Here is a 57,671-nt window from a genome sequence, read left to right as displayed (position 1 = left end):
ATGGGGCGGCCGCGCCGTTCATCATTGCGTCAGCGTCGGTGGCCTTGGCCGTGCTCGCCTCGCTGTTCCTGGCTGAAACGGCTCCGCGCAAGGTGTCGCTGTTCAAGTCCGCCGACTCCATCGTCGGCGGAGACTCAACGCCAGCCCTGTGATAAAAGGTTCAGCTTCCCAGGCCCGGTATCAGGAGCCGCAATCTAGTGGTACGCGGCACGTTGAACGCCGGATCGTCAGATGTCAGCTTATCAGGATGAAACTGCAATATGGAAACTCGTAGAGTCGTTACGACCGTGACTGCCGCTCAGTCCTCGGATTTCGCGCATGATGGTCCCGCGCCCCGTGCCGTGAAGTTTGACTCCATTCCTGGACATACGGCCTGTCTTTTCTGGGCCAGCGACGGCGTCGAAAAGAATCCTTCGTCGCTGAGCCGTGATATCTCGGTCGAAACTTCGTCATGGGTCCCGTCTTCGGGCGGAAGCCGTCTCCTGAAGGTGACGTTCCCACCCGACAGCGTATTTGCGTCGCCCGAGTTCAATCCGGCCGTCGCCGGAGAAGAAACAGCAGCGAAACTTCCCGGGCTGGCGGAATTGTTCGAGCGCGAAAACCCGGGCGTGCATCGCACGCCCACGCTCGATTACGGCGTCGTGCTGGACGGCGAAATCTGGCTGGAGCTTGATGAGGGTCGAGAAACGCATCTTTCGACCCATGATGTCGTGATTCAATGCGCCACTCGCCACGCATGGAGAAACAGAAGCGCCCGGCCAACTACCATGCTGTTCGTGCTGCTGGGCTTGTAAGCGGAGATTGGGCGAGCGAGCTCGTCCTTTCAACTGATATACACACATTAATTCGCATTCCATATTAATGAGATGGGGCGATATTCATAAAAACCTTTGGAGACACGTCACGATGAAGCTTAAAGAGATAGCACTTGCATCCGCCGCCCTGCTCTCAGCTCACGCATACGCGCAAAGCAGCGTTCAGGTATTCGGGCTCATAGATGCAGGCGTTTCTTACATCAGCAACCAGGGCGGTTCGTCCAATGTCAGAATGGACGACGGCATCGCAGTGCCAAACCTGTTGGGGTTTTCTGGAAACGAAGATCTGGGCGACGGCCTGTCAGCACGATTCAAGTTGATCAATCAATACACACTCGGCACTGGTGCGATCGTCAGCAATCAGAGTAACAGCGCATCACCCAGCGCCACGGGAATCTTCGCGCGTGAAGCCTGGGTTTCGCTGGACAGCACACAATGGGGTAGCATATCTCTCGGTCGTCAGCAGGACTTCATGGTCGATACCCTGTTCGGCAACGTGGGGGCGGACGCTGCCATGTACACGAGCGGCTTCTACAACTTCCGCAACGGGCCTTTCAGCGGGCTGAACCTGCCCGATTCGCCCCCTGATGAAGCGTTCGACTTCGACCACATGTCGGGCGGCACGGCCCTGTCGAATTCGGTCAAGTATTCATCGACCAGTCTGTCAGGGCTGCATTTCGGCGGCATGTATGCGTTCGGCGGGACAGCCGGCAATTTTAGCGAGAACAGCGCACAAAGCTTTGGCGCCAGCTACGCCGTAGGTGGGCTGGCGTTGGGGGCTGCATACACGAACGTGAAATACGCAGTCCTCGAAGGGGGCTCGATCCGCAACTGGGGCGCAGGCGCGCGATATTCGCTGGGCAAAGCGCTCTTTACACTGCTCTATACGAACACCCGCAACACCGAAAATGGCGCCATGGTCAACGCGGTCGAGGCCGGCAGTTTGTATCAGTTCACGCCGGCTACCAGCTTCGCCGCAAACTATATGTACATGTGGGGCAATGCTGGTGTTGACCACAATCACGCGCATCAGCTTAACGGTGCTCTTCAGTACGCGCTGTCAAAACGGACATCGGTCTATGCGATGGTGGCTTATCAGATCACCAACGAAGGTGCCGACGCCGTAATCAATGGGACATTTGGGCCATCGAGTGGACATACACAGTTTATTGGCCGTATTGGCGTCGATACAAGGTTCTAGGTCCATATCTTCAAGATCCATTTCACGATCGAATCTGCTGGAGGTGTCGCGAATGCCGTAGCGGTTCCAACACGCTCGTCCGGACAACGCCACGCGGTCGGGTTATCGCGTGGATTTCGTAGCAAACTTGCCGGTGATAGCTACGTTGCGTCCCGAAGGGTCCGCGGGTTATCGCCCCAAATACGTTCGTTGTCGAGACTTCGGAAGGTGCTGGCAACAATCCTAGCTCCCTAATCCCGACATTTCAATTTGGCCAGTACACAGTCGAAAATTGGTCATTAAGATTATGTCGAATAACTAGGATACCTTTCGATTCTCCGGATGACCGTGCATTACCTGGCGCAGTCTTATTCCGTCGGTATTGATTTAACCCTGCAGCGGCGTCGGACTATGCCACGGTGCCGACGCAGCCCCGCCGAAATCGGGCGGGGCTGCGTCGCATACACGTGGCTCCAGGATGTTGCGTCTACGCGGTACCGAGCGTGCCGTCGACGACCCGCACGATGCCGAGAGGATTGCCGTCGCGCAGCGCATCGGGCAACAGCGCGGCCGGCAGGTCCTGATAGCAGACGGGCCGCAGGAAGCGCTCGACCGCGAGCGTGCCGACCGACGTCGTCCGCGGATCGGAGGTCGCCGGAAACGGCCCGCCATGGACCATTGCATGCGCAACCTCAACGCCTGTCGGATAGCCGTTCGCGACGATGCGGCCCGCCTTGCGCTCGAGTGTCGGCAACAGTCGCTGTGCGTGCGACGTGTCGTCCTCGTCGAGATGCAGTGTCGCGGTCAGTTGTCCGTCGAGATGCTCCGCGAGCGCGACCATCTCGTCGAGATCCCGGCACGTGACGATAAGCGACGCCGGCCCGAAAATCTCGTCCTGGAGGTGCCGGTCCGCCAGGAATGCCTGCTGCGTCGTCGAGCACAGCACTGGGCACGCGGCGTTGCGCGCGTCGGTCTGCGTGCCGTTCGCGAGCGTTCGGACGCCACTCGCCGCGACGCGCGCGGACACCCGCTGTGCATAGGCGGCCGCGATGTCGCTCGTCAGCATCGTCTGCGTTTTCTGCTCCTCGATCGCTCGAGCCGCAGCATCGATGAACGCCCGTGCGTCGGGACCGTCAGTCAGCACAACGAGGCCCGGGTTTGTGCAGAACTGCCCGACACCGAGCGTCACCGACTCGACGAACCCGCGCGCGATCGCGGCGCCACGCGCGGCAAGCGCGTGCGGCAAAACGAACATGGGATTTACGCTGCTCATTTCGGCGTAGACGGGAATCGGCTCGCGGCGGCGTGCGGCCACACCCCCGAGCGCGACGCCGCCCGCACGCGAGCCTGTAAAGCCGACTGCCTTGATCGCCGGGTGCGCGACGAGCGCCTCGCCGATCGCATTGCCTGCGCCGAGCACGAGCGAGAACGTACCGGCCGGCAGCCCGCAGATGCGGACCGCGTCCCCGATCGCACGGCCGACGAGCTCCGACGTACCGAGGTGCGCCGGATGCGCCTTTGCGACGACGGGACAGCCGGCCGCGAACGCCGACGCGGTGTCGCCGCCCGCGACCGAGAACGCGAGCGGAAAGTTGCTCGCGCCGAACACCGCAACTGGCCCGAGCGGAATCTTCTGCAGCCGCAGGTCCGCGCGCGGCAGCGGCGTGCGTTCGGGCTGCGCGGAATCGAGCGTCGCGCTGAGCCAGCGCCCGTCGCGAACAAACGCCGCGAACATGCGCAACTGTCCGACCGTGCGTGCGCGCTCCCCTGCGAGTCGGGCGAACGACAGCGCGGTCTCCTCGTGCGCGCGCTCGATCAGTGCATCGCCGAGCGCGAGCAAGCGCTCGGCAATCGTCTCGAGAAACCGCGCGCGGGTTTCCAGCGGCAGCGCACGAAACGGGTCGAACGCGGCTTGCGCGAGCCGGCATGCGTGATCAACGTCATCCGCATCGCCGCCTCCGAACGCCGGTTCGAGCGTGAGGCCGCGCGCTGGGTCGAACGCGTGTAGGGTCGCCGCGGTGCCGCGCACGGCCGCGTCGCCAATTAACATCTCTCCGGTGATCTGGGTCATTGTCCTGTCGGTTTACCGTGTAAGCAGGTGGTGCCGGAATCGATCCGGTAAATGCGGACCGCGTTGTCGTGCCAGACAGCACGCTGCGCGGTCGCGCTCCATGAGTGGCTTGCGAGCGCGGCCGCGAACGTCCGCACGAGTGCCGGATAAGTGACGCGCAATCCCGCCACGGGGAAGTTGCTCGCGAACATGCAGCGCTCGGCGCCGAAGATCGCGAGCGCGTCGGCGATGATCCGCCTGTTCTCGGCCTCGTTCCACGCGGCGTCCCGCAGTCCGAATTCAGAGAGCTTCACCACGACGCGCGGCAACGCGGCGAGCGCTTCCATTCCTCGCCGCCACACCGCGAGTCCAGCCTTGGTGCGATCCCACGGCAGACCCGCATGCTCCAGCACGACGTCGACCGCCGGCCCGTCGGCGAGGCATTGAACTGCGTCACCGAGATGCCAGAACGGCACCCGGAGGTCCCAGCTGAGGCCGTGCGCGGCAAGCCGTTCGAGCGCGCGCGGCCACCGAGGATCGTCGAGCGTGCGGGGTCCGTCGAGTGCGACGCCCGGCGCAGCCGACGTGCGTGGCTTGAAACGCACGCCGCGCACAAGCGGATAGGCAGCCTGTTCGGCGAGCCGTTCGTCCGCGTCTTCGGCCAGCAGATCGACCCACGCGACGACCGCCGACGGCAGCGGCGCGCGCGCCGCGATTTCGTGCAACCAGCGCGTCTCGGCGATCGCATCATCGCGCGCGCATTCGGCCTCGACGTGCACACTCGCGACGACGGGCACCTCGCCTGCGGCGCGGTAGTACGCGTCGACGTCGAAATCGCGGCACAACGAAGCGTAGTCGCCGAGCATGAAATGCGCGGGATCATACCCGTCCTGGAGCCACGGATAGCGCACCGCGCCACCGAGGCGCCACAGATGATGATGAGCATCGACGATCGCATCGGGCAGCACGAGCGCGCGATCGTCCGCGCCCGGATCAGCGTCCACCGGGGACCACATGGGACGCATCCGGTTCGCGCAGCGTCGCGATCTCGTTGACGAAGCGCCACGCGCGCAGATCGAGCTCGCGCACGTGGTCGTCCTGGAACGACACGTAGGCAGCGGGCCGCATCGGATGAAACGACAGCGCGGTCGGATTCGCCGGTAGAGCGATGCGTTCGATTTCCTCAAGCTGTGCCGCGTCGAACACCGAGATCGACTGCTCGCCGGAGTTCGTCAGCAACAGCAGATCTCGGCCATCTGGCGCGTTCGTCCGGTAGATCCGGTTCGGGTCGCTGCGGGTCTTCACGCGTCGCCCGCACGTCATCGTCTCGGTGTCAACCGCGACAAGCGTGTCGTCGCCGCGATTCGCGACATATAACGTCTTCTCGTCGCTCGATAGTGCATTGCCCTCGGGGCGCGGACCGGGCATCACCGCGCGCGGCGCGACCGTTGCGTCGCGCGGATGGAACTGTGTGACCGTGTTCGACAACAGATGCACGCCGTACGCGCAGCTCGCGTCGCGCGTCAACGTGACGAGATGCGTCTTCACGCCGCCCGACGGCACCGCCATGTTCGGCACGTCCTGCTCGCGCGGACGGTCAAACACGAGCAGCATGTCATTCGCCTCGCTCATCGCATAGAGGCGGCCAGCGGCATCGCTTGCCATCCCGTGCGGACGGTAGTACGGCCACAGGTCCAGCATCCGTTTCAGTCTGCGTTCATGCAGGTCAATTTCGGCCACACGGTGGTCGCCCTCCTGTCCGCGCGTCCAGGCGGTCTCGATCCCAAAGATGCCGACGTACGCGTAGCGTCCGTCGACGTCGACTGTGAATTCGTGTGGAAAGTTTGGCAGTACGATGTGCTTGAGCGCCGTCTTCGTCTCAAGGTCGTAGAAGCTGAAGGTGTGAGCGCATTTCTGCACCAGCAGCAGGATATCGTTCATTGTCTAAATCTCCGTGTCTCTCAAATGTCGCGCCGCGATACACCGCTGCACCGTTGTCTGTCCGGGTTCGTCGAACGCGCGTCTCAGTCCTCACAGCGCTTCGGCAACGTCAGCGCGAGCAGGCCGGCGACAGCAAGCACGGCCGCGAGACAGTAGACGCCCGCCGCCGAGCTGACATGCTGTGTCAGTACACCAACCGCGTACGGGCCGCAGAAGCCGCCGAGATTGCCCAGTGCATTGATGAGGCCGCGCGCGCTGCCCGCCGCCTCGGCGCTGCAAAGCTTGGGCGGAATCGCCCAGAACACGCCGGCAGCCGCCTGCAGGAAGAATCCGCAGCCGATCAGGAAGGCGAACGACAAGGCCATCGTCGCGTGTGTCATAACCGAAAGCGCGAGGCAGGCGGCGAAGCCGACGAGCGGCAGCAGCACGAAGAGGCGTCGTTTGCCGGTGCGATCCGACAGATACGACGTCGCGAACATGCCCACGACCATTGCGATGTACGGAATCATCGCGAGCAGCCCGATCTTGCTCATGCCCGTATGGGTCAGGTCCTTCAGCAGCGTCGGCAGCCACATCGTATAGCCATAGATGCCCGCCTGATAGCAGAGATTGATCGCGATCAGCAGCCAGATCGTTGGGTTGCGCAGCAGTTCGCCCAGCGACGTGACGGCCGGCGCGCCCGCCGCTTGCTTGCGCTCCTGCTCGGCGCGCAGCGCGTCGAGGATATACGCCTTCTCCCGCGGCGATACCCAGCGCGCGGTCTCCGGACCGTCGTCCGCGAACGCGAGCCAGACGCCGAGAAACACGATAGACAGCAGCGCCGTGCTATAGAACAGGTGGCGCCAGTCGTACGCGGCGAGCACGAAGCCCGACAGCGGCGCGGTTATCATTCCGGCAAGTGGCACGAACATGATCACCATCGCGTTTGCTCGGCCGCGCTCGCGATCCGGGAACCAGCGGCTGACCATTGTCAGGACGACGGGCAGCATACCGCCCTCGGCAACGCCGAGCAGGAAGCGCAGCGCGAGCAGTTCCCAGGTCTGCGTGACGAACCCCGTGAGCCCCGACAGAACTGCCCAGCTGACGAGCGACCACGCGATGAATTTCTTGCCGCTGCCAAGTGCCGCACGTCGCCCGCCCGGAATCTGCAGGAACAGATAACCAAAGAAGAAAATACCACCCGCGAGCCCCGCCATCGACGCGTTCATTCCCAGTTCGGCGTTCATGCCGCCCGGCATCGCGAACGCGATGTTGACGCGATCCATGTACGAAATGACGCAGGCGAGCAGCAGAGGCGGGATCACGCGCAGCCACCGGCGGCGGGGAATGGCGTCGTCCGCTTCGTATGCCGGAGTCGCCGTGTTCAGCATGGTCATAGTGTCTCCAATATCGTTCGGCCACGTCGGTCTTTTCGCCGACAGCCTGTTAGGCCGGATCCGGCCGGCGCAAGCCAGCCGTCGTCGCGCCTCCGTACCCAGTACTGCGCGGTGCGCAATCCGGTCCGGCGGCGCCAATGTGCAGTGGGCAACGTGTCAGCGCCCCCATTGCAGCACGAGCGGATCGAGCCGCCGTGCTGCGTCGAGCAGGCCCGCACGGACCTGCGGCTGTAACCCGGGCCATGGCACGCGCGGCTTGTCGGACTCGATCACGCCGCCTGCCTTCATCAGCGCCTTCGCGGTCAGGAAGCCCGATTGCCGGTTCTCGTAGTTGATAAGGGGCAACCAGCGTGCGTAGTGCTCGACCGCCTCGTCGCGGCGGCCCGCGAAGTATGCGTCGGTGATCCGGCGTATGCCGTCCGGATAACCGCCGCCCGTCATCGCCCCCTTCGCGCCCGCGTCGAGATCGGCGAGTAGCGTGATGCCCTCCTCGCCGTCCCACGGGCCCTCGATCGCATCGCCGCCCAGCGCGATCAGCTCGCGCAACTTCGACGCGGCGCCCGCCGTCTCGATCTTGAAGTAAGACACCGCATCGATCTCCCGCGCGAGCTTCACGAGGAACGGCGCGGACAGCGTCGTGCCGCTCGCCGGCGCGTCCTGGATCATCAGCGGAATCCGGAGGTCCGCCGTCACCTCGGCGAAGAACGCATGGATCTGCGCTTCGGACACGCGAAACGTCGCGCCGTGGTACGGCGGCATCACCATCACCATCGCTGCGCCGAGGGCCTGCGCTTCACGATTGCGTTCAGCACAGATCCGCGCGCTGAAATGCGAGGTCGTGACGATCACGGGCACGCGCCCGGCGACATGCTCGAGCGTCAATCGCGTGAGCGTCGCCCGTTCGTCGTCGCCTAGCGCGAACTGCTCCGAATAATTCGCGTGGATGCAGATGCCTTGCGAGCCCGCGTCGATCATGAAGTCGAGGCAACGACGCTGGCCGTCGAGATCAAGCGCGCCGTCCTCGGTGAAGATCGTTGGCGCGACGGGAAATACTCCCTGGTAACGGGTCGCCATGATCATTCCAGGATCTCGAATTGGTCGAGGAACTCGGTCTTGAGCTTCAGGCCGAGGCCTGGCACGTCGTCGCGCAGTTGCAGGAAGCCATTCTCGGCAACGGGCTCGCCGTCGAAGATGTAATAGAACAGCTCATTGCCGACCTCGACGTCGAACATCGGAAAGTATTCGCTCATCGGCGACGCGAGCGTGCTCATCGTCAGGTGGTAGTTATGCATCTGTCCGGCGTGCGGGATCACGGGCACGCTGTATGCCTCGCACAACGCGTTGATCTTGTGGGCCATCGTGATTCCACCGACCCGGTTCGTGTCGTACTGAACGACCGATACGGCCTTGCGGTCGAGCAGTTGCTTGAAGCCGTACAGCGAGAACTCGTGCTCGCCGCCCGAGATCGGGATGCTCGTCAGACGGTTCAGTTCTGCGTAGCCGTCAATGTCGTCGGCGATCACCGGTTCCTCGAGCCAGCGCGGCTGGAACTTCTCGAGCTTCGGCAGGATCCGCTTCGCGTACTCGACGTTCCAGCCCATGTAGCACTCGAGCATCAGATCATTGTCGTAGCCGATCACCTCGCGCACGGCCTCGACTGATTTCAAGTTCTCGACCACACCCTGCGGGCCGTGCGCAGGGCCGTAGCCGAAGCGCATCTTGAAGGCGCGAAAGCCCTGATCGAGGAACTTCTGCGCCTCGGCCTGCATCGCCTTCAGGTCAGTCCGGTAGAGCTTTGAGTAGTAGCAGGGAATCCGTTCCTTCGTACGGCCGCCAAGCAGCTTGAATACCGGCTTGCCGACACTCTTGCCAAGCACGTCCCAGATCGCGATGTCGACGCCCGAGATCGCGGCCATCCCAATCCCCTTGCGCCCCCACGCGTGCGTTGCGCGATACATCCGTTGGTTCAGATATTCGTAGTCCCACGGGTCCTGGCCGATCACGAGCGGTGCGAGATACTCGTCAATGATGAGCTTCGCGACCTGCGGCGCGAGTGCAACGTTTCCAAGCCCGACGATGCCGTCGTCGGTCTCCACTTCGACGACCGTCCACGAATGGAAGCGGAACGAACTCATCGTCTCCTGCGGCGCATACAGCATGTCCATCGCATTCGAGCAGAAATTGCCTTGCGGAGGCACGGTCTTGCCTTTCCATTGAAATACGCGTGCGCGGACGGACTTGATCTTCATTGCGGTGTCTCCTCTACTTCGATCGGATTCGAAAAATGCGTGATCGGGCGTGACGCTCCGGTCGTCACGCGGAAATCGTCTGCTGGCGATGCGCAGCGCCCATTCGGCAGGCGATCTGCAGCGCCTGCCAGGTTGCGCCCACGTCGGCGACGCCGCGGCCCGCAATGTCATATGCGGTGCCATGCGCGGGCGTCGTGATCGGCAAGGGCAGCCCGCCCTGTACGGTCACGCCGCGCGAAAAGCCGAGCAGCTTGATCGCAATCTGGCCCTGGTCGTGGTACATCGTGACAATCGCCTGGTAGTCGCCCGCCTGCGCCTTCAGGAAGACCGTGTCGGCAGGGAACGGGCCATGGAACGGCTCGGCCGTCGGCCAGTCGCGCGCCTGCAGCGCTCGCACCGCGGGCGCGATGATGTCGACTTCCTCGCGACCGCAGCTGCCACCATCGCCACCGTGCGGATTGAACGCAGCGATCGCGATTTTCGGTAACGCCACGCCGTTCGCGAGCAGCGACCGGTAGATGAGCTCTGCCGCCTGGCCGATCCTCTCGACGCTCAGGTAGCTCGCCGCGTCCCTGAGCGGAACGTGCGATGAGATCCGCGCCGTCCACAATTCGCCGAGCGTGTTGAATTCGCAGAAGTAACCGGTCACGCCGAGGTACTCGGCGAAGTGGTGCAACTCGTCCTCGTGACACAACCCGCCGAGTTTCATCGCATGCTTGTTCAGCGGCGCAAAACAGATCGCGTCGACGTCACCCGCGAGCGCCGCGTCCATGCAGTGGTTCAGTACGCTCAGTACCGAGCGGCCACCCTCAGCGCCGACCTGACCGACCCTGACATGCGCCGCGTCGATCGTGTCGATTTCGACGAACGCGGGACGCGCAATCGTTTCGCGGTTGCGCGCCTCAGCGAGCGACGCGAGCCGCTCCACGTCGACGGTGACGCCGGCGATGCGCTGCCCTGCTTCCCAGAGCCAGCGATCGCCGATTAGCACGAGGTTGGCGCGCGAGCTTACGTTTGGTTGGGCGAGCAGCTTCGCGATCAGCTCGGGGCCGATGCCGGCCGGGTCGCCGAGCGTCAGCGCGACGACGGGCAGGTTCGCGCTGACCGTCATGTCGTCTCTCCGGTGTGCGCGATACGCGCTGCCGTTGCGATGTTCTGCATGTTGCGTCTCCAGTAGAGGCCGAAATCCGGCCGTTCGTCATATGGGGTTCATACTAGGTAGACTGATCGAGTCGGTAAATTGAAAACTCTTGATGGATTGATAACCAGGGGTAATCAGAAATGGGCTCGATCGACAGGCGCGATTCGACTTCGCAACTGCTGAACCGGCTGCGGATGCGCCAGATCGCGTTGCTGCTTGCGGTCGACGAGTGTTCGACGCTGCGTGCGGCGGCCGACCGGCTCGGCTTGACGCAGCCTGCGGCGACGAAGATGCTGGCGGAACTCGAAAGCGCGCTTGGCCAGCGGTTGTTTGACCGCGTTGGCCGCGGGCTTGTGCTGAATCCGGCCGGCGCGCGGGTGCTCGGCTATTTCCGCGGGATTCGCGGCAGCGTCGAGGCGTTGAACCGCGAGCTCGCCGAGCTGCAGCTCGGCAGCGCCGGGCGGCTCGCGATTGGCAGCATCATGGCGGCAGCGCCGGGGCGGCTCACTGAGGCGCTCGTGCAACTGAAGGAGCGCTACCCGCTTCTCGCGATCGATATTGCAGTCGACACGAGCGACCGGTTGATGCCGCAACTGCACGAGGGCGTGCTCGAGGTCGTGATCGGCCGCGACGTCGGAACTGACTGCACCTTCCGCGCGGTCGACGACGAGGCCCTCGCGGTCGTCGCAGGCTGCAGTCACCCTCTCGCGGGCGCAGGGCCGGTCACCTTTCGAGCGCTGCTCGACTACACGTGGATCCTGCAGCCGGCGGGAAGCCCCGCGCGCGAAGTCGTCGAGCGTGAGTTCCGGATGCACCATCAGCCGATGCCGCGCGGACTGATTGAAACCGGCTCGATCCTGACGACGATGAACCTCGTCGACCGCTCGCCGATGCTCGGCGTAATTCCACTGACGGTGGCCCTGCGCAACGCGGAACACGGGCTCGTCACGATCATCGACTACGTATTCGCGCAAAAGCTGCCGTCGTATGGAAGTGTCGTGCGGCGCGACCGGCCGCTCAGCATCCCGGCGCAGCAATTCCTCGCGCTATTTCATCAGGATGCCAGCCAGTACGCGGGCGCCGCGTAGATTGATAGCCGGCGGCCTCGTGTCGGGCCCGGCGATGATCGCCCGGACGGCCGCGGATTTCTCGCCGCCAGGCATCGCCGCGGCGGGCGTCATAACGGACGTGATCTGCTACCTGACACAGTGGTTCCCGTCGCAACGACGCGGCCGCGTGATGAGCGTTTTCAACTCACCCTCGCGCTGGCGGGACTGATCGGCGGACCGCTGTCGGGCTCGATCCTCGAGACGATCTCGGGACATTGGCAATTGGTCCTTGCATCTGCATTCAGCTCTGTGCGCGGCTTCAACAGCAGTTTGGTGCCCAGCCAAACCAGGTACGCGGCGCCTGCCCATTTGACTGCGATACAGGCCACCTCGGACGCACGGAGCAGGGCTCCAAGTCCAAACGACACAGCGATTCCTCAAAGCAGACAGCCGAGTGCGATCCCAATAGCTGCCATTGCAGCTGACCGGCGTCCATCTGCCGTCGCCGCTCGTAATACGATAGCTGTGTCCACGCCTGGCGTAATGACACGAATGGAGGCGGTTCCGGTGAAAGCGAGAAGCAACGGAAGGTCAATCATAGAGCGAGGGATAGAACAGCAAGGGTTCTAAAAAGATGAGTGCCTAAACAAACGTACGCCAGGCCCCTGAGACTCGCAAAGTGACGCGAACGACAACGTGGTCGACGCCTTTGCGGCTGCCAGGCGGATTCACGACCGCACCGGGACGCGACCGGGCGCCGACCATCGAGTCAGTGCGCCGTCCCTGCGGTCCTGCATCCGCGAGTGTGCACGCCAAGGGCCATAGCTGCAAAGATCGCCCCCAGCGCACAGAATGAGGCGTCGCCGCTCGATACGATCACCCAGCGGAACAAGGAGCAGCAGCCCCAGGGCATAGCCGAGCTGAGTCGTTGTAGGCAGCAGATGCGACTTCGAGCTTTCGCTCTCGTGCCCACCGCGATCCGCTCGCTGATCAAGGCATCGGAGGCGGATCCGCAGGTGCATCCCAAGAGCTGGAAAGCGGCAAATCTCGTTACCCGATGTGGAATAAATGACCGCCACTCAGCCTTGCTCGTTGGTCGCGTGAGGCGTGTATGATCTCCAACGTGAGAGGTGCTCGTCGTTAAGAATCTAAAACTGGTTCTCGTGCGCGGAGGAACTCAGCAGCTTCAGCATGCGTTTCGAAAACGTGCGCAGCGGCCTGGCGCGATGACAGCGCTTCGCCCAGCTTCATGCGCATGAATGCACTAGTGGTGTAACGCGTGGTGGTCGAGTAATGCTTTACCTGTAACTCGGCCACCACTTCGAAATACTCGTCCGCCAACGACTCATCGAGTCGAAATCCGTCGTAGTTGACAATCAACGCGACCCGTCTGCCGACCTTGGTACATAACGCGTCGAACACCCGACGTACGCACTCGATGTCATCGACGCTACGGATCGCCATACCTTCGAAGTTCGCGAAGAGAGTATTGCGGTCTGCGTCATAGTTAAGGCGGTCGGTCAATTGCAGGTCTTGCAGAACCCCAGCCAGTCCCATGGGCTTCGACCGGTAGATACGAGGGTCCATTAACGCTACGTCACCAATGATGGGTCGAAACGCCATGTGCGCCAGTACATCCCGCTCGATATCGATGCCCGGTGCCACTTCGATCAGTTGCAGGCCTTCCGGTCGAAGCCTGAAGACACATCGCTCGGTGACGTAGAGAACCGACTGTCCCTTCGCGGCTGCGAGTGGCCCGCTGAAGGTGATCTGTTCGACCGCCTCTACAAACTTGCGAGTTCGTCCCTCTGCGACGATGCTCATCTGGCCACCCTCGACAGTAGTAGCAACTCCTCCGGCAGTGAACGTCCCGGCGAACACGAGCCGGCGGGCATTCTGGCTGATGTTGATGAATCCACCTGAGCCCGCAAGACGAGGACCGAAGCGGCTGACGTTGACGTTGCCCGCCCGGTCGATTTCGGCCATGCCAAGGCATGCGAGATCAAGCCCGCCGCCGTCATAGAAATCAAACTGCTGGTTTTGATGCAGGAGCGCGTGGGTATTGATGCCCGCACCAAAATCCAGGCCTCCTTGCGGCATACCGCCGATCACTCCCGGTTCGGCGGTCAAGGTCAGATGATCGAGCACGCGCTCTTCGGCAGCGACGGCCGCCACCGCCTCGGGCATGCCGATTCCCAGGTTGATGACCCCACCCAGCGGCAGCTCGAAGGCACAGCGCCTCGCAATGAGTTTCCTCTCATCGAGCGGAAGAGCTGGGATCTTGTTCACCGGAACGCGGATCTCGCCCGAATAGGCCGCGTTGTAATCCGTCGCGTAGGTCTGCTTATGCGACGATTGTGGCGCCAGTACTACGCAATCGACCAGAACTCCGGGAACGACCACGTTGCGTGCGTCAAGCGTGCCAGTCGAGGCGAGACGTTCCACCTGCGCCACAACGAGACCGTTGGCATTTCGCGCCGCCATTGCGGCAGCCTGAGCGTCAAGCATCAACGCCTCACGCTCCATCGTGATATTGCCTTCGGCATCAGCCGTCGTGCCACGGATCAATGCGACATTGATGGGGATGGATTTATAAAAGAGCCACTCCTCACCATCGATCTCCATCACCCGCACGAGCTCATCTTTAGTCCGTGTGTTGATCTTCCCGCCGTTTTGGCGTGGATCGACGAATGTACCCAGCCCGACCTTCGTCAGTGTTCCGGCGCGACGGGCCGCAGCATCCCTATAGAGGTGGGAGATGGTTCCAAGCGGCAGGTTGTACGCCTGGATGCGGTTGTCCGTTGCCAGCTTCCCGAGCTTCGGAACGAGTGACCAGTGGCCGCCGATGGCGCGTTGTACGAGTCCCTCATGGGCAAGCCGGTTCAGTCCCCGGTCCTTGCCGTCGCCAGGGGCCGCCGCAAAAACAAGCGTGAGATCGCGCGGCGCCTCAGTTTCGATGAAGCGTCGCTCGAGCGCCGCAATGAGTTCCTCTGGCGTGCCGATGCCGACGAACCCAGAACAGCTCACGATATCCCCATCCCGTATCAATGCGATGGCCTCATCGGCGGTAACGACCTTGTCTTGAATCATGGCTGTCCTGGCTTTTTTAATTGAGCGTCGGCTGTTCAGTTAAGAGGTAGTTCGTGATCACAGCAATCTGCGACTGATCCATCAGTGCGGGTGCGTGACCACACCCGGGAAATTCGAACGCGGTCACTCGCCCGTCCATGGCTGCCGGGCCGCGCCTGAGCATGGCTTGCACCGTGCCACGTGCCAGCAAGTCCGAGTCTTCCCCGCGCAAAATCAGCACCGGGCAATCGATCTTGTCCCAGACCTGCCAAAGGGTCACGTCGAGAAAGAATGGCATCGAAAACCGCATCCCGATGCCTGGATCGAAGTGAAAGCGAAACCCACCTGCCCTGTCTGGCACGGCACTGTGCTGTGCCAGATGACGCCATTGCGCGTCGTCGAGGTTGCCAAACGGTGCGTGGACCTCACGCAGATGCGCTTCGACATCGTCAATAGACGAAAAACGCCACGTACGCATCAGATAGCTGCCGATCCTGTTCAACGCCACAGCCGACACGCGCGCGCCAAAGTCATTGAGCACCAGCCTTCTTATTGGCATCCCGGGCTGTGCAGCCACCAACATGCCGATATGCCCGCCAAGGGACGTGCCCACCCAATCCACCTTCTCGACATCGAGCCGCGCAATCAGTGTCGACATCGCCCGGATATAAGCACGGTCGGTGTAGTGCGTGGGCGACGCCAGCCAGTCGCTGCGTCCGCGGCCGGGTAGATCGGGGGCGATCACTCGTACCCTCTTCTCCGCCAGTGCCGCTGCGAGCGCGTCGAAGTCGCGTCCGTTGCGAGAAACACCGTGAACGCAGACGACGGTCTGTTCGGCAGCCGGTGAGCCCCACTCGGTATAGGCGAGCTTGTGAAAGCCCCCTCGTCCGATCACGGACACTTCTTTCAGTCGTGGTTGCATTGGTCGTGGCTCATCTCAGGCGGATGGCCCGTCGCGCTCGCGCAGCCATTCGACGATCCCTTTCGCCAACACCCCTTGTGACTTTCCGCTCACGAAGACCCCAACGTGACCGCCGTCGAGGCCGATCTCCTGATAGTCTGAAGTGCCCACCGCTTCGCGCAGCGCCTGCGTGGTCTTGGGTGGGATGATGTGATCGTCCTTCGCGAAGATGTTCAACACCGGCATGCTGATGTCCGCAAGGTTGACAGTGCGGCCGCCCAGTTGAAACTCGCCGCGAATCAGCTCATTGTTCTTGTAGAGATTGATCAGCAGTTGTTTGGCGGCTTCACCTGGATGATGCGGCCTGTCGGCAAGCCACTTTTCCATGCGCAGAAAGTTGAGCAGCTTCTTCTCATCGTCGAAGGCGTCGAGCAGCCCGACGTTGTATTTCGACAAGGTCGCCCCCGGCGTCATCTGCGAAAAGACATAGCCGGTCAACTCGCCCGGGAGATTGCCGCTCGCCTCGATCAGCCGATCGACATCCTCGCCGCTCATCCCGCGCGTCCAGAGGTTCAGCAGCCCGTGATTGATGCGGCCTTCTGCCTGGTCCCGATGAAAGTCGACCGGCGTGATGGTCAGGAGCAGGTTTTTCACGCGCTCGGGATAGAGCGCGGCGTAGCACAGCGAAAACACCCCACCCTCACAAATGCCGAGAAGATTGATCGCATCAATCTCGTGTTCACGGCAAATGAATTCGATGCAATCGTTCAGGTAGACATCGACATAGTCCTCGAACTTGAGCCAGCGATCGCTGCGAGTCGGGCTTCCCCAATCCACCGCATAGACGTCGACCCCGAGCGCGAGCAGGTTACGCAACATCGAGCGGTCTTCCTGCAGATCGGTCATCGTGTAGCGGCCGATCTGGCCGTACGCGACCAGCACGGGCACGCCGACCCTGCGCTCGGTCGTGGGTTTGTAACGGTACAACGTGGTCTTGTCTTCCTGAAAGACGATTTCCTTGTCGGCGGTAGCGATCTGCACATGCTCGTCCTTGACGCGGTCGAGCATTCGTCGTCCACGGGCGAGCTTCATGCTGAAGTCGTTCAATTCGGCGAGCGCCCGTGCGGCGGTCGATTTCTGTTCGGCGGCCATGGGTTCTCTCAGGAATGGATGGGGCGGTCAGTCTTCGCGGCTGTGGCGCGAGGCTTGCGTGACTGTTTCGGCACAGGCTCGGTGTCCCGACGCGACGCGGTTTGACGCTGCAGCAATCGGACTTGCCGCCGCAGTTCGGTCACCGTTCGCTGTACCTCATCGACTTCGGTACGGGTCGGGACATGACAGACCTCGAACCATGATTCGGCTATGTCACGTTCCTTCAATCGATACTCTGATGCTGTGCGCAGCATACGGGTCTGCGCTTTCACGAATTCGTCCGTGCGATACGTTTCGATCAGCGTCTCATTGGCTACCTTCAGCCACCGATCCGTCAGGCCGCGCCATGTGATCGGCGACGCGTCTTCATTCGTGGTCAAGGTCTTCGTGAAGCGTTCCGACGCGGCATTCCAGGCCCGATGCACGATCGCCTGATACGCAAGCACCGCTTCATCGCGCTTCCTCAACGCATGCTGCAATTCCACCAGCTTCTGGTCGAGGGTCCATAGCGTTGCATATTTCGGCCCTTCGATGACATGCTGCAGGGCCGCGTCCAACGCGCCCGCGCCGTTGCCGCCCCAGCGAGTTGGAGAGAACATCTCGCGCAATGCCGCTGGCGTCCACGCTTGAGGGTCGACGCCATCTTTCGCAAATTCCGTCCATTTATCGATCGAGGCTTTCCAGGTTTCCGTCAGATCGGCGAACTGCGCTTGCATTGTCTGCTTCGTCTTCTGCGCGTCCCCGTCAGACGACGGATCGCGGGGTGCAGGAAACATTGACTTCAGAAACGACTGCTGCAACGCGTTCCAGCCATCGGCCCAATTTTCGTTTGCCTGGCTCATTCGAACACCACCACCTGGCGGATCGCTTTGCCCTCATGCAGCAGATCAAAGCCACGATTGATCTGGTCAAGGCGCAAACGTCCTGTCAGCAGCTTGTCGACCGGCAGACGTCCCTGCTTGTACAGTTCGATGTAGTGTGGAATGTCGCGTGAAGGCACGCATGTTCCGATGTAGCTGCCTTTAACGGTGCGTTCTTCAGCAACCAGGCTGACGGCCGGCAGCGGCCAACGCGCCGTGGACGGCGGCAATCCCGCGGTAACCGTCGATCCGCCACGGCGCGTGATGCTGTAAGCCAGATCCAGCGCACGGATGGAGCCCGCAAACTCGAAGGCGAACTCGACTCCGCCCGAACTCAGCGCGCGGATGTGCTCGAGCGCATCTTCGCGCGCCGCGTTGACCGTGTGGGTGGCGCCGAGAGATCGCGCCTGCTCGAGCTTCGCATCTGAAAGATCAACGGCGATGATCTGTCGGGCTCCCGCAGCCTGTGCGCCAATCAGCGCAGCGAGACCCACGCCTCCCAAACCGATCACCGCCACCGATGCGCCCACGCGTACCTGCGCCGTGTTCACCACCGCGCCTACACCAGTCAGAACCGCGCAGCCGAAGAGTGCCGCTTCGTCGAGCGGCACTGTAGGATCGATCTTGACCACGGAGCGCCGCGACACTGTCGCGTACTCGGCGAAAACCGAGCAGCCCAGGTGATGGTTGATGGCTTCGTCTTGCACGCTGAGACGCCGCGCCCCGGAGAGCAGCGTGCCTGCGCCGTTTGCCGCCGCGCCCGGCTCGCACAAGGCCGGCCGTCCTTCAGCACACGGCGCGCAATGACCACAACTAGGCACGAACACAACGACGACGTGATCGCCGACCTGAAGATCGGTTACTCCATCACCCAGCTGCTCGACGATGCCCGCTGCTTCATGGCCGAGCGCCATCGGCATCGGGCGAGGCCGGTCTCCGTTAATGACCGAGAGGTCCGAATGGCACAGACCCGCAGCGGCGATCCGGATGAGCACTTCATCGGGGCCAGGCGGCGCCAGCTCAACGTCTTCGATGGACAGCGGGCGGGATTCAGCATACGGCGCTGCCGCGCCCATCGCCTGAAGAACAGCTGCCTTGATCTTCATTGCGTCACCTCGCTCACCCGGTTCTTGAGCTCTTCGACGAGCACGCGATTGTTTTCGGTGTAATCGACCGGCACCACGACCAGTTGTACGCCACCTTCACGGAAGGCTGCCTCAAGTTCAGGCACGAGACCCTCTGCCGATTCGACGCGCCTGCCCTTCGCGCCATATGCCTCCGCGTACTTCACAAAGTCCGGATTGCCGAAGGTCAGGCCCCAGTCCCCGAAATCATCGACGGCCTGCTTCCAGCGGATCATTCCGTAAGCATCGTCCTGAATAATCAGCACAACCAGATTGAGCTTCAGCCGTACGGCGGTCTCGAGCTCCTGGGAGTTCATCATGAAGCCGCCATCGCCGCATACCGCCATCACCCGACGCTGGGGATAAAGCAGAGCAGCCATCATGGCCGACGGCAAACCTGCGCCCATCGTGGCCAAAGCGTTGTCGAGCAGCAGGGTGTTGGCGCAGCGATTCCGGTAGCAACGCGCGAACCAGATCTTGTACATGCCATTGTCGAGCGCGACAATGCCGTCTGCTGGCATGACTGCGCGCACATCATTGACGATGCGCTGCGGCGTCAGCGGAAAGCGCGACTCAGTCGCCCGATCCATCGTGCGCTTCAGGATACCTTTTCGCAACGGCGCCAATGCTCCCGCATTGGGCAGCCTGCCTTCGAGCACATCGGCGAGGCGAGCCAGACTCAAGCCGAGATCGCCGACGACCTGTGCATGCGGAGAAAACACCTGTTCGATGACTGCTGGCGTATAGCCTACGTGGATCACCTTCGGCCCTTTCGGCCCCATGATGAACGGCGGCTTTTCGACGGTGTCGTGGCCAATGGTGAGAATCAGATCGGCGCGATCGATCGCCTCGTGCAGGTAATCGCGCTCGCTCAACGCAGCCGTACCGAGCCACAGTTCGCTTGCTTCGTCGCTGCCGGTTGCGGCAATCGTGCCCTTACCCATCTGGGTGTTGAAATAGGGGATGCCTGTGCGCCGGATGAAACTGGTCAATTGGCCGGCGAGTCGTGGCCGATTGCTGGCCGCACCGAACATGACCAGCGGACGCTCGGCGCGTGCCAGCATTGTCGCTGCTCGCTCGATAGCCGCATCCTGCGCAACGGGAAGTTCCACGGGATGTGGAGGCACCACGACGAGGTCATCGCTGACCTCTTCACTTGCCACGTCTTCCGGCAATTCCAGATGAACCGGACCAGGCCGCTCGTCCTGAGCCAGGCGAAAAGCTTCCCGAACCACGGCGGGAATGCTGGCGCCGCTGACGATTTGACGCGAAGATTTGGTGAGTGGCTTCATCGTTGCCACGATGTCCACGATCTGAAAGCGTGCCTGACGAGCCGTCTTGATCGGTTTCTGTCCCGTGATCAATACCATCGGCATTGCGCCGAGATGACCATAGGCTGCGCCGGTGACAAGGTTCAACGCGCCGGGGCCAAGCGTCGCCATACAAACGCCAGGCTTTCCGGTAAGACGGCCGTGGGTGGCTGCCATGAACGCGGCTGTCTGCTCATGCCGCGTCAAAATCAGTTCGATTTTCGAGAAGCGCAGCGATTCGACAACGTCGAGGTTTTCCTCGCCTGGCACGGCAAAGATGCGGTCGACTCCTTCATTCTCCAACGCCTTGACGAACAGGTCAGATGCTTTCACGAACAGGTTCCTCGTCTCTAAAACTTCGATAAATGATCTTCAAACGTCATTTGAAGCCATGTACATCGCTCCCGTGTACAGCAGGGCCGATATTGGCTTAGGCTGAGCTAAAACCTGGGCAAATGACAAAACCGGGAAAGGAAACGACTGACAGCTCGTCTCTTTGCGCACCGAGACGAGATGCATGCGCGCTCAGCGCTTAGTTATACCCAAGGATGGCGACCGAACTGACGTCTGCCCGGTCAGGGACATTCCCCACAATGACGGATGTTGGCTTCGTCAGCAGCATGGCGTATGACGATGCGCGTTTCCTGGCTTTATCTTGAGCACGGGGAGAAAGAGTGGACCAGCAGACATCGTCTGCGGAATATGCTTTGTCTTTTCTGAATTGGGTCATTCTTTGAGAATCTTATCGGAACAAAACTTGACGAATAGCCCGCCTGCTGGCGGACGATATTGATGAGAGCAATATTCGCAACAGTGTCACTTGTCTGCAAACGATATATACGTTCAATGTTGTGCGGATCAGGAATGAAGTGGTTCCGAAATGGTGCTTCGACCCATTGAAATGACCCGTGCAGCGCTTTCAGTGATGCGCCCAAAGCGATGACGGAAGATGATCAAGGTCACCTCCGTTGCCGGCCTGATGGGTTATCGGGGTAATACGCTGCCTCTACATGGCGTGGAGGGCTGGTCGGACGAACTGCCTGCAGAGGTGCAGCCGTTGGGTGTCGGGCGATCTGCGTCGAACGCGGACTGAGGAGAAAAACAGTGGCCCGAGGGGAGACCCTGAGCGTGAGGCTGCGTGGATGCGTCAGCTAGCTTACCGCCGAGACATAGGCCTCAGCGGCCGGGAGAAGCCAGCGCTCAAAAGTCTGAACTACGGGCGAATTCTGATTGCTCTCCGGATACACAAAGTAATATCCGTTATCCCCAGGGAGCGATAGTTCGAAAGGTTTGACTAGCTCGCCGGATTCAATTTCCCGCATTACAAGGAAGCTTGGTACCAGCGCAATGCCGAGCCCTGCCCGCGCGGCTTCGACCAGCATTGAGAACAGTTCATATCGTTGACCTTTCATAGCGTCGACGTCATGCAAACCCGCTCGTGTCAGCCATTGTCGCCAGGAGTCCGGTCGTGCAGACAAATGCAGCAGCCCAAAGTCTCGAATCGCCGCCGGTTCCAGTTTTTTCTTCCTGCCCAGGAGCGCTGGACTACAGACAGTAGTTAGCTCCTCGCCAAAAAGATACCGCGTGACAGCGCCTTGCCAAAGCGAGCTGCCGAAATGAATGGCCGCATCGAAGGTCGTTTCATTAAACATGAATGGTTCGGCACGCGTCGTCAGGTTCACGACAACGTCTTTTGTACCCTCGTAAAACTGCGGTAAACGTGGAATCAACCAGCGTGTCGCGAACGTCGGAACGACGGCCAACTCAAGAATGCCACCCTCGCTTTTATGGGCCATTGCCGCAATCGTGTCGCGCTCCAACCGCTCCAGGCTTTCTCTAACGCGCTTTGCGTACACCTGTCCAGCGTCCGTGAGGCTTAACCGCTTTCTGAAACGGTTGAAAAGCGAAACGCCAAGGTACTCTTCGAGTCCCGCCACCTGCCGTCCGACGGCGCTTTGAGTAAGCGCAAGCTCGTCGGCGCTTCGTGTGAAACTCAAGTGTCGGGCCGCGGCTTCGAAGGCGATCAGCGCTTCCATGCTTGGTATTTTCCGTCTCACGCTTCATTCCTTCCACGCACAAGGTCGCGCGTTAAAATCGTTTGCCAGGCCACACAGTTTCAACTATTCGATGATCGCGGTATGTATCGTCGCCTATCTCCGACGGCCGCTCACCGTACCAAATGCTACCCCATTTCTTTGACGGCTAATTTTTGGAAGTCAATACAGCACAATAAAATGCATCCACCTCATCAGTCAGGTGCAGGCTCACAACGAAATACGGCTTGGAGAGCAGCTTCCTCTTGCGGATACCAGGAGCGTGCGATGAACTGCTGGTCGTTTCGGCCATGTCGAGTTGCCGGGGCCTCAAGTTGCCGGTCGAGCGTGGGTGCAATCACGCAACACCGAAACACCCGCCAGGCCCAGTGCTGGCGCCGAAATCCAATGAATGCAAGCCCTCGCGGAATTTCTATTGCACTCATGATGGAGGGGACCGGTGCCTGACCGGAAAGACCCGCCAGGCAAGGTGCGCCGCGATGGGCCAGAGCGTCGCGTAGCACCGGGCGCCGCGCCAGCCGTGACGGCGGGACAGGAAGCTTTCCGGACCCGGCGGCACGCGGCTGGTCACCTGGGCACCCGGGTCCATCGCGCGGAGCCGTCCGCCGGCGCGGGAAGGGCCACGCTATTTGGCAGATTGAGCGGCAGATGGAGTTCGCTGCCGCCCACCCGGTTAGCTTTTGCACCGGAATATCTGGATTTGATCGCTGTTTCTGAGGCCAGTCGATCTGATACCGTCACCTACACCGTCACCGCCGGAGCACTGAAAAAATCGCCCCCACTTCCCGCCTGTCGGAGTATTTCGCGCTGGTCCAGTTTCATCTCACACGCATCTGATTCACGGCTCCTTCGCCTCTTTGTCAAACGACGCCATCCGCCTTCAGCCGCGAGATCCGCTCATCGGACAGCCCAAGCAGCGAATGCAGCACGTCTCTCGTGCCTTCGCCGAGTTGCGGCGGCGCGCGCCGCACCGGCGAGCGTACACCGTCGAGGCGATACGGCGGCGCAAGCACGTTCGTGCTGCCGCACTCCGGATGATCGTGCGTCACCACGAGCCCGGCGTCGATCGCCCGCTTCGACGTCAGCGCCTCATGAACTCCGAGCACTTCGCCGCACGGAATGCCGGCCCCCCTTAGGCGTTTCAGCAAGTCCTGGCGCTTGTGGCGGCCGAGTTCACGATCGATTTCCGGCAGCAACACCTGGCGGTTTTGTGCACGGCCGATATTCGTCCTGAACCGATCGTCGTCGGCGAGATCGGGACGCTCGATCACCTCCCGACAGAAGCGCTCGTACTGCCCGTTGTTACCGACCGTGATGACGATCGGCCCGTCTTCCGCGTTGAACACGCCATACGGCACGATCGACGGGTGGGCGTTGCCGACGCGCAGCGGGTCTTCACCCATCATGAGCGCTTCGAGGCCGTAGTAAGACGTGATCATGAGGCCGCAATCGAATAGCGCCATCTCGATGTGGCGTCCCTTGCCGGTCTTCTGGCGCTCGAACAGCGCCGCGAGGATGGCTTGGGCCGAGTACATGCCGGTAAAGAGGTCGACGGCGGCAACGCCGAACTTCAGCGGCGGCTGGCTGGCTTCACCATTGATCGCCATCAGCCCGGCTTCGCCCTGCACCACGAGATCGTAGCCGGGACGCGCGGCTTCCGGCCCCGTGCGGTCGTACCCGGAGATCGAGCAGTAGATCAGGTCTTCGCGAATCTGTTTCAGTTGCTCATAGCCGAGCCCCATTTTTTCCACGCCACCGAACTTGAAGTTCTGGATCACGACGTCGCTTTGCCGTGCGAGCTCCCGTACGATCTGCTGGCCCTCGGCCGTCTGCAGATCGACCGTCACCGAGCGCTTGTTGCGGTTCGCGCTGTTGAAATAGGACGTCTGGGTCGAGCCGACTCGCAGCCCCCAGTCGCGTGTGTCATCGCCGCGCCGCGGGTGTTCGACCTTGATGACTTCCGCACCGAGATCGCCCAGCACCGTCGCGCACCAGGGGCCCGCCAGCACGCGGGAGAGATCGAGAACGCGTACACCCGCAAGCGGTAACGAAGAATTCAGATTCGACATGACAAATCCAGATAGCCAGGGTTGAGGGCGAAAATGCAGAGCGCCAAGACGAACGCGCTAGCGGCTCGCATCAGCCGGCATCGCAGCCGAGTGCAATATAGCGAGCGAGATGATGGTCTTCGTCGCCGAGCTGATGATCGATCATCACAAGGCGCTTAGCGTAATGTGCGAGCGGCAGCTCCCACGTCATCCCGATGCCGCCGTGCAACTGAATGCACTCCTCGGCCACCCGCGCGCCGATGCGGCCAATGCTGTATTTCGCCGCCGATAATGCACGCTCGCGCTTCACCCGTTCGCAATGCAGCGCGGCCGCTGCATTGATGAGCGCCGAACGCGCCTGCTCGATTTCAAGCAGAAGGTCCGCCATCCGGTGCTGCAGTGCCTGGAAGCTGCCGATCTGCACGCCGAACTGCTTGCGCGTGCGCAGGTACTCGAGCGTGTGATCCTTTGCCAAGTCCATGGCGCCAAGCGCCTCCGCGCACAGCGCGAGCACGCCGCAGGCGATCCCGTACTCGAGCGCCGCATACCCGTGACCTTCGCCACCGAGCAACGCCACTGCGTCGAGCCGCACGTCGTCGAGCGAGACTTCGGCGGCTCGCCCACCGTCGATCCTGCCGTAGCTGCGCACGTTGACGCCGGCTGCGTCGCGCGGCACCAGAAACAGCGAAATGCCGTCCTCGGCATCTTCGGCTTCGGCCGTGCGCGCAGACACCAGCAGCACCTGGGCATGCTCGCCTTGCTGCACGACGGCCTTGTCAGCGTTCAGTCGCCAGCCGTCCGCATCGCGCACCGCGCGCGCCGCCACACGTGACGATTCGTAACGGCTGTGTGGTTCGCCATGGGCGAGCGCAACGATCTTCGAGCCACTCATGAGGTCGGCCAACAACGCCTGTTGCGTACCATTGCCGGCACGGACGACGATCTGCCCGACGATCAGCGCATCGAGAAACGGCTCGACGACGAGCCCGCGGCCGAGTTGTTCGAACACGACGGCGATCGCGAAGCCGCTACCGTCGAACCCGCCGTGCGCCTCGTCGAACAGCGCGCCGACGACACCGAGTTCAGCGAATCGCGCCCACATTTCCTGGCTGAAGCCGCTCGCCGAGTGCGAGATCCTGTCGCGCGTTTCGAAACCGTACTGCTCGCTGATGAAGCGGGTCAGCGTGTCCGCCAGCATGCGGCGGTCTTCGGTATGCTGGAAATTCATGGCGTCACCCTTTACAGCCCGAGGATCATCTTCGAAATGATGTTCTTCTGGATTTCGTTGGAACCGCCGAAGATCGACAGCTTGCGATTGTTGAAGTAAAGCGCGGCAGCACTTGCGGCGCCGTCCGGACCGAGCGGCGGTGCGTCGTAGCCGTCGTGCAGCGCCTCCTCGACGAACGGCTGCGCATACGGCCCCATCGCGCGTCTCATCAGCGAGTGGATTTCCTGCCGGATCTCCGTGCCGCGAATCTTTAGCATCGAGCTCTCCGCACCTGGCACGCCGCCACCCGCCACTGCCGCGAGCACGCGCAGGTTGGTCGTCCTCATGTTCTCCAGGTCGATTTCGACGCGGGCGATGCGCGCGGCGAACAGGGGATCCTCGGCCAGCGGCCGGCCATTGCTGGTAACCGTGGCCGCGACCACCTTCAGGCGTTGCAGCGCGGCAGCGGAATAGCCGACGCCCGCGATGTTCGTGCGTTCGTAGGTCAGCAGATACTTCGCGTAGGTCCAGCCCTTGTTTTCCTCGCCGACGAGGTTCCGAGCCGGCACGCGCACGTCGGTGAAGAACACCTCGTTGACCTCGTGCTCGCCCTCGAGCGTGATGATCGGCCGCACTTCCACGCCGGGCGAGTTCATGTCGACGAGCAGGAAGCTGATGCCCTCCTGCTTGCGAACGCCAGTCGCCGTGCGCACGAGGCAGAAGATCATGTTCGCGTGTTGGCCGAGCGTGGTCCAGGTCTTCTGGCCGTTGACGATGTAATGATCGCCGTGCGCATCGGTGCCGTGCACGGCGGTTGTCCTGAGCGAAGCCAGATCGGATCCCGAGCCCGGCTCCGAGTAGCCCTGGCACCACCAGTCCGAGCCGTCGAGGATGCGCGGCAGCCAGTAGCGCTTCTGTTCGTCGCTACCATACTTGATCAGCACCGGTCCCAGCATGTTCACGCCGAACGGCACGACACGCGGCGCACCGGCGAGAGCGCACTCGTTCTCGAAGATGAACTTCTGCACGGCGCTCCAGCCCGGGCCGCCATGCTCCTTCGGCCAATGGTTGACGAGCCAACCCTCGGCATTGAGGATCGCGTGCCATTCGTCCAGATCGGCCCGCGTCAGCCGCTTGCCGTCGCGAACCTTGTCAGACAGGCGCTGTGGCAGTTTTTCGCTCAGGAAGCGCAGCACCTGCGCGCGAAAGGCTTCCTCTTCGGGGGTAAAGTTCAAGTCCATGACCGGGCTTCTTTCAGTAGATTTCGAACAGGGCGGCGGCACCCATGCCACCGGAAATGCACATCGCGACGACCGCGTACTTCGCGCCCCGACGGCGGCCTTCGAGGAGAGCGCGCCTCGCGCCTTTTTTTGCACCAGGCTCACGGGCTGGTTCAGGCCGTCTTGCGCAGGAACCCCTGATTGCCGCCATTGCGGTTGGGCGCGAAGCCGTTCGCTTGCAGCGACTCCTCTACCGTGTCGTAGAACACACCGATCTTCGAGATCTCGCGCGCCTGCTGTGCCGTGGCGATCTCGCGGCCGAACTCCCGCGAAATGCGGACGAGTTGCTCGATCTGCTTCACGGTACTCATTTTCGCCGTGCGCGACTGGTTCCAGATACAGTCTTCGGTACCGCAGCGCACATGCAGGCCCATGGCGATCCCCATCATGTTGACCGGCAGGACATTTCGAACGTTGCTCTCCACAGTCACGACGGCGCCGTCGGGTACAGCGCGAATGAAATTACCGAGGCTGTAGACATTGGGCGTATCCATGCCGCCGGCGATGGCTACCCAGTTCATGACCAGCGGGCCCTTGTAGAAGCCACGGCGCATCAGGCGCTCCACTGACTCGAAGCTGTTGAGGTTGTAGCACTGGAACGCGCTCTGGATACCTTTTGCAGTCAGGCGGCGCACGTGCTCTTCCACCCATCCGGGTTGAGCGGGCACGGTCATTTCCTTGTAAGCGTGGAAGATAGCCGGATTCTCGCGCGAGGTGCCCCTGAAGTCCGCGTCCTCAGCCTGATCGGTCACATTCATCTGCGAAGTGTTGACCGTCACCGTGACCTGGTCCGGCACGGGTTCGAGTTCTGCCAGCATGTGGCGCGTGTCGTCGGACAGCCACTTTGCCGCCTGTCCCTCGTTTTCGGGCGCAAACGAAATCGAACCACCAACCTGAATGATCATCTCGGGTACGGCTCTGCGCACGCCGGCGATCAGCTCGTTGAATTTGGACAGGCGCTTGCTGCCCTTGCCGTCCAGTTCGCGCACGTGCAGGTGCAGCACCGTGGCGCCGGCGTTGTAGCAGTCCACGGCCTTCTGGATCTGGTCATCCATGGTGACCGGGATATCCTCGGGGAAGTCGGCAGGCAGCCAGCCGGGTGCATAGGGCGCTGCGGTGATGATCAAGGGTTGCTGGTTCTCCGGGAAGAGATGACCGTCGAGAAAGTTCATGCTGGGTCTCCGAGAGGGGAAGCGGATGTCGGCGCGACAGGTTCGTCTGCAATGGGACCATTGTCGAGCCTGCATTCATTTCCACGCTTGATAATCCGCGACAATCATTTGCTTATCGCTGCCGTTGCCGCCCGGTAGCGCTGTCGACAGCGCTCGGCGATCCGGGCGCGCTGGTCGAGCGATGCCCAGTACTTTCAGGTGCCCGGTACCTGCGTCCAGTTCTCACAGCTTGCGCGCGGTGATCACCGCGTTGGCGCCGGGCTCTCCCAGTACCTCAGCCATCTATAGGCCAGGACCGCCGGAGCCGCCCGTCACGAGTGCCACGCGGACGCTCAGATTTTGAAGTGCATTGAGACTCATCAGCGATCCTTACTTATAAGCAGGTAGCATGTCAGCGGTGGCGATCAGGCCAGATGCTCATGGTACGAGTACCGTCGAGCCGACGGTCTTGCGGGATTCGAGCGCGCGATGCGCGGCGGCGGCCTCCTCGAGCGCGAACGTCTTCCCCGGCTCACTCCTGATCTTGCCAGCCAGCACGAGATCGAAAAGTTCCCGCGCCATTGCAAGCATGTGCGAGCGGGGTTTCGCGTAGTGCACCATTGCCGGGCGCGTCACCCAGATCGACCCGTGTCTGGCCAGCGCGCGCGTGTCGATGATCACCGGCCCTGAAGTCGTGCCGTTGCTGACCAACGTACCCCGAACCTGCAAACTGTCCAGCGAGGCTTGCAGGGTATCCTTGCCCACCGAGTCGAAGACGACCTCCACACCATTACCATCGGTCAGTTCACGCACCCGCTCGGCGATGTTCTCGCGCGAAGTCACGATGGTGTGCGTGCAGCCGTTGCGTTTCGCTATTTCAGCCTTTTCGTCGGTGCTGACCGTCCCGATCATGGTGACGCCGATCGCGCGCGCCCACTGGCTGGCGATCGACCCCACTCCGCCCGCAGCGGCGTGGTACAGGATAGTTTCTCCACCTTTGAGAGGATAAACCTGCCGGAACAGGTACTGGGCCGTCATGCCTTTCATGATCAGCGTCGACGCGGTCCGGTCACTCACCCCTTCGGGCAAGGGAATCAATACGTCGGCGGGCATGACCCGGACATCCGAATACGCGCCCTGAGGCCCGAGAAGATACCCCACCCGATCGCCCACCGCGATGTCGGTCACGCCCTCTCCCACTGCTTCGACCACGCCCACCGCGTCCGAGCCGAGCCCGTTGGGCAACTCGAGCGGGTACTGGCCGGTGCGAAAATAAATATCGATGAAGTTGACGGCCACATAGGTGTGCCGCACGCGGGCCTGTCCCGGACCGGGCTCCCCCACCTCGACGGTTTCGAGCCGCAGCACTTCGGGTCCGCCTGTCTCGTAAAAGCGAATTGCTCGTGGCATCTTTGAAAACCTCCTCATCCTCAATGAACTGGTGAACTGAAACCGCAGGTGCATCGACCTTCTACTGGCCGATCGACCGCTGAACCGAAAGCCGGTTCGTCACGGACGTTACGCCAGGCACCCCTTTCGCTACCTCGGCCACCGTGCCGATCTGGGATGACTCGGAGACGGTGCCGCTGAGGGTAACCGCGCCGTTTCTGGCGACGATGCTGATGTCCCCGGCGTCGATTTCCTTGTGCTTCGCGAGTGCGGCGTACACCTTGCGGCTCAGCGCGCGGTTGGCCTTCCGCACTTCCGTTGCGCTCGGCGCGGCGGCGACCGCCGCCGAGGCGGCCGGTGCCCCGCTCGCCTGTGCGCCTGCATCGACGTTCAGGCCCGCCAACAAGGCGAAAACCAACGCACAGACTGAAATTCCCACGATCCTGCTTTTTGCCATTGCTTGCTCCGGGTGCGTTTTGCGTCTTCAAAATGTATGGCGGATGCCGATGTTCACCGCCGTGGTGGAAACGCCCGGTGCGACCGGCGCTCCATAGGTGATGGCCTGGTTCATCGTTCCGCGGTTGCTGACATAGCCCACCTGTGCGTAGAACAGGGTGCGATTCGACAGACTGTATTCCGCCCCGAGCGCGTATTCGTTCGACTGATTCGCGGAGTTATTACGGTCCCGCAAATAGTAGAAGCCCGAGGTCAGCTTGAAGAATGGGGTGAATTGATAACCAAGCCCGGCCGAAACGAATTCGAGGTTGGCCGAACTCAGGTTCGACGGATTCTGCCCGACACCATACCCAGCCGAAACGGACACACTGTGGAAGGTGTACTTTCCGCCAAAGTAGAAGAAGCGGTTGTTGTGGAGGCCGGTGGGCGTGGCTGCAGCCAGGTTGGTGTCGTGCCCGCTGTAGTACGCCGCCGCGAGGTTCAAACCGTAATTCGAGTACCGGAGCACGGCGGATTCCCGCGTGCCGCCCTGAAACTGCCCCGCCACACCGCCCGGCGCGTACTCCAGCGCGAGCCATGCGCCGTAGAACTTCGGCGACTGGTAGACGATCGCATTGTCGTCGTATAGCGCGCCGATCGGCACGTTGGTGTTGGTGCCGGTCCAGTGTGCCGCCTGGTTCAGGCCGAGCCACGCCCCGAGGATGCTGCCGAAGTACTGGGCCGAGCGCACGTCGGTATCGGCCAGCGCATAGATCATCGGCGCGTACTGTCGACCGAGGTCGATCGAGCCGAACGGTCCGGATATGCCCACGGTCGACTGCATGTTGAAGATGGCGGAAGCGCCCGTCGTATCCGCGAGGCCGAACTTGCCGGTTCCGCTATTGAATACGCCTTGCAGCCTGAAATTGGCCTTGTAGCCGCCGCCGAGGTCTTCGGTCCCCCTCATGCCCCAGAAGCTGGCATAGATGCCAGCATCCTTCAGCGAATAGATGTGGCCCAGGTCCTTCGCGTTCCCCGCATACGACGCGGCCGACGTGCTCTGATAGAGAAGGCCAGTATCAATGGCGCCGTATAGCGTCACCGACGATTGCGCGTGTGCAGCACCTGCAACAACCGCAAGCACGGCCACCGCACTCGATTTCAGTTTCATTTCGTCTCCTCTTGAATAAATGCGGTTTCTGGCTACCTGATTGTTTTTCGGACCGCTCAGCTCCATCTGGCCGGCGGCGCATTACGCTGCATGGCGCGCCACGTCACGCCGATAAAGCGACTTGCCTGCAAAGAACAGAAGCGTCGACACCAGCGTCGCAAGCGGAATCAGTTCGAGCGCCGCACGCAGGCCCATGCGGTCCGCCAGCATGCCCGTCATGACGGAGCCCGCTGCGAGGCCGAGCAGATTGTTGGCAAGCGCCCAGATCGCCATGGCCGTGGCATGAAGCTGGGGTGGAGTGAGCTCGGCCACCAGTGCTCCGGTCGGGCCGACCGCGCCAGATTCAAGCAGCATGCCGACACCGATCAGCACTAGTTGCGGGGGCCCCGGTGGCAAACGAAACGCCGTCACGAATGCGATACCGGAGAGCGCGCAGTACGCAATGGCCATCGTCCACTTGCGGGCCGGCCGAGTCCGGCTGATACGGTCGGTCAGCATGCCGCACCCGATCAGGCCCACGCCCGATGTCAGCACGAGCATGGCGGCCAGCGCGCTCGCGCGGTCGAGCGGCATGCCGTACGAACGCAGCAGGTAGCTCGGCAGCCAGACGAACGTTGCACCGGGCAGGATCAGCTGCACGCCGCAGCCGAGGTATGCGAACACCACGGATTTCGAAGCAAACAGCGCGCGTGCGAGGCCGCGCGCGGTAAAGCGGGGCTTCGGTCCGTTGGGCATGCCGCGCGAGACGGCCGGTCGGCCCGGAGCGATACGCTGTTCGGTCACCACGATCCGGTAAAGCACCGCCAGCACAAAACCAAATACCGCCATGGTGGCGAATGCCCAGCGCCAGCCGAGGTGCGCGGCCACGATGCCGCTAACCGCCATGCCGAGCATCGAGCCGAACGAGCCTCCCGCAAGGAAGGAGCCCGAGAGCGTCGCGCGCAGGTGTGCCGGGAAGACGCTGAGCACGACGGCAAGGCCAACGCTGCCGTAAGCTGCCTCGCCGACACCGATGAACAGGCGCGCCGCAAACATCTGGCCGTAGCTCGTCGAAATCGCGCAGCCCAGCGTGGCGACGCTCCACAGCATAGCCATGAGGAACAGACTCCTCACGCGTCCCCAGCGGTCGGCCAGGATGGAAAGCGGGAAGGCCAGCAGTCCTACCATCAACGAGACGATGCTGCTGAGCGAGCCTAGCTGCGTGTCCGTGAGCATCCACTGCGCCTTGAGCAGCGGGAACACGGCATTGAGCACCTGCCGCGACATGTAGTCCGCGAGCAGCAGCCCGAAGGTCAGCGCAAAAACACACCAGGCGTATGCGCTGGATACACTCGGCGCTCGCGCGTAGGGGTCGCCTACCGCGGCTGTCGCTTGCATGCCCACGTTCGTCTCCTTGAGTTTTGTTTCGAACTGGAAGCGCTGGATCCCGGCCGTTCTGGTCTATTGCGGAAGTAGCGGACGAGCGCCTCAGAACGGCCGGTCGCCTTTGATGCCGGCGCGTTCCATCTTGCGCGGCTCGGGCCAGTAGTCGTGTACGGCGTAGTGCTGCGTCGAGCGGTTGTCCCAGATGGCGACGCTGTTCGGCTTCCAGCGAAAGCGCACCTGATACTCGGGGATATAGGCCTGGCTGAGCAGATAGTTGAGCAGGTGGCTCGCGCCGGGTGTCTTGTCCTGTCCGAAGCGCACGTTTTCTGGCGTGTGATAGTTGGCGAAATGGGTCGAGAAGCCGTTCACGTAGAGTATCTTTTCGCCAGTCTCGGGATGCGTGCGCACCACCGGATGCTCGACCATCGGGTTCTCTTCGGCGAGCTTCGACCTCGCCTCGGGCGACATCACCGCGCCGAACGAATGTTCGATGCTGTGCTTGGCGCGCAGTCCGTTGATGCGCTGTTTGATTTCGTCAGGCAAGTTGCCGTATGCAGCGCCCATGTCGACCCAGATGGTGTCGCCACCAACATCAGGACACTCTATACAGCGCAACACCGCGCCCATCGACGGACACGGTCGCCATGAACCGTCGGTGTGATAGCTGTTTTCGTAGGCTTCTTTCTTGTCGCTGCGGTAGATCTGCACGAGCCCCGGATGATCCGGGTCGCTGCCGGCGACGGGATGGTCCTCCAGGTCGCCAAAGCGCCGCGCGAACGCGACGTGCTCGGCCCGAGTGATCTGCTGATCACGCAGAAACAGCACCTTGTGCTTGAGCAGAAGCGCCTTGATTTCGGCGAACAGTGCGTCGTCGCGCGCCGCGTCGCCCAGATTGACACCGGAGATTTCGGCGCCAATGGTGCAGGTCAATCGTTCGATTCGCATGGACGGATTCCTGTGAACATGATGTTTTGCTTGCCAGGGCGGCACCGATGCGGACTTACACCGCAAACTCGCTCGCCCGCCACTTACCCGCACCGCTCGTTGCATCGCCTTGTGGATGCCCCTGGCAGCGCACCGCTGTGATGAGGTATTGTGGGAAATGCATCGCTCACCCGCTTGACGCTACGTGACACGATCTGACAAGGCGCGACACGCACCCCGTTCATGGTTATTCCGGACAGACACCGCACTGCACAAACGCTACCTTCCACATACAACATCCGCTTATGAAGCCATGCCTCTCCTCGTTCGAGCCGCGTCACTGACCAAGTTTGCGGAGATCGCACGAAGCGTGGGTATCGATCCGGTTCGCACGCTACATGAAGTGGGACTCGATCCATCCTGCCTCACCACTCCCGATCTGCGCATTCCCGAATCGAGCCTCGCAGAGGTGATCGCAGTGTCGGCGTGCGCGGCCGGCACTGCCTCGCTCGGGGTACGCATCGGCGAAGCATGGCGGCTTTCCGATTTCGGCCCGCTGAGCCTGTTTCTTCAGCACCAGCCGACGCTGCGCCATGTGCTTGCTCAAATCGAGAACTACCGGTATCTGCTCAGCGATTCGGTGGTCATTCACGTCGAAGAAATCGCTGACGTTGCCGTCGTGCACGTGGGGCTCGTGACCGGGCGGCCGGACCCGGGGCCGGAAATCGTGGAGTTGACGGTCGGCGTGGTGTTCAGTCTCATGCGCTCGGTGCTCGGCCCGCAATTTCTGCCCCGCAGCGTGCACTTCACGCATGCGGCGCCCGCACATCTCGAGGTGCACCGACGCTTCCTGGGACGGCACGTCGAGTTCGGAAGTCAGTTCGACAGCATCGTGCTGTCGCGGCAGGATCTCGATCGGCCGAACCCGCTCGCCGACGCGCGTCTCGCCCACTATGCGCAGCAACTGCTCGACCTGCAACCGCGCTACAACCCGGAGTCGCTCGCCGACAACGTGCGTCGCACCATTCACGTCCTGCTTCCGCGCGGGCAAGGCACAATCGAGCCGATCAGCCTCCGGTTGGGGCTGACACCGCGCACGCTGCAACGTCAGCTGGAACAGACCGGACAGCGATTCTCGACTCTCCTGAACGAAGTCCGTGAGTCGCTCGCAGTGCGGTATCTGATCCAGCCGAATCATTCGATGTCCGACATCGCCGACCTGCTGGGTTTTTCGGAGCTCAGTGCATTCTCGCGCTGGTTCAGCGCCGAGTTTGGCAAGCCGCCGAGCCAATGGCGCAATGCATACCTCGACCAGACTCCCGCTGGCCCTGATCAACACGGCACAGGCCTTACGGGCACGCGTTCGCAATTCGGTTCGCAATCCAGCGACGCCGGGAAGAACGTGCTGACGACGGAGTCTCCCTCCTAAGAAAAGGTTGCTTGAATTCGCGCGAGTACACACGATACTGCGGCGAGCGTTTCCTGATTCGTTCGACATTTCGACAGATCCTCTGCATACCGAATCAATGCAGGTGTTGATCTCAACCTCCGCAACTCGTTCGCATCATGAGTCGAGCCCAAGCGAGATGCGAAACGCCCCTCGCGAGGCGCTTACCGCAGGGTCAAGTCGCATCCGGACAGAGCGCCCAAATTTTTGTCGACATTACAACGCTGCGGACTATAATGCCGGGGATAAATTCGACGAATATTTTGTTTCCGCTCCACGCCATGGCCCGAAATAAAACGCAAAACCTACCCGATCTTTCCGCGCTTCTTGCGCCGAAGAATTCACTGATGCTGGCAGTCGAGCGGGCGGTGCTGCGCGGGCAGGATTGGGCAGCCGCATCGGTGCCGATTGCCGAGCAGATCGCTGCCCGGCTGGCCGGGGTGATTACGCTCGATCTGGTGAAATCCGGGCAACGCCTGCTGGAAGCGGATATCAGCGAAGTGTTGCACGTAAGCCGCGCTCCAGTGCGCGAAGCGCTTCGTATACTCGAGCGGGATCGCCTGGTTGAGTTTCAGGCCAGACGCGGGGCGATCGTTACCGCACCTGACGAGAACGAGCTTCGGGACATCTTCCGCGTGCGCAGCGTGCTTTACATCACGATGCTGGAGCAGGTGGCACGCGAAAACCCCTCAGAGCTCGGGGCAACTCTGACCGAATACATCCCAAGGCTAACCAAGGCGGCCGACGAGTCGGTAGACGCCTATGCCGTGGAAAGTTTCCTGCTGAATTTCACTACCATCAGTCTGTGCCGCAACCGGTTGCTGGTCGATATCCTGCACTCCATCTCATTGCGGACGTTCCGCTATGTCCGGCTGGGACTGGCGGCGTCGCCCCAATCGATTCGAGCGTCCTTGAAAGTCTGGCGCGCGCTGCAGAAGGCGGCGATCAAGGGGGACAACGAGCTACTGCTTGGTCTCGCAGCCTCGCGCCTGGACGAAGCGAGGGATGCGGCCATTAGTGCGATCGCCGTGAAGTCCGCTGACAGTCGACGTGCGCGTGCGTCGAAGTCAACACGTGCCAAAGTAGAAACCGCCCCTGCAGAATGAGCGGCTTCCAAGGTCCGGCATCCTCGTAACGCGCGAACTTAGTCCGTCCCCAGTGCCCTGCCGTTATCTAATGTCGTAAATCTGAGTCCGTTGCCTAGTCTGGTTCGTGGCTGGGATCGCGCCTTCGCCCATGATCTGCTTGGACACCCCGGCCATCGCGCAGGACGCCAGTCGTGCGATCGGCTCGTGGCGGGTGGCGGTGGCCGCTGCCGCGTCGGCGGCCGAAAGTTTCGATCGCCGACCGGTCACCGCCGAGCGCGACGCCATCGCGCTGACTCGTGAGTATTCTCCTTACTGTTGAATGAGTTCAGGCCGCAGTCCCGGTGTTCAGGGTGCCGTCGAGAACCGGCGCCACTTCCAGCTCCACTTCGGAGATCCGCGCCGCGTCCGCGTCATAACTGCGCATTCCGACGACAAAAAACACCGCAGCCAATACGCCGCACAGAGGAATGATTGCGAGCGCGTGTTGCAAACCCCATTGGTCGGATAGAACGCCAGCCAGAACCGGCCCCACGGCCAGGCCAAACACGTTTTGAAACAGGGAAAGTACTGCCGCGCCGGTAGACCGCACACCTGGGTGAATGACGTCCATGGCAATGCCGGCAACCACACCGACGGTGCAGTTCATAAAAAAGCCGCCAAGAACGATCAACTCGAACTGTGTAGCACCCGTATAAGTGCCGCCAAACGCCGCCACAAGAATCACCGTTGTGACCAGACACAGCGCGGACAGCGCGGGCAGCTTGTTGCGCGGCTTGCGCCGTGTCAGCCGTCCCACCACGATGCCCCAAAACGCGCAACTGAAGGCGCCGACCAATACCACTACCGCCGCCGCCTTGGCCGCGGCCTCCGGGGTCATGCCGTGGAAGCGGTTCAGGTAGCTGGGCAGCCACGACCACATGGCCGACACGGTGATCAGTTGAGCCGATGCTCCGGCGCAGACCCACAACAGCGTTCGCGTGCGCGCCAGCGTGCCAAAGATATGCTTGAGAGTCTCGCCCAGAGACTGGGGCTCCTGATTCGAGTTCGGCGCCAGTGCCACGGTCTTGTAGTCGCGTACGAGCAGATACAGCAATGCCAGAACGAGCCCAGGCACGCCAACCACACCAAAGGCGGCCTTCCATCCCCACCTGGCCGCGATCATCCCGCCTAGCACAACGCCCAGCACCGAACCCAGCGCGGGAGCAGCGTAGAAGGCACCGAGCGTGGCGCTACGCAAGCGCTTGGGAAACAGTGTCGAGATAAGGGCAACGCCTACCGAGCCATAGCCGGTTTCACCCACCCCAACGACCGCACGCGCCACAAACAATTGACTGTAGTTGGCTGCAAACATGCACGAGATAGTGGCCAGGCTCCAGGTGATAGCCATTACAACGATGCTCTTTACACGGCCCATGCGATCTGCCACCAACGCCACCGGTATCCCGCCCGCCCCCACCACGACGGAAATGATGGAAACCAGGGAACCCAACTGTGAGTCACTCAGGTTCCATTCGCTCTTGATATGGGGAAATAGCGAGACGATCACCTGTCGGTCGATAAAATCGAAAAACATGAGTGCGAAGGTCATCGCAAAGGCAAACCAGACCTGCGGCCTGCTCGTCAGGTAGTCGTCGTTGCCGCTGGCATCGGGGTCATTGGGTATCACATTCATGCTTGTCTCTTGAAATCTGCAAAATACTGCCCTTGGTCCTGAAACACATCGCACCGGCCAGTTGGCTATGCTTATCCGCAAACTGACTGATCGATGAGGTTCGCCACGCCGGCGGTAGCCTCAACAGGTTCGCGCCTCTGCGATGTGACACCGCCGGCCAATGAGGTACACCGTGAAAGGCAGCACTGCCGCCACCGGAAGCCAGCGCAAGGCGTCTTGAAGACCAACCGCGTCTGCCATCACACCGGTAAAAAAGGGGCCAGCCGCGAGGCCTAAAATATTGTTGAACAACGTCAGTGTGGCAAATGCCGAGCCATGGATAGCAGGCGGTGTCGCCCCGGCAACTATCGCGCTACACGTCCCGAAGGAACTGGCAAGGAATAACACCGCTGGTGCGAGGAGCGCGAGTTGGAGTTTGCCAGGGGGCAAGCGGAATGCGATTTCCAGCAGGATGCCTAGCGCGAGGCAATAACCAATGGCCATGTTCCATCGTTTAAGCGACGAGCCCCCACTGATCCGGTCGGTCATCACACCGCACAGGAGCTGCCCCATGCCGCTGACAAGGACAAGGCCGGCCGCTACTATCGAAGCCTTGCCGACAGGCATCTCCCAGTAACGATTGAAGTAGCTGGGCAGCCATACGAAAAGCGTGCCCTGAATGAAGATCTGCAGGGCGCTGCCGAGGTACGCACAAAAAACGGAACTGCACGGAAACAAACCGGAGAATAGTGCTCGAGGAGTCAGTTTCACACGCCCATGCACCGGAGTCTCGCTCGCATGGTCCGGATGCGAGCGTGAGAGCCTATTTTCCGTAACGACGAAGAAGTAAATAACCACCAGCACGAAGCCGAGGACCGCCATCAGACCCATCGACCAGCGCCAGCCAAAGTGGGTCGCAACGATGCCGGAAACCGAAACGCCGAGCACGGACCCGAAGGCAGCGGCAGACGTAAATCCGCCGGCAATGGTAGACCGCAGATGCTTTGGAAAGAGGCTCATGAGCATCGCGAGTCCGACACTTCCGTATGCAGCCTCGCCGACACCAACGAAGATGCGCGCAATGAGCATCTCGTGGTAGCTGCTGGCCATCGCGCACCCAAGCGTCGCAATACTCCACAGCGCAGCCATCAGTGCAATGCTTTTGACACGCCCCCAGCGGTCCGCAACCAGGGAAAGCGGGAGGGTCAGCACGCCGACTGCCAACGGCACCACACCGCTGATCGAACCGAGTTGTGTATCGGAAAGCTGCCACTGGACTTTCAAAATCGGAAACAAGGCATTGAGTGCTTGCCGCGACATGTAATCGGACAACAAGAGGCAAAACATCAATGCAAACACCACCCACGCATAGGTTCGGGTACAACCGCCATCCGTAGCCGACTCGGCCGGCATCGCGTCACTTGTGTACGGGGTCAATTCTGTCTCCTCCAGTGATGCACTAAAGTCGTATTGAATCGTGCCGATCGCTGTCGTCTGGCTCGAGCGAAGCAAAACCACAACGTCATCCTGGGCAGTAGTTTCTGCCGGTCGTCGGCACCGCCAGAGACATTCCTTGTGTCGCCGTGCGTTTGGATTTCCGCGCTTATTTCAAGTAACTTGATGACCTGTGTGATGACGCTGACGTTCGCTCGTTTCGCTCTTCGAGCAGAGTCGGGCGTCCTGACTCCGCCGGACGGGACATGCAAACTGTTCAATAAGGTGTATCGCCTTCGATTCCAGCTCGCTCCATCTTGCGTGGAGCCGGCCAATAGTCCATCACCGCATAGTGCTGCGTTGACCGGTTGTCCCAGACCGCGACACTGTTCGGTTTCCACCGGAAACGAACCTGATACTCAGGAATTGACGCCTGGCTTTGCAGATAATTCAGCAGAAGGCTCGCGCCCGGTGTCTTGTCCAGACCGTAACGCACATTCTCAGGGGTATGGTAGTTGGCGAAATGCGTTGTGAAGCTGCCGACGTATAGAACCTTCTCGCCAGTCTCCGGGTGCGTCCGCACGACAGGATGTTCTACCTCCGGATTCTGCGCCGCCAGCTTTCTTCGTTCATCCAGATCCATCGCTGCACCGAACGAATGCTCGATGCTGCTTTTCGCTCTCAATCCATCGATGCGCTTCTTGATTTCATCAGGTAGCTGCTTATAAGCCTCAACCATGTTGACCCAGATCGTGTCACCACCCACCTCTGGGCACTCGATGCAGCGCAACACTGCCCCCATGGATGGGTTTGGTCGCCAAAGCCCGTCGGCATGATAGTTGTTTTCGTAAGGATTTTTTGCTTCCGACCGGTAGATCCGCACGAGGCCCGGGTGTTCCGGATCGCCTCCCGCAACTGGATGATCTTCAAGCCTCCCAAACCTTCGCGCAAAGGCGACGTGCTCTTGCCGAGAAATATCCTGATCACGAAAAAAGAGAACGCGGTGCTTGAGCAACAGCGCCTTGACTTCTGCGAACAGCGACGCATCGCGAGATACGTCGCCCAAACTTACACCGGACACCTCGGCACCGATGCAGGCGGTCAGTTTTTCTACCTTGATCATGAACGATATCTCCTTGTGTGGCACGGAATCACCAATGCACCGCCGTTACAACCCGCTTCCGACGGGCACCGCTGCTCTGCGTGAAATATTGTTGCTCCAGCTACCGAAGCAAGATAGCAGGAATATTTATATATGTCGACATTAATTATGTTGTCGATCGCCGTGGCCGGATGCGCAATCCGAGGGCAGGTGTGAATCGCAGTGAGAGTCGCAGGCCGCCCGTGCAGTCATGGTCCGCGCCCTCGCGAGCGCAAACCATGACTGCACCCGCGCTGCTGCGCGAAAACCATCCGGCAAGTCTTCCCGAACATAGCGCGTTCATGCCGGCAAGCTCCAAATTACATTTATGTCGACATTATTGATTTTTGAGCCTACACTCCGAACCAGAGTGGCTTCGCAACTGTCTCGCGCAATGCGAAGTCAATGAACGGAGACAATCCCATGCTGCCGACGCTGCCACTTGCGAACCTACTGGCGAACAAAATCGATGCCGCTCGAAGGTTTGCGGCGCAGATTGCTTCAACGCTTGTTCCGACGGGCAATCTCACTCCAATGACGAGTGAGGTTCTTTGTTATGGGTGCATGGCGGGCATCGCGATGCCGATTCACTACGGCATCGCGATCTGCGATCGGGGTCACATGGACAATTCTCCGCCGCCTGAAAACCAGAAGCTTCAGGTCATTCAAGCCCCGCCGCACGAACCGCAATGGCCGGCCTGCGACACGGAGGATGTGCCAGTGACGATCAGCCGCCCAGGCGCAAAAGCCGTGGACTGCTACAACGCGGCCGCCAGCGCTTTGCACGTGCAGGCGTCTGAAGCCGACGGCGTCGGCTCCAGGCGCATGTTCATGTTCAAAAAAAGCTGGATCACCGGCGCACCACCCTGTCGGGGATGGCGCTGCCAATGAGGGTTCTAAGGCTTTCTCATCCAGTTCGGCATTCCCGACATTCATATTTCAACGTGGAGATCCAACATCGTGAACTTCCTTGACGGCCACCTGTATCCCGAGAACCAGCAACCTCTGATCATTACAGCCGCTCCGTATGCACCTGGCTGGATTCCCTCAGACTTCCCGGAAGATATCCCTATCACCATGGAGGAACAGATCCAGAAGGCGGTGGATTGCTACGAAGCCGGCGCCACCGTGTTGCATCTGCATGTGCGCGAACCCGATGGCAAAGGCAGCAAGCGCTTGTCCATGTTCAATGAGCTGATCGCCGGGGTGCGCGCCCGCGTGCCGGAGATGATCATCCAGGTGGGCGGCTCCATCAGCTTCGCGCCTGAATCCGAGGGCGAAGCCGCCAAATGGCTTAGCGATGACACGCGGCACATGCTGGCCGAACTTGATCCGAAACCGGACCAGGTCACGGTGACCGTTAACACTACGCAGATGAATGTGACGGACCACGCCGGTCTGGATGACTTCAAGGGGGTATCGCGGGGATTCCCGAACCTTTACGCAACCTACAAGGACATGATTGTTCCCTCGAATCCAAGCTGGGCCGAGGAGCACGTCCGACGACTGTCAGCCGCCGGAATCCAGAGCGAGTTTCAGGTCTACAACATCAACAGCTTTGAAACGATCGAGCGGATGATTCGGCGCGGCGTCTACAAGGGCCCCTTGGTGATGAACTGGGTGGCTATCAGCGGCGGCATGGATCAGGCCAACATCTACAACCTGGCCAACATGCTGCGTGCCGTGCCTGACGGCGCGGTGGTCACGGTAGAGAGTTCGGTGCTCAATGTGCTGCCCGTGAACATGATCGGTATTGCCTTGGGCCTTCATGTGCGGTGCGGCATCGAGGATGTGCTCTGGAACCAGACCCGCACGGGAAAGATGAGTTCCGTCGAACAGATCAGGCAGTTGGTGCGGATCGCTGGCGAATTTGGCCGACCCATCGCAACGGCCAAACAGGCACGAGAGATCATGAAGATCGGAGTCTTCTACGATACGGCCGAAGAGACGCTTCGAGCGAATGGTTTCGCGCCCAATCGTAACGGCGGCAACCAGGGGTTCCTGCGCAAGCCGACCTGAGGCCGATCGGGGGAATTGAAGCATGTGCCGTCGGGGCTGTGCACCATCTTGTCGGCGCGCGCCAACAGCCCAATCCCCATTGAAGTTTTTCTCGGAGTCCGGCTAGTGAGGTCTTCCACCACCAACCATAGTGATCGTTCCCGGCCTGCGGGATCACGTCGAGGATCACTGGCAGACAATCCTCGCGCGCAAGCTGCCCAATGTAGGCGTGGTACCGCCGCTAGAGCACGACACGCTCAACTGCGCGGCCCGCATCGAGGCGCTCGACCAGACACTGGCCAGCATCGTCGGCCCCGTGGTACTCGTGTCTCATAGCGCCGGAGTGGTGATCACTGTGCACTGGGCGCAACATCACCAGCACGAAATCAAGGGCGCACTGCTCGCGGCGCCGCCAGATTTCGAATCGCCGCTGCCGGACGGCTACCCGACAGTGGATATGTTGCGTCAGAACGGCTGGCTGCCCTCGCCACAACCCGACTACCGTTCCCGAGCATCGTGGCGGCCAGTACGAATGACCCTCTCGCGCGGATCGACGTGGTCACACAACTGGCGAATGCCTGGGGCAGCCGTTCGGTCATACCCTGCAGAGGATCAGCGCTTGTCTTGCCGCTACCCGGTGAAGACCGTCAATATCCCGGTATAGCCGTAAAGGTGATTCTTCGCGATCTCGCCACCAGCGAAAAATCCGACCAGCGGAACGTCGCCAAGCGCGTTTCGCACCGTCTGCAACTCCGCATGCCGTGCTCCGAAGTGCGGGCCGCCTCGTCCCGAGCAACTGACGTATAGCGCGCCCGACAGGTGCTTCTCTGGGCCGCTCTCCAGTTCCGCGCGGATTTCCATTGCAATGCGCGCCAGATCGAGCCTGGCGGCTTCGGCGTTGCGCGTGCAGAACGCGAGATTCATCCCGGGCTCGACCAGATCCGCGACGGCCAGGACCCGGCGCTGGAGGTCCACGCCGACAATGTGCCGCACGCGTGTATCCGCGCCGAATTTTCCGGGCCACTTCGGTACGTCCTCGGCGCCGATGCTCAAGCCCACCAGGGTGGTCGACAGCGCCCGCGACAACGCATCGGCTGGCAGATCCCGGTCGAGTCCGAGATCTTTCAACACGCTATCGAGTGCGGGCTCGCCATCCAGCGTGACCACCAGATTGTGTTCGGCCCGGCTGATGGTGCGCACTGGCCCGATGGGCTGGCAGCCCTGCGTCACGCGTGAGATCAGACCGACCTCCGGGCCAAAAAGTACGCCTGACAGCCCCCCGGTGAACACGCCGTCCGCGATGTGAAGTGGACGGTTTCGCGCCGAGGACAGCCCGCCGAAAAGGTAACCACTGGTCGTGCGTTCGCTCAGCTCGTGAAGTAATTCCTGGACGTCCGGCGTACTGCCCTCAGCATGAACCAATGCGGTATACGGCTCGAACCCGGAGGATGGCGCTGGCAGTGGCTGCCGACCTGAAAATATCCGGAACGAGCCTCGAGGCAGCGGCGCAACCATCAAGACCAGAGCCGGTTCGTCGATGTATTCGATGCCACTGGCGGCCACGCCGACACCGGCCGTGCCGACCCAGGCAACGCCTGGCAGAGTCCGGTGCAGTTCATCGAGGATGGCTTCGGACGCCGGAGCGTAATAGTCGCTCAGGTAGCACCAGCCGAGGGTGAACGGTCCGGATTCATCTTGCTGTGCCCCACGCGCCTTCATTTGGGCTTGAACCTGCCTCTGGCACTCGGCCAGTGCCACCCGCCAACTGGCGTGGGCAGCGTGAGCGTGAACAAATGAGGTATGAGACATGGTAGAGCCCTGTCATGCGGGGCGCCCAGGTTCCCGGACGCAGAACGGTGGATGGATCCTAGAGGTCACCCTCGTCAATCCCGACGACAAAAGGTTCGACTATGTCGGCCGGAGAAGAAGCCTCATAGTGAGCGCCTCGTTGCTGCACGATTTCGCGAACACGCGACGCGATCCCCGTCTGCTCCTGTTGGTTGCTGCTTTCGTAGCGGTCGATCAGCTCCGTATTGATGACAATGACGAAGGGCGCGTTGTGTCGCGGAGCGTCATCGGATCCGACCACCGGCCATTCGACAACGACATGGTTCGGCACGCTCCCTTCAAGGAATTCGACATCAGACGGAAATTCCTCGTGGAGCACGAACTTGACCCATTCGGACTCGCGAGACATGACAATCTCCTCAAAAACACTCCGGAAATCCTAGGGCCGCGGCAGGGGCGCAGGCCCTTCCCGCCCCCATATCTGACCGCCTCATAAGCCTTCGCGCACGACGGGTCGATACTGCCCCTCCGCAAAACCTATACTTGACGCATGCCGGTGGGACTCGAATCGCGCCCGAGTTAAATTCTAACTCGGTGGGCATGCAGTCAGACCGAAGGCCCTCGCGATTCCACCGTTGTGCGTAGCGTTACAGAACACATCAAACCTGTCCATGATCACCCTCACCTCTTCCGAACTCATGCTGTTACAAGAATGGCTCTGCGAGCGCCGTCGTGAGTTGCTGGCGACGCTGCGTGGCGAATATGGGGATCTCGCCGGAGCCCGACCGCCCGAAGCGCTGGGCTCCGAGTCGCATCCCGACGAGACCGCATCGCGCAAGGCGGGCGAAGAGTTGCGCGATGCCCTTGCGCGGCACGATTTCCATGAACTGCAGCAGATCGACCGAGCGCTGGCAAGCATCGCCGCCGGACTCTACGGCGCATGCGTCGAGTGCGGGGAGCCGATCGGTTATGAGCGACTTGCCGCCGCGCCCTACACGGCCCGATGCGTTTCGTGCCAGTCCGCGTTTGAACGACACCGCGCGACCCGCTAACGAGACGCCGATCAGGTACGAAATGCCTTCGTGGTGCGCAGGCGCAGTAGCCCTCGCCCATGGACAGTTCAATGGCATCCGGAACACCTGTCGGCGGGTGCCCCCGTCGGAAATGTCAAAGCAAGCGCGGTTTCACGTATGCGGGCATTTGCATTCCACGATGGACAGTAAGGTATGGGCAGGCAATCGGCAAAGGCAAGCGTTTGCGCAGAACGTCGCCGTTCCTGAGCAAGGCCATGCCCGCGGAAGCGATCGGAGCGCCGTCGGATGGCTCACGCAAAGTCAGTGAAACAGTATCGCGGAGTAGTTGCGCGCACTGTGCAGGACGTGAATAACGTCGATGCGCTCGGGAGGCTCGCCAACGACACGATAGAAAATCTGGTGACCGCCGTGAACCTGGTGACGCACACCGAGGTCTTCGTAGCGCGGGACGATCGGGAATGCAAGGTACACGTCGACAAGCCGCCGGCACTTGTCATGCAGCTCGCGCGCGAAACTCAGCGCACGACGGGGATTGTCGCGAGCCAGGTAATCGCCGATCGCCTCAAGGTCGGCCTCCGCGTCAGGAAGAATCTGAACAATCATTGCCTCGAACTCGCCATCGCATGGTACTTTGCTTCAAGTCGGTCGAACACGTCCCTGGCGGGCTTGCCCCTACCGGCCTCCGAATCGACAATGCCGCGATCGATGATCGCATCCAGCGCCTTGAGTTGCAGTTCGCGATCCTGAATGAGCTTCACGCCTTCGCGCAAAACCTCACTTTCAGAGCCGTAACGACCTGACTCAACCAACTTCGCGACATAGCCCTCAAACTGTTGCCCAAGATCCGCATTGATCATAGCTATACCCCGGAGCGTTCATTCGCCAGACCGTCCCCTATGTATTATAGGGCGTTGCGGCGCAGCCGGTCCGCGCAACGACGCGGCCGGATTGTGCGGGAGTACGCGGTGTCGATGCCGGAGGCAACGTCGGATTGTCGGGCATCCGGCAAGTTCCGAAGTACACCGGCCATTGGAATGATGTCTTTCGGTGTCGCGCGAAAGGCACAAGGCTCCGCACCCGACAAATCGATTGCCCCCGCGAAAACGGTCCGAACGTCTTCGAGAACAACGCCGTATAGCATACGAAAACATCACCTGCGGAGTTGCGCAACCGGCGCTTGACCACTTCAATGAAACGATGGCGTGAGCGCGGTATTGGGTAGGATTTTGATGTTACGCAAGCGTATCGAATAGCGCTTTGGCCTCTTGCAAGTCAGCCGTTCCAAAACCCTCCTTGAAAGAGCAAAGGATCGCAGAAAGCCTCTGTCGAGCGCTCTCCCCTCTTCGCCGGCCTCGCCATAGCCGTGCGAGACTCGACACTGCACGTAATTCGAGCGATCTTGCACCTTGGCTGCTCGCAATCGAAATGGCTTCAAGGAAACACGCTTCCAATTCTTCGTAGTACGACGAATCTCTGGACTGCTCAGGTACGTGGCACGACAGCAGTTCGCCTCTGAGCCGATGCAATTCAGCGAGAAAATACCGTTCCCCTGTCCGAATAGCGATGTCCAACGCCTCAGTCAGCGTCTCCAGTGCCGCCGACACCTGTCCCGCTTTGAAATATGCCTGTGCGAGCAGCGCCAACTCGTAAGGGCGCGCCAGCGCAGCACCCGTGGCCACGCAGGCGCTCAGGCCTTTGTGGATTTGATCAATGCCTTCGGCGGGGCTGCCTTGCTCGGCTAGCGCCCACCCCCGCAATATTCCTCCCCAGGCCGACCAGTACGGAAACCCCTGCTCCGTCGAAAGTGCGATGGCCGCTTCGGCGAACTCCTCCGCGAGTTGAGCCTCACGGCGGCACTGATACACTTCGGCGGCAAGGGCGAGCGCGAGCGCCATGCTATAGGGATGAGACAGCTTCCTGGCCAACGTCAGGGCTTCCTGGACGCGCCTGGCGGCCTGGTCTGGACAACCCAGGTACCACAGGGTCCTGGCCGCTGCGATGAGCCCGTGTACCGCTGGGTCCTGTCCAAGCAGGAAGGACGTGGCGGTATGGTGTTCACGGTCAATGGTGGCAAGCCCTCGCTCCAGATGTGCCCGTGCCTTGACAGGGTCGCCCAAATGGAACGAACTGGTACCCAGGACGAAATTGGCCTGTCCAATCAACTCCGGATCCTGTGCACGCTCAGCCAGACTGAGCAGGCTTTCACCTAATTGGTATGAAGTCTGGTGCTCCGCACGCAGGGTGTAAAACGTGCGTAGACCCAATTTCGCCTGAAAGATCTGCCGCGTTTCCCCGCCCTGCTCGGACAGAGCAAGCGCCCGGCTGAAGGTCGCTTCCACCTCGGGGGACGCGTAACCTTTCGCCGCAATCAACGCCGGGCCGAGCGTAATACGCAACGCGAGTTCCTGGTTGGCACGCTCGGGCGTATCGGGCAGCCGCTTGAGTAGCTCGAGCGCATTATTCAGATGCGAGATGGCTTCAAGATGTGCCGATCGCTCGAGCGCCTGGCTCCCGGCGCTGAGAAGATATTCCACCGCCTTGGGAATGTTGCCACTCAAGCTATAGTGGTGTGCAAGATCGCTGCAATGGCTACCCAGTCGTTGGCGGTACAACACCTCGATCGCCTGCGCAGTTCGTTCATGCAGTGCGCTACGTTGCTCACTCAGCAACGCCTGGCCTGCCACTTCCTGTGTAAGCGAATGCTTGAAGGCGTACTCGACCTCTGGAAACGCTGGCCGCTCGTAGATGAAATCGCTGGCCTGAAGCGTGGCCAGCAGATAGCGCAAGCGATCTTCCGGCTGGCCGGCGACCTGCCGCACGAGGCTCCACGTAAACTCCGTGCCGATCACGGCGAGCGTTTGCAATAACGCCTTCTCCGCAGGATCGAGGCGATCCACGCGGGCGGCGAGTACGCCTTTCACGGTGGTCGGGATCTGGAATGTGTCGGATGCCACTTCGACGCGGTACCGCCCGGGCTCGCCGAGCAGGACTTTTTCCTCGACGAGCGTCTGTACCACCTCCTCCATGAAGAACGGGTTGCCGTCAGTTTTGTCCAGAATCAGCCTCTTGAGATGCGCAAGCGAAGCGTCTTCCCCCAACAATGTGATGAGCAGTGCTACGGATTCAACCTGCCCCAGAGGATCAAGCCTCAACTGAGCGTAATCACTGTTCTGGCGCCAACCCGGCCGATACTCCGTCCGGAAATTCAGCAATAACAGTATCCCGGCGTTGGGCACGCGCTCAATGAGCGCATTGAGAAACGCCTCCGTTTCGCGGTCCAGCCACTGCAGGTCATCAAACAGCACCTGCACGGGCTGATTGACGCTTTCGCGCACCAGAAGGCGCGTGATCGCGTCGAAGGTACGCTCCCGCCGGATCTGGGGATCCATGGCTGGCAAGACCGAACCCTGCTCCTCGATGCCGAGGAGATACAGCACATAGGGCAGGAGCTCCTCGAGCGTTCGGTCGAGAGTCAGCACTTTGCCCACGACCTTCTCGCGGCAGGTGCGCTCCACGTCCCGGGGGGTGATCTGGAAGTAGTTCTTCAGCAGCTCGATCAGCGGTAAGTAGGCAAACGCCTTGCCGTGCGACACCGAAAACGTTTCGAGTACCAGGGCGCTGCCGGGCTGCGCACGGACCTTGAACTCAAGGAAAAGCCGGGACTTGCCGACCCCAGCCTCCCCGACCACGCCAACAATCTGGCCGTGCCCGGCTTGCACACGGCCCCATGCCGATTCCAGTTGGGCCAGTTCGGAGACGCGGCCGACGAAGCTGGCCAATCCCCGGTGCACGGCCACTTGCAGACGTGTGCGCAACGGCCCCGGTCCGACCACTTCATAGACCAGGAGTGGGTCCTGCAGGCCCTTGACGCGGGTGGTCCCCAGCGCCTTGAACACAAAGTAGCCCTCAGTCAACTTATGAGTAGACTCGCTCACCAGCGTCGTCGCAGGCGTAGCGGTACTTTCCATCCGCGATGCGATATGGACCGTGTGACCGACTGGGTCGTAATCGGTGTGCAGGTCGTCTTTGCGGATCGAACGCACAACGACCTCGCCGGTATGAATGCCGACCCGAATCTGCAGCGCGATGCCGAATTCAAGGCGCACGCGATCGCTGTGGTGGCGCATGGCTTCCTGCATGCGCAGCGCTGCATAGACGGCTCGCTGAGCATGATCCTCATGGGCCAGTGGGGCGCCAAACAACGCCAGGATGCCATCGCCGAGGGACTTGGCGACGTAGCCCTCGTAATGGTGCACCGCCTCCATCATGAGCGCGATCACGGGGTCAATCAGACGCTGGGCCTCTTCCGGGTCCAGGTCCCGGATCAATGCTGTCGACCCCGCCATGTCGGCAAAGAGCGCGGTGATCGTCTTGCGTTCGCCGAACGACGAGCCTCGCGCTTCCATCGTCGCCTGTTCGGCCAGGATCCGCTCGACCAGGTGCCGTGGCGTGTATTGAATAGGGACTGATGCGCTGACAGATTGCGCGAGGCCACGAACCGATGCAACGGTCATTGGCGCGCCGCATCCAGCACAGAACCTCGCCGTAGAAGTCGACGCGCGTCCGCACGCCGGGCAGACCGGGGTCAAAGCGGCGCCGCATTCCTCACAGAAATTTGCGTCCGTCGGATTCTCGAAGCCGCAGCTCGTGCAGCGCATTACCCCCTCCTAGTCTTTGGGGCATGTTTCATTACACGCCGATTCAAAATCCGAGGCAAGGCGGAAGACAGACGAGCCGTGATCTGCTTGGGCAACTGAAGCGCCCCCGCAAGCAAAGGTGTGTCGTAATGCGTGATATCAGCCAATCTTGTGTGGAAGTGGTCGACGCGACGGCGGAGGCTCCCGATGACACGGCGTTCTCGACTGAAAATACGCGGCGGCCTGTCGGCTTCTCGCATTCCGACGGCTTTTGGCGTTCCGCACCGGCGCTGGCCAACGCGGCCCGCCGCTACCAGTGCGTCCGTATCCGCGGCTTCCAGTAACTCTGACGCGTTCGACCAACCGTTCGCCATCGAACTCGAATCGCCACAGGATCGATATTCGGAGCGCCCTGAGCCGATGGATTTACCTGCAGTTTAGACACAACTTACTTGCGTGAGCGAACGGCGCTTGCACAAGTAAAGTTGGTAGCATTCCTACCACCGGATGGATTGCCGCAATCCCTTACTGGACAACCGTTTCCGCAGACTTTGAATTCAACTAATGTTGTTATCATCGCACGGAGAATTTCAACTAATCTTGTTATCTACTGTGCGATTTCAACTAACGTTGTTAAGCAATGAACGCGAAGCTCTCGTTTTCCTATGCGGAAATCTGGCGTGGGACCGCGGCGTAAACGCCTGATACCCCCCACTGGACGTGAGCGGCCGATTGAACGTCACTGTGCTCTCGGTGCTGCAACGGCTAGACGGCGGTGTTATCAACATTAGTTGAAATCTATTAACAACTTTACTTGTGTGAGCGGCGGCGAGTTTTCCCAGGAAAAGTGAAACCTGATCGTGCCATTAAGATAAGTCTTCTTATCATAAGGCCTCCGTTTTCACGTTAAACTTGGCGTTATGACAATGCGCCACACTTTGAGGTCCGCCCCGGCCCTCGCTGTCCCTCCCGGTTTTCCCAATGCCGACGAACTCGCCGTGCTGCGCGCGTGGTACGCAGGCCTGCCGGTGCGGCAGGCGGTGGCGCGCTACCTGCCTGCGGCCCTGGGTGACGGCCGGTCCGCGCGCGGCGTGCTCGGGAAAATCCGTCGGAAGCTGCTTGCCGCCGCACGAGCGCTTCATCGCGCCGATCTCGCCGCCCTGCTCGATCATCCCACTGACGGGCGCGAACAGCACGCGAAAACCGTTGCGCACGTCATCGAGGTCCTCCGCACCGCGCGGCCGGCCGTGCCGCAGATCACTGACGACATCGCGCAATGGCTTTCCCCGCGCGCGGTGCGCGTGCTGCGCGAGCACGGCATCACGACGCTGGCCGACCTGACCGTGCGCATTCCGCGGCGGCGGCAATGGTGGAAAGCCGTGCCCGGTCTCGGCGCGGCGAGTGCGCGCGCGATCGAACAGTTCTTTGCTGCGTGGCCCGCCCTCACCGGAAAAGCCCGCGCGCTGGTCGTCTCGAGCCAGCACAGCGACATCGTGCCGTGGGAAACCCTGAAGCTGCCGCACGAGGTCGACGGTACCAGCGGCACCTTCCGCGCGCCAGTCGCGACCTGCACGCTGGACGCGTCAAACGACTATGAGGCCGTGCAGACCTGGCTCGCGCTACAGGAGTCGTCTGCCACGCGGCGCACTTACCGCAAGGAGGCCGAGCGCCTGATCCTCTGGGCAATCGTCGAGCGCGGCCGCGCACTGTCGTCGCTGACGACCGAAGATGCGATCGCCTACCGCACGTTTCTCCGCCATCCATCGCCGCGAGCGCGATGGATCGGCCCGGTGCGGCCACGGACGTCACCTGACTGGCGCCCGTTCAACGGCAACCTGTCGGACCGCTCGGCCGCACATGCGCTATCGATCCTCGGCGCCCTGTTTCGCTGGCTCATCGAGCAGCGCTACGTGCTCGCCAATCCGTTCGCGGGCGTGAAAGTGCGGGGTAGCAACGGCGCAGCGACGCTCGATGCATCGCATGCCTTCACCGAAGGCGAATGGGCGCTGGTGCGGACCATCGCCGATGGCCTTGAGTATGCGGAAGCGGCCGCTTCCGGTGCACCGTCGTCCGGCTGGAGCAAGGCGGCGGCGCAGCGCCTGCGCTTCCTGCTGGATTTCGCCTACGCAACGGGCCTGCGCGCGAGCGAGCTGGTCGGCGCCACGCTCAAAGACATCAGGACCGATGCGCGCAACGACCACTGGCTGCAGGTGACCGGCAAGGGCAGGAAGGTCGCGATGGTCGCGCTGCCGCCGCTCGCGTGGGACGCGCTGTCGCACTATCTGGCCGAACGGGGACTGCCAGTTGTGCCGGCGCAGTGGCATCCGCAGACACCGGTCATCGGCAGCCTCAAAACCGACCGCGCCGCGACGATCAGCAGCGTGCGGTTGTGGAGTGTGCTCAAGCGCTTCTTTTTGCTCGCGGCGGCCGACATCGAGGCCGACCATCCGCCTTTGGCAGCCAAACTCCGAGCGGCCAGCACACACTGGATGCGCCACACCCACGCGACCCACGCGCTTTCCCGCGGCGCCGAACTGACGACTGTGCGGGACAACCTGCGGCACGCCTCCGTCTCGACCACGTCGATCTATCTGCACAGTGACGAAGTGAAACGGGCGCGGCAGATCGGGGAGGCTTTTGGTACTGATAGACGCCGATAGCCTGGTGTAATCAGCTTTGAGACAGCTGGCTTCCACGTGTCCGAAGCGGCAAACGCGGCGTCCTTGAATACACCGACTTCGCAATACCTGAAATGCATCACATGTGCAAAAATCCCCGTGACCAGATGCAAAGCGCCGTCCTTGCCGCCTATGGAAACCGCTGAAACCGTTGAACTTGAACCGCACGTGCTCGCCAGCCGCCTCGGCGTCGCGTTTGGTCTGACGCGCCAAAACAGCACGATCGAGTGCGTGATCACGATCGCCGCGCTGGAAGCGTATTTCTGGCTCGAGCCACGGGCCAGCGACGCCCGCATCCTTAGAACCTTTCGCGACGGCTATGGCCGCATCCGGGCGATCGCCGAACGGAAAATACTCGCCCATCCCGAGGCACGCCCCGAGCTCACGGTGGCGGATTTCGCGCGCCACTGACGCACGGGCGTTCGCCTGCAGCGGCGACGACACCGGATGAGCGCGTGTCCTGTTCACGTCCGGACCCACCTCTGATTCCTCGCCGCCACATCGCACTCTCGCATATTCGAAGCCCACTCGGATCGCGAGGTTTGCGCCGGGACTTCATCGGATCCGGACCGGATTCGCCCTGCCACATGCGCGCAGAGTGGGACCACCGCTCTTCCTGAAGACGGGTTTTGGGCGAAGCCAGTGACGCAGGTGGGTGCGGTTGACTGTTAGTTGCGTGTGTGCGATGGCCTACGTTGAATGCAGGTCGGCGCAGCGTTATGCTTTGCCCTTGATGGAATAAAAATAATTGCGCTACGGAAGGAAACTGGAAGAATGAAATTGCGACGCATCGCGGCACGACTGTTGATTTTCACGGAGTCTTAACCCACCGTTTTCATCTAAATTTGACCCACCTCGAGACAGCGTAGTACATCTATTCCGGTGTGGATAACTCTTCGTTTCCAGCCGGTTTTGCTGCCCTTTTTCTCGTTGCCTTCGCTTTGGCAGAACTGGTCCTGAAGCGCCACGATTCGTTGCCAGTCTCGACGATGTGGCAATGATGCGTAACCCGGTCCAGCAGCGCTGTCGTCATCTTTGCATCCCCGAACACCGTTGCCCACTCGCCGAAGCTGAGATTGGTGGTGATCGCGACACTCGTATGCTCGTACAGCTTTGACAGCAGGTGGAACAGCAATGCGCCACCGGTCTGGCTGAACGGCAGATAGCCAAGTTCATCGAGAATCACCAGATCGACGTACATCAGCTTGTGTGCGATCTGGCCTTGTTTGCCCGCCGATTTCTCCTGCTCCAGGGCGTTGGTCAGCTCGACAGTTGAGAAGTAACGCACACGCTTGCCGTGGCGCTGTACGGCCTCGATTCCGATTGCCGAGGCAAGGTGCGTCTTGCCAGTGCCCGGCGAACCCACTACACACTGCCCATCATCATTGCGATGATGTGATCATCCGCTATCCGTTTCACCCTCGCTGCGGTGAACGGATAACCGTCATCGGGATGAACAATTACCGGGGCGAGTCGTATCTGACTATCAGGCAGCCCGATGGCACTCTGACGCATCTTCCGCCGTGGATGGCAGGCGAGGATGCTGCCCGCATGTCTGTCGTCGTCCAGCCGGAGTTGCCTCATGCGGTGCTGATCGAACTTCTGCGCCTGGTCGACACGGCGTTATCGTGCTTTGCGGCGGTAACACCTGAGGGAGGCAAAGATGCGCAACCAGATGACGAGGCAGAAGGATCTGTTCGAGGAAACTGTGCCGGAGGCGTTAGTATCAGAGGAGATGCAAGCCGAGCTGGTGACGCAACTGGCGCTGCTGATGTTCGCGTTGATCGACGTCATCGAAGCGGAGGCGCGTGATGAGCAAGATCGGCGCTGAACACCTTTCCCGTCGTGCATACGTGTACGTCCGTCAGTCAACGCTGGATCAGGTCCACCACAATCGCGAGAGCCAGTTGCGCCAATACGGGCTTGCCGATCGCGCACGCGGACTTGGCTGGCCAGATGCGACGGTTATCGATGACGACCTGGGTCGCTCCGGCTCTGGCAATCATCGTCCCGGATTCGAGCGCCTATTGGTGGCACTGTGCAGCGGCGAAGTGGGTGCCGTATTCTGCATCGAAGCCTCGCGTCTTGCGCGCAATGGTCGTGACTGGCACACGCTTCTGGAATTCTGCCGTCTTGTAGGATGCCTGCTGATTGACGAAGATGGAATTTACGATCCGAGACAGCCTAACGATCGCCTCCTGTTAGGCATGAAGGGCACGCTTTCCGAGATGGAGCTTTCGACGTTTCGCCAACGCTCACAGGCGGCTCTTGATCAGAAAGCCAAACGCGGTGAACTGTTCACGTCGGTGCCAATCGGTTATGTGCGTGCACAAGGAAATCGTATCGAGAAGGATCCTGATACCCGCGTCCGGGAAGCGCTCGATCTGGCGTTCCGGAAGTTTCGCGAGTTTGGTAGCGTCAGGCAGGTCCTCCTATGGATTCGACAGGAATGCATTGAGCTACCCGCGGTGAACTACGGCCCGGACGGTCGCCACATTGTATGGAAGCTTCCCGTCTATAACACCCTTCTGCACATCCTGACGAATCCGACTTATGGCGGCGCATACGCGTTTGGCAAGACCCGGACTATTGCTCGCATTGTGAACGGACGCAAGCGAGTGTTTGCGGGCAACCCCCTTCAGCGCGAGGAATGGCAGGCCTTGATCATCGAGCACCACGCGGGCTACATTAGCTGGGACGAGTACGAGGCGAACCGCAAATTGATTACCAATAACGCGAACATGAAGGGCAGCATGGTCCGCGGCGCTGTCAAGCGCGGGAGCTCGCTTCTGGCGGGACTGCTTCGTTGCGGTCACTGCGGGCGCAAGCTGCACGTTGCGTATTCCGGCACCAAAGGCACCGTCGCGCGGTACAACTGTCAGGGCAGCATGATCAATCATGGTGGCCCTCGCTGCATTTCGTTTGGTGCGGTTCGTGTTGATCAACGCGTTACTGAAGAAGTTTTGCGCCAACTTCAACCGTTAGGTATTCGTGCATCACTCGAGGCCATTGAACGTACACGAACAGAGCAGGACGAACGCGTGCGGCACAAGGAGCTGGCACTTGAACAGGCGCGGTATGAAGCTGCGCGAGCACGTCGGCAATACGATGCGATTGATCCTGAGAACCGGCTGGTTGCGGCGGAACTTGAGCGACGGTGGAATGAAACGCTGAAGACGCAGGTGCAAATACAGACCGAACTCGACCTCCTGCGCGAACAGTCATCGAGGGCGCTGAGTGCGGGCGCGCGTGATGAACTTCTGCGACTCGGTGAAGACCTGCCCCGGCTATGGCACCACCCGGCCAGTTCGGTCGAGATCAAGAAACGCATTCTTAGGACGGTCGTCAAGGAGATCGTTGCCACAAAGCAGGACGACACGATTCGTGCACTCGTGCATTGGCAAGGAGGCGATCACACCGAGATCGTGTTCGAGAAGAACCACACAGGTGAGCATCGCTGGGCCACCGATGTCGCAACGATAGACATCGTTCGCGCGTTGGCGAGAACGTTGGCAGATCAAGGCGTAGCGGCGGTCATCAATCGACTAGGCAAACGGACGGCGAAGGGCCACACCTGGACCGCCGCGCGAATCTGCACGCTGCGGAAGGACCATCGAATCCCTGCATATCGCGAAGGCGAACGGCAGGAGCGCCGCGAACTGACGGTTACAGAAGTAGCCACCCTGCTGGGTATCAGTGCGCCAACCGTCATCCGCCTGATTCGAGTCGGGAGGTTGCCGGCGTCACAGGCTTGTCTGGGTGCGCCATGGATCATCCAGCAGGTGGACGTCGACAATTATCTGGAGCGACGAGCTGCGGACCGTCCGCAATCAGATAACTCAAATCAATTATCCATTGATCTTCAATGACATAGGGAGGTGAGCATTATGTCTCGTGCCCGGGGCCGCCGATGAACACGACGTTGTGTGCGCTTGCGAGAAACGACAGTTCGCTGAGTTCACGAATCAGCGCTTCATCAACTTGTGCCTGTGCGAAGTCGAAGCCTTTCAGGTCGCGGTGAGCCGGGAAGCGTGCGGCGGTCATCTGGTAAGCGATCGAGCGGACCTGCCGTTCGGCGGTTTCCGCCATCAACAGCTGCTTCATGAAGCGCTCCGGCTCGAAGTCAGTGTGACGCGCCTGTGCCAGTAGCTCCGGCCAGGTACTCGCCATGCCGTGCAGTTTGAGGCCCTTGAGCTGGGCAATGATGTCGTTAGACATGACGATCCTCCGGTGGGTTGGCGCGTAGCGTCTCGTAGCGATTCACGTCAGCCGCCGGTTCTTCCTTGAGCTGGAGTTTCGTGGTGGCGAGACTGGCACTCGTGACAGGCGCCTTCAGCCGGCTCAGCACGTTCAGGACATGCTCCCCACTGGGGCGCCCTGAATCCAGCGCAGCCTGCACAGCGAGCAGCACAGCATCGAGTCCGTGTTCGCGCACCGCGGCGAGCACCTGCGTCATGATGCGATCGCCGCCCGGGTGTTTGAGCAGGTGCCGCTGCAATAGCTGCAGCGGTTGCGGCATCGTGATGAAGGGCGCACCGTTGCGCAGTGCGCCGGGTTTGCGCTCGACCAGCGTGATGTAGTGTCGCCAGTCGTAAAAGGTCATGTGCCGCTCGAAGCTGCGTTCGTGGCGGGCGATCTCGTGCGCGTCGGCGACGACGCTGAGATACGCCGGATAGCAGCGCACGCTCACCAGCTGGTTCGTGTACTCGGTAGGCACGCTGTAGCGGTTGCGCTGGACGTGGATCAGGCTGGTCGACGAAACCCGCAGGGTCTGCTCGACGTAGCCGTCGAACGGCCGTGGGTTGGGCATCAGCCGGGTGCGCTCGTCCTGCAACACGTCCTCGACTGTCAGCTCGGGCCATTGCGGGTGCCGCATGTGCCAGGCTTCGCGACACTGGCCGGCGACCCATTCGTTCAGAATCTCCAGCGTCTCCCAGCGCCGTAGCGCCGCTTCGTGCCAGATCTGCCGTCGGCGGTCCTGAACATTCTTTTCGACGATGCCTTTCTCCCAGCCTGCCGCCCGGTTGCAGAACTCTGGCTCGAACAGATAGTGGCTGCACATCGCTTCGAAGCGTGCGTTGACCGCGCGCTCCTTGCCGCGGCCAACCTTGTCCACGGCGGTCTTCATGTTGTCGTAGATGCCGCGCCTGGGCACACCGCCGAATGCGGCGAATGCGCGGGCGTGCGCGTCGAACAGCATCTCGTGACTCTGGGTGGGATAGGCGACGAGCCAGAACGCGCGGCTGGCGTTGAGTTTGACGTGGGCAACCTCGAGGCGCCGCCGCAGCCCGCCGATGAAGGCGTATTCGCAGCTCCAGTCGAACTGGAAGGCTTCGCCGGGCTCGAAGGCGAGCGGCACGTAGGCCTTTCTGCGCGGCGCTTCGGCCTGTTCCTCATGCCAGCGCCTCACGAACGCGCTGACGCGGCCGTAGCTGCCCGCGTAACCCTCGCCGCGGATCGCCTCGAACATGAATCGCGCGGTGCGCCGGTCGCGCTTCGGGCGATGACTGTCCGCCCGCAGCCAGCCCGTCAGC

At 61.3% G+C, this 57,671-nt stretch carries 49 protein-coding genes and 3 pseudogenes (2 of these 52 running past the window's edge); 17 read left to right on the top strand and 35 right to left on the bottom strand.

What is annotated here, in order from left to right; genetic code table 11:
• From L0U84_RS40295 to L0U84_RS40285, 3 genes are all read left to right on the top strand, one after another.
• Positions 1-152, top strand: the 3' portion of a protein-coding gene (locus L0U84_RS40295; RefSeq protein ID WP_233859294.1) for an MFS transporter. The gene continues 1,114 nt to the left of window position 1, outside the view; the window shows 152 of its 1,266 coding nt (coding positions 1,115-1,266); its start codon lies beyond the left edge, outside the window; its stop codon occupies positions 150-152.
• Between the two features lie 108 nt (positions 153-260).
• Positions 261-794 (top strand): cupin domain-containing protein, encoded by a 534-nt coding sequence (locus L0U84_RS40290; protein WP_233859292.1) that lies wholly within the window; start codon positions 261-263, stop codon positions 792-794.
• 112 nt (positions 795-906) lie between these two features.
• The gene (locus tag L0U84_RS40285; RefSeq protein WP_233859291.1) at positions 907-2,016 is read left to right on the top strand and encodes a porin; all 1,110 of its coding nucleotides are present in this window, start codon (positions 907-909) and stop codon (positions 2,014-2,016) included.
• Positions 2,017-2,482: 466 nt separating this feature from the next.
• Here the strand turns inward: L0U84_RS40285 and L0U84_RS40280 are convergent, their stop codons facing one another.
• The 7 genes from L0U84_RS40280 to L0U84_RS40250 all read right to left on the bottom strand — a co-directional run bounded on the left by L0U84_RS40280 (position 2,483) and on the right by L0U84_RS40250 (position 10,722).
• The gene (locus L0U84_RS40280; protein WP_233859290.1) at positions 2,483-4,066 is read right to left on the bottom strand and encodes an aldehyde dehydrogenase (NADP(+)); all 1,584 of its coding nucleotides are present in this window, start codon (positions 4,064-4,066) and stop codon (positions 2,483-2,485) included.
• Positions 4,063-5,061, bottom strand: a complete 999-nt coding sequence (locus tag L0U84_RS40275; RefSeq protein ID WP_233859289.1) for an amidohydrolase family protein — start codon at positions 5,059-5,061, stop codon at positions 4,063-4,065. Before L0U84_RS40275 ends, L0U84_RS40280 begins: the two co-directional genes overlap by 4 nt.
• The gene (locus L0U84_RS40270) at positions 5,039-5,986 is read right to left on the bottom strand and encodes a YncE family protein (protein ID WP_233859288.1); all 948 of its coding nucleotides are present in this window, start codon (positions 5,984-5,986) and stop codon (positions 5,039-5,041) included. Before L0U84_RS40270 ends, L0U84_RS40275 begins: the two co-directional genes overlap by 23 nt.
• An 83-nt stretch (positions 5,987-6,069) precedes the next feature.
• Positions 6,070-7,362, bottom strand: coding sequence for an MFS transporter (locus tag L0U84_RS40265; RefSeq protein WP_233859287.1), 1,293 nt, complete (start codon positions 7,360-7,362; stop codon positions 6,070-6,072).
• 156 nt (positions 7,363-7,518) lie between these two features.
• Positions 7,519-8,436 carry a dihydrodipicolinate synthase family protein gene (locus L0U84_RS40260; protein ID WP_233859286.1) on the bottom strand — a complete coding sequence of 306 codons (918 nt, stop codon included), beginning with the start codon at positions 8,434-8,436 and terminating at the stop codon, positions 7,519-7,521.
• Positions 8,437-8,438: 2 nt separating this feature from the next.
• The gene (locus tag L0U84_RS40255) at positions 8,439-9,611 is read right to left on the bottom strand and encodes an L-rhamnonate dehydratase (RefSeq protein WP_233859284.1); all 1,173 of its coding nucleotides are present in this window, start codon (positions 9,609-9,611) and stop codon (positions 8,439-8,441) included.
• Between the two features lie 64 nt (positions 9,612-9,675).
• Positions 9,676-10,722, bottom strand: a complete 1,047-nt coding sequence (locus L0U84_RS40250) for a 4-hydroxythreonine-4-phosphate dehydrogenase PdxA (protein WP_233859279.1) — start codon at positions 10,720-10,722, stop codon at positions 9,676-9,678.
• Between the two features lie 170 nt (positions 10,723-10,892).
• Between L0U84_RS40250 and L0U84_RS40245 the strand changes: the two genes are divergently transcribed.
• The gene (locus L0U84_RS40245; RefSeq protein ID WP_233859278.1) at positions 10,893-11,840 is read left to right on the top strand and encodes a LysR family transcriptional regulator; all 948 of its coding nucleotides are present in this window, start codon (positions 10,893-10,895) and stop codon (positions 11,838-11,840) included.
• 161 nt (positions 11,841-12,001) lie between these two features.
• On the opposite strand, the gene L0U84_RS40240 is transcribed toward L0U84_RS40245, so the two are convergent.
• The 7 genes from L0U84_RS40240 to L0U84_RS40210 all read right to left on the bottom strand — a co-directional run bounded on the left by L0U84_RS40240 (position 12,002) and on the right by L0U84_RS40210 (position 20,550).
• A complete protein-coding gene (locus L0U84_RS40240; protein ID WP_326491242.1) occupies positions 12,002-12,229 on the bottom strand; it encodes a LysE family transporter in 228 nt (75 codons plus the stop codon).
• A 712-nt stretch (positions 12,230-12,941) separates the two neighbouring features.
• Positions 12,942-14,891, bottom strand: coding sequence for an acyl CoA:acetate/3-ketoacid CoA transferase (locus L0U84_RS40235; RefSeq protein ID WP_233859277.1), 1,950 nt, complete (start codon positions 14,889-14,891; stop codon positions 12,942-12,944).
• Positions 14,892-14,907: 16 nt separating this feature from the next.
• Complete coding sequence (locus L0U84_RS40230; protein WP_233859276.1) at positions 14,908-15,792, bottom strand: alpha/beta fold hydrolase; 885 nt, start codon at positions 15,790-15,792, stop codon at positions 14,908-14,910.
• Between the two features lie 15 nt (positions 15,793-15,807).
• Positions 15,808-16,923 carry a class III poly(R)-hydroxyalkanoic acid synthase subunit PhaC gene (gene phaC, locus L0U84_RS40225; RefSeq protein WP_233859275.1) on the bottom strand — a complete coding sequence of 372 codons (1,116 nt, stop codon included), beginning with the start codon at positions 16,921-16,923 and terminating at the stop codon, positions 15,808-15,810.
• An 8-nt stretch (positions 16,924-16,931) separates the two neighbouring features.
• Entirely contained in the window at positions 16,932-17,765 is an 834-nt protein-coding gene (locus L0U84_RS40220; protein ID WP_267940142.1) for a poly(R)-hydroxyalkanoic acid synthase subunit PhaE, read from the bottom strand.
• A complete protein-coding gene (locus L0U84_RS40215; protein WP_233859273.1) occupies positions 17,762-18,889 on the bottom strand; it encodes a zinc-dependent alcohol dehydrogenase family protein in 1,128 nt (375 codons plus the stop codon). Before L0U84_RS40215 ends, L0U84_RS40220 begins: the two co-directional genes overlap by 4 nt.
• Entirely contained in the window at positions 18,886-20,550 is a 1,665-nt protein-coding gene (locus L0U84_RS40210) for an acetolactate synthase large subunit (protein ID WP_233859271.1), read from the bottom strand. Before L0U84_RS40210 ends, L0U84_RS40215 begins: the two co-directional genes overlap by 4 nt.
• Positions 20,551-21,166: 616 nt before the next feature.
• Here L0U84_RS40210 and L0U84_RS40205 point away from each other — a divergent pair.
• Complete coding sequence (locus L0U84_RS40205; RefSeq protein WP_233859269.1) at positions 21,167-21,310, top strand: hypothetical protein; 144 nt, start codon at positions 21,167-21,169, stop codon at positions 21,308-21,310.
• 58 nt (positions 21,311-21,368) lie between these two features.
• On the opposite strand, the gene L0U84_RS40200 is transcribed toward L0U84_RS40205, so the two are convergent.
• From L0U84_RS40200 to L0U84_RS40150, 10 genes are all read right to left on the bottom strand, one after another.
• A complete protein-coding gene (locus tag L0U84_RS40200; protein ID WP_233859267.1) occupies positions 21,369-22,274 on the bottom strand; it encodes a LysR substrate-binding domain-containing protein in 906 nt (301 codons plus the stop codon).
• An 857-nt stretch (positions 22,275-23,131) separates the two neighbouring features.
• Positions 23,132-24,340, bottom strand: coding sequence for a CaiB/BaiF CoA transferase family protein (locus L0U84_RS40195; protein WP_233859265.1), 1,209 nt, complete (start codon positions 24,338-24,340; stop codon positions 23,132-23,134).
• Positions 24,341-24,410: 70 nt separating this feature from the next.
• Positions 24,411-25,547, bottom strand: a complete 1,137-nt coding sequence (locus L0U84_RS40190; RefSeq protein WP_233859263.1) for an acyl-CoA dehydrogenase family protein — start codon at positions 25,545-25,547, stop codon at positions 24,411-24,413.
• Between the two features lie 11 nt (positions 25,548-25,558).
• On the bottom strand, positions 25,559-26,767 hold the full coding sequence (locus L0U84_RS40185) for an acyl-CoA dehydrogenase family protein (protein ID WP_233859261.1): 1,209 nt from the start codon (positions 26,765-26,767) through the stop codon (positions 25,559-25,561).
• A 152-nt stretch (positions 26,768-26,919) separates the two neighbouring features.
• Positions 26,920-27,978, bottom strand: coding sequence for a 3-keto-5-aminohexanoate cleavage protein (locus tag L0U84_RS40175; protein ID WP_233859259.1), 1,059 nt, complete (start codon positions 27,976-27,978; stop codon positions 26,920-26,922).
• 417 nt (positions 27,979-28,395) lie between these two features.
• Positions 28,396-29,367 (bottom strand): quinone oxidoreductase family protein, encoded by a 972-nt coding sequence (locus tag L0U84_RS40170; RefSeq protein WP_233859257.1) that lies wholly within the window; start codon positions 29,365-29,367, stop codon positions 28,396-28,398.
• A 61-nt stretch (positions 29,368-29,428) separates the two neighbouring features.
• On the bottom strand, positions 29,429-29,803 hold the full coding sequence (locus tag L0U84_RS40165) for a BON domain-containing protein (RefSeq protein ID WP_233859255.1): 375 nt from the start codon (positions 29,801-29,803) through the stop codon (positions 29,429-29,431).
• Positions 29,804-29,830: 27 nt separating this feature from the next.
• Positions 29,831-30,952: a porin gene (locus L0U84_RS40160; protein WP_233859253.1), complete on the bottom strand. Its 1,122-nt coding sequence runs from the start codon at positions 30,950-30,952 to the stop codon at positions 29,831-29,833.
• Positions 30,953-31,033: 81 nt separating this feature from the next.
• On the bottom strand, positions 31,034-32,329 hold the full coding sequence (locus L0U84_RS40155) for an MFS transporter (protein ID WP_233859881.1): 1,296 nt from the start codon (positions 32,327-32,329) through the stop codon (positions 31,034-31,036).
• A gap of 90 nt (positions 32,330-32,419) precedes the next feature.
• Entirely contained in the window at positions 32,420-33,262 is an 843-nt protein-coding gene (locus L0U84_RS40150) for a TauD/TfdA dioxygenase family protein (protein WP_233859252.1), read from the bottom strand.
• 349 nt (positions 33,263-33,611) lie between these two features.
• On the opposite strand from L0U84_RS40150, the gene L0U84_RS40145 reads away from it, so the two are divergent.
• The 3 genes from L0U84_RS40145 (at position 33,612) to L0U84_RS40135 (ending at position 36,095) form a co-directional block, all read left to right on the top strand.
• Positions 33,612-34,670 (top strand): AraC family transcriptional regulator, encoded by a 1,059-nt coding sequence (locus tag L0U84_RS40145; protein ID WP_326491241.1) that lies wholly within the window; start codon positions 33,612-33,614, stop codon positions 34,668-34,670.
• 254 nt (positions 34,671-34,924) lie between these two features.
• Complete coding sequence (locus L0U84_RS40140) at positions 34,925-35,794, top strand: GntR family transcriptional regulator (RefSeq protein WP_233859248.1); 870 nt, start codon at positions 34,925-34,927, stop codon at positions 35,792-35,794.
• A 130-nt stretch (positions 35,795-35,924) separates the two neighbouring features.
• Positions 35,925-36,095: a hypothetical protein gene (locus L0U84_RS40135; protein ID WP_233859247.1), complete on the top strand. Its 171-nt coding sequence runs from the start codon at positions 35,925-35,927 to the stop codon at positions 36,093-36,095.
• A gap of 6 nt (positions 36,096-36,101) precedes the next feature.
• Here L0U84_RS40135 and L0U84_RS40130 read toward each other — a convergent pair whose 3' ends face one another.
• The 3 genes from L0U84_RS40130 to L0U84_RS40120 all read right to left on the bottom strand — a co-directional run bounded on the left by L0U84_RS40130 (position 36,102) and on the right by L0U84_RS40120 (position 39,984).
• A complete protein-coding gene (locus L0U84_RS40130; RefSeq protein ID WP_233859246.1) occupies positions 36,102-37,448 on the bottom strand; it encodes an MFS transporter in 1,347 nt (448 codons plus the stop codon).
• Between the two features lie 120 nt (positions 37,449-37,568).
• Positions 37,569-38,840 carry an MFS transporter gene (locus L0U84_RS40125; RefSeq protein ID WP_442794134.1) on the bottom strand — a complete coding sequence of 424 codons (1,272 nt, stop codon included), beginning with the start codon at positions 38,838-38,840 and terminating at the stop codon, positions 37,569-37,571.
• Between the two features lie 298 nt (positions 38,841-39,138).
• Positions 39,139-39,984: a TauD/TfdA family dioxygenase gene (locus L0U84_RS40120; RefSeq protein ID WP_267940140.1), complete on the bottom strand. Its 846-nt coding sequence runs from the start codon at positions 39,982-39,984 to the stop codon at positions 39,139-39,141.
• Between the two features lie 441 nt (positions 39,985-40,425).
• On the opposite strand from L0U84_RS40120, the gene L0U84_RS40115 reads away from it, so the two are divergent.
• The 3 genes and pseudogenes from L0U84_RS40115 to L0U84_RS40105 all read left to right on the top strand — a co-directional run.
• On the top strand, positions 40,426-40,893 hold the full coding sequence (locus tag L0U84_RS40115) for a hypothetical protein (RefSeq protein WP_233859244.1): 468 nt from the start codon (positions 40,426-40,428) through the stop codon (positions 40,891-40,893).
• A 69-nt stretch (positions 40,894-40,962) separates the two neighbouring features.
• A complete protein-coding gene (locus L0U84_RS40110; protein ID WP_233859243.1) occupies positions 40,963-42,021 on the top strand; it encodes a 3-keto-5-aminohexanoate cleavage protein in 1,059 nt (352 codons plus the stop codon).
• Between the two features lie 127 nt (positions 42,022-42,148).
• A pseudogene (locus tag L0U84_RS40105) lies at positions 42,149-42,597 on the top strand (RBBP9/YdeN family alpha/beta hydrolase); the annotation flags it as partial.
• Positions 42,598-42,630: 33 nt separating this feature from the next.
• On the opposite strand, the gene L0U84_RS40100 reads toward L0U84_RS40105, so the two are convergent.
• Both L0U84_RS40100 and L0U84_RS40095 read right to left on the bottom strand, forming a co-directional pair.
• Positions 42,631-43,809 carry an FIST signal transduction protein gene (locus tag L0U84_RS40100; protein WP_233859242.1) on the bottom strand — a complete coding sequence of 393 codons (1,179 nt, stop codon included), beginning with the start codon at positions 43,807-43,809 and terminating at the stop codon, positions 42,631-42,633.
• 58 nt (positions 43,810-43,867) lie between these two features.
• On the bottom strand, positions 43,868-44,197 hold the full coding sequence (locus L0U84_RS40095) for a hypothetical protein (protein ID WP_233859240.1): 330 nt from the start codon (positions 44,195-44,197) through the stop codon (positions 43,868-43,870).
• 262 nt (positions 44,198-44,459) lie between these two features.
• Here L0U84_RS40095 and L0U84_RS40090 point away from each other — a divergent pair, with 262 nt between their 5' ends.
• Positions 44,460-44,840, top strand: a complete 381-nt coding sequence (locus L0U84_RS40090) for a TraR/DksA family transcriptional regulator (RefSeq protein WP_233859238.1) — start codon at positions 44,460-44,462, stop codon at positions 44,838-44,840.
• Positions 44,841-45,122: 282 nt separating this feature from the next.
• Here L0U84_RS40090 and L0U84_RS40085 read toward each other — a convergent pair whose 3' ends face one another.
• The 3 genes from L0U84_RS40085 to L0U84_RS40075 form a co-directional block, all read right to left on the bottom strand.
• Entirely contained in the window at positions 45,123-45,425 is a 303-nt protein-coding gene (locus tag L0U84_RS40085) for a type II toxin-antitoxin system RelE/ParE family toxin (RefSeq protein WP_233859236.1), read from the bottom strand.
• Entirely contained in the window at positions 45,422-45,679 is a 258-nt protein-coding gene (locus tag L0U84_RS40080; protein ID WP_233859234.1) for a type II toxin-antitoxin system ParD family antitoxin, read from the bottom strand. The genes L0U84_RS40085 and L0U84_RS40080 overlap by 4 nt, the downstream gene beginning before the upstream one ends.
• 375 nt (positions 45,680-46,054) lie before the next feature.
• Positions 46,055-49,480, bottom strand: coding sequence for an adenylate/guanylate cyclase domain-containing protein (locus tag L0U84_RS40075; RefSeq protein WP_233859232.1), 3,426 nt, complete (start codon positions 49,478-49,480; stop codon positions 46,055-46,057).
• 128 nt (positions 49,481-49,608) lie between these two features.
• On the opposite strand from L0U84_RS40075, the gene L0U84_RS40070 reads away from it, so the two are divergent.
• The 3 genes from L0U84_RS40070 (at position 49,609) to L0U84_RS40060 (ending at position 52,548) form a co-directional block, all read left to right on the top strand.
• Positions 49,609-49,803, top strand: a complete 195-nt coding sequence (locus tag L0U84_RS40070; RefSeq protein ID WP_233859230.1) for a hypothetical protein — start codon at positions 49,609-49,611, stop codon at positions 49,801-49,803.
• A 576-nt stretch (positions 49,804-50,379) separates the two neighbouring features.
• Positions 50,380-52,119, top strand: coding sequence for a site-specific integrase (locus tag L0U84_RS40065; protein WP_233859229.1), 1,740 nt, complete (start codon positions 50,380-50,382; stop codon positions 52,117-52,119).
• Between the two features lie 150 nt (positions 52,120-52,269).
• Positions 52,270-52,548, top strand: a complete 279-nt coding sequence (locus tag L0U84_RS40060; RefSeq protein WP_233859226.1) for a DUF1488 family protein — start codon at positions 52,270-52,272, stop codon at positions 52,546-52,548.
• 463 nt (positions 52,549-53,011) lie between these two features.
• Here L0U84_RS40060 and L0U84_RS40055 read toward each other — a convergent pair.
• Positions 53,012-53,506 (bottom strand): annotated as a pseudogene (locus tag L0U84_RS40055) (ATP-binding protein); the annotation flags it as partial.
• Between the two features lie 294 nt (positions 53,507-53,800).
• On the opposite strand from L0U84_RS40055, the gene L0U84_RS40050 reads away from it, so the two are divergent.
• Together L0U84_RS40050 and L0U84_RS40045 are read left to right on the top strand one after the other, a co-directional pair.
• The gene (locus L0U84_RS40050; protein ID WP_011493047.1) at positions 53,801-53,968 is read left to right on the top strand and encodes a hypothetical protein; all 168 of its coding nucleotides are present in this window, start codon (positions 53,801-53,803) and stop codon (positions 53,966-53,968) included.
• Positions 53,949-56,006 carry a recombinase family protein gene (locus L0U84_RS40045; RefSeq protein ID WP_233845960.1) on the top strand — a complete coding sequence of 686 codons (2,058 nt, stop codon included), beginning with the start codon at positions 53,949-53,951 and terminating at the stop codon, positions 56,004-56,006. Before L0U84_RS40050 ends, L0U84_RS40045 begins: the two co-directional genes overlap by 20 nt.
• 28 nt (positions 56,007-56,034) lie before the next feature.
• On the opposite strand, the pseudogene L0U84_RS40040 reads toward L0U84_RS40045, so the two are convergent.
• A pseudogene (locus tag L0U84_RS40040) lies at positions 56,035-56,355 on the bottom strand (ATP-binding protein); the annotation flags it as partial.
• Positions 56,348-57,671, bottom strand: partial view of an IS21 family transposase gene (istA, locus tag L0U84_RS40035; RefSeq protein WP_267939715.1) — the 3' portion only. 155 nt of this gene lie beyond the right edge of the window; the window shows 1,324 of its 1,479 coding nt (coding positions 156-1,479); its start codon lies off the right edge, out of view; it ends in the stop codon at positions 56,348-56,350. The pseudogene L0U84_RS40040 and the gene istA, both read right to left, overlap by 8 nt.

The sequence above is a fragment of the Paraburkholderia sp. HD33-4 genome (assembly GCF_021390635.1).
In the GTDB taxonomy this organism is placed as follows: domain Bacteria; phylum Pseudomonadota; class Gammaproteobacteria; order Burkholderiales; family Burkholderiaceae; genus Paraburkholderia.
This window is presented reverse-complemented; position numbering and strand designations above follow the sequence as displayed.

Bases quoted from the DNA above. Each gene is read 5' to 3' on its own strand.
- L0U84_RS40290 (WP_233859292.1), top strand. From the start codon at position 261: ATGGAAACTCGTAGAGTCGTTACGACCGTGACTGCCGCTCAGTCCTCG.
- L0U84_RS40285 (WP_233859291.1), top strand. From the start codon at position 907: ATGAAGCTTAAAGAGATAGCACTTGCATCCGCCGCCCTGCTCTCAGCT.
- L0U84_RS40280 (WP_233859290.1), bottom strand. From the start codon at position 4,066: ATGACCCAGATCACCGGAGAGATGTTAATTGGCGACGCGGCCGTGCGC.
- L0U84_RS40275 (WP_233859289.1), bottom strand. From the start codon at position 5,061: ATGTGGTCCCCGGTGGACGCTGATCCGGGCGCGGACGATCGCGCGCTC.
- L0U84_RS40270 (WP_233859288.1), bottom strand. From the start codon at position 5,986: ATGAACGATATCCTGCTGCTGGTGCAGAAATGCGCTCACACCTTCAGC.
- L0U84_RS40265 (WP_233859287.1), bottom strand. From the start codon at position 7,362: ATGACCATGCTGAACACGGCGACTCCGGCATACGAAGCGGACGACGCC.
- L0U84_RS40260 (WP_233859286.1), bottom strand. From the start codon at position 8,436: ATGGCGACCCGTTACCAGGGAGTATTTCCCGTCGCGCCAACGATCTTC.
- L0U84_RS40255 (WP_233859284.1), bottom strand. From the start codon at position 9,611: ATGAAGATCAAGTCCGTCCGCGCACGCGTATTTCAATGGAAAGGCAAG.
- L0U84_RS40250 (WP_233859279.1), bottom strand. From the start codon at position 10,722: ATGACGGTCAGCGCGAACCTGCCCGTCGTCGCGCTGACGCTCGGCGAC.
- L0U84_RS40245 (WP_233859278.1), top strand. From the start codon at position 10,893: ATGGGCTCGATCGACAGGCGCGATTCGACTTCGCAACTGCTGAACCGG.
- L0U84_RS40235 (WP_233859277.1), bottom strand. From the start codon at position 14,891: ATGATTCAAGACAAGGTCGTTACCGCCGATGAGGCCATCGCATTGATA.
- L0U84_RS40230 (WP_233859276.1), bottom strand. From the start codon at position 15,792: ATGCAACCACGACTGAAAGAAGTGTCCGTGATCGGACGAGGGGGCTTT.
- phaC (WP_233859275.1), bottom strand. From the start codon at position 16,923: ATGGCCGCCGAACAGAAATCGACCGCCGCACGGGCGCTCGCCGAATTG.
- L0U84_RS40220 (WP_267940142.1), bottom strand. From the start codon at position 17,765: ATGAGCCAGGCAAACGAAAATTGGGCCGATGGCTGGAACGCGTTGCAG.
- L0U84_RS40215 (WP_233859273.1), bottom strand. From the start codon at position 18,889: ATGAAGATCAAGGCAGCTGTTCTTCAGGCGATGGGCGCGGCAGCGCCG.
- L0U84_RS40205 (WP_233859269.1), top strand. From the start codon at position 21,167: ATGATCAAGGTCACCTCCGTTGCCGGCCTGATGGGTTATCGGGGTAAT.
- L0U84_RS40195 (WP_233859265.1), bottom strand. From the start codon at position 24,340: ATGTCGAATCTGAATTCTTCGTTACCGCTTGCGGGTGTACGCGTTCTC.
- L0U84_RS40190 (WP_233859263.1), bottom strand. From the start codon at position 25,547: ATGAATTTCCAGCATACCGAAGACCGCCGCATGCTGGCGGACACGCTG.
- L0U84_RS40185 (WP_233859261.1), bottom strand. From the start codon at position 26,767: ATGGACTTGAACTTTACCCCCGAAGAGGAAGCCTTTCGCGCGCAGGTG.
- L0U84_RS40175 (WP_233859259.1), bottom strand. From the start codon at position 27,978: ATGAACTTTCTCGACGGTCATCTCTTCCCGGAGAACCAGCAACCCTTG.
- L0U84_RS40170 (WP_233859257.1), bottom strand. From the start codon at position 29,367: ATGCCACGAGCAATTCGCTTTTACGAGACAGGCGGACCCGAAGTGCTG.
- L0U84_RS40165 (WP_233859255.1), bottom strand. From the start codon at position 29,803: ATGGCAAAAAGCAGGATCGTGGGAATTTCAGTCTGTGCGTTGGTTTTC.
- L0U84_RS40160 (WP_233859253.1), bottom strand. From the start codon at position 30,952: ATGAAACTGAAATCGAGTGCGGTGGCCGTGCTTGCGGTTGTTGCAGGT.
- L0U84_RS40155 (WP_233859881.1), bottom strand. From the start codon at position 32,329: ATGCAAGCGACAGCCGCGGTAGGCGACCCCTACGCGCGAGCGCCGAGT.
- L0U84_RS40150 (WP_233859252.1), bottom strand. From the start codon at position 33,262: ATGCGAATCGAACGATTGACCTGCACCATTGGCGCCGAAATCTCCGGT.
- L0U84_RS40140 (WP_233859248.1), top strand. From the start codon at position 34,925: ATGCCGGGGATAAATTCGACGAATATTTTGTTTCCGCTCCACGCCATG.
- L0U84_RS40135 (WP_233859247.1), top strand. From the start codon at position 35,925: ATGATCTGCTTGGACACCCCGGCCATCGCGCAGGACGCCAGTCGTGCG.
- L0U84_RS40130 (WP_233859246.1), bottom strand. From the start codon at position 37,448: ATGAATGTGATACCCAATGACCCCGATGCCAGCGGCAACGACGACTAC.
- L0U84_RS40125 (WP_442794134.1), bottom strand. From the start codon at position 38,840: ATGCCGGCCGAGTCGGCTACGGATGGCGGTTGTACCCGAACCTATGCG.
- L0U84_RS40120 (WP_267940140.1), bottom strand. From the start codon at position 39,984: ATGATCAAGGTAGAAAAACTGACCGCCTGCATCGGTGCCGAGGTGTCC.
- L0U84_RS40115 (WP_233859244.1), top strand. From the start codon at position 40,426: ATGCTGCCGACGCTGCCACTTGCGAACCTACTGGCGAACAAAATCGAT.
- L0U84_RS40100 (WP_233859242.1), bottom strand. From the start codon at position 43,809: ATGTCTCATACCTCATTTGTTCACGCTCACGCTGCCCACGCCAGTTGG.
- L0U84_RS40095 (WP_233859240.1), bottom strand. From the start codon at position 44,197: ATGTCTCGCGAGTCCGAATGGGTCAAGTTCGTGCTCCACGAGGAATTT.
- L0U84_RS40090 (WP_233859238.1), top strand. From the start codon at position 44,460: ATGATCACCCTCACCTCTTCCGAACTCATGCTGTTACAAGAATGGCTC.
- L0U84_RS40085 (WP_233859236.1), bottom strand. From the start codon at position 45,425: ATGATTGTTCAGATTCTTCCTGACGCGGAGGCCGACCTTGAGGCGATC.
- L0U84_RS40080 (WP_233859234.1), bottom strand. From the start codon at position 45,679: ATGATCAATGCGGATCTTGGGCAACAGTTTGAGGGCTATGTCGCGAAG.
- L0U84_RS40075 (WP_233859232.1), bottom strand. From the start codon at position 49,480: ATGCGCTGCACGAGCTGCGGCTTCGAGAATCCGACGGACGCAAATTTC.
- L0U84_RS40070 (WP_233859230.1), top strand. From the start codon at position 49,609: ATGCGTGATATCAGCCAATCTTGTGTGGAAGTGGTCGACGCGACGGCG.
- L0U84_RS40065 (WP_233859229.1), top strand. From the start codon at position 50,380: ATGACAATGCGCCACACTTTGAGGTCCGCCCCGGCCCTCGCTGTCCCT.
- L0U84_RS40060 (WP_233859226.1), top strand. From the start codon at position 52,270: ATGGAAACCGCTGAAACCGTTGAACTTGAACCGCACGTGCTCGCCAGC.
- L0U84_RS40050 (WP_011493047.1), top strand. From the start codon at position 53,801: ATGCGCAACCAGATGACGAGGCAGAAGGATCTGTTCGAGGAAACTGTG.
- L0U84_RS40045 (WP_233845960.1), top strand. From the start codon at position 53,949: ATGAGCAAGATCGGCGCTGAACACCTTTCCCGTCGTGCATACGTGTAC.